The organism is Nonomuraea maheshkhaliensis (assembly GCF_039529435.1).
In the GTDB taxonomy this organism is placed as follows: Bacteria; Actinomycetota; Actinomycetes; order Streptosporangiales; family Streptosporangiaceae; genus Nonomuraea; species Nonomuraea maheshkhaliensis.
This window is the reverse complement of record NZ_BAAAMU010000007.1, coordinates 56,453-114,123: the sequence shown is the minus strand read 5'-3', so window position 1 is coordinate 114,123 and position 57,671 is coordinate 56,453. Positions and strand designations below refer to the sequence as shown.

47 protein-coding genes (2 of these 47 running past the window's edge) are annotated in these 57,671 nt (G+C 70.8%); 19 read left to right on the top strand and 28 right to left on the bottom strand.

Going from position 1 to position 57,671, the window contains the following annotated elements; genetic code table 11:
• Positions 1 to 315 carry the 5' portion of an SIS domain-containing protein gene (locus ABFX54_RS07370; protein ID WP_346102546.1) on the bottom strand. Its footprint begins 720 nt before the window's first position, so the window shows 315 of its 1,035 coding nt (coding positions 1–315); its start codon is at positions 313 to 315; its stop codon lies off the left edge, out of view.
• Between the two features lie 123 nt (positions 316 to 438).
• Here ABFX54_RS07370 and ABFX54_RS07365 point away from each other — a divergent pair, with 123 nt between their 5' ends.
• The 4 genes from ABFX54_RS07365 (at position 439) to ABFX54_RS07350 (ending at position 4,683) form a co-directional block, all read left to right on the top strand.
• Entirely contained in the window at positions 439 to 1,179 is a 741-nt protein-coding gene (locus tag ABFX54_RS07365) for a GntR family transcriptional regulator (protein ID WP_346102544.1), read from the top strand.
• Positions 1,180 to 1,308: 129 nt separating this feature from the next.
• Positions 1,309 to 2,625: a PTS transporter subunit EIIC gene (locus tag ABFX54_RS07360; protein WP_346102542.1), complete on the top strand. Its 1,317-nt coding sequence runs from the start codon at positions 1,309 to 1,311 to the stop codon at positions 2,623 to 2,625.
• A gap of 156 nt (positions 2,626 to 2,781) precedes the next feature.
• Entirely contained in the window at positions 2,782 to 4,032 is a 1,251-nt protein-coding gene (locus ABFX54_RS07355; RefSeq protein WP_428834506.1) for a PTS transporter subunit EIIC, read from the top strand.
• Positions 4,033 to 4,254: 222 nt separating this feature from the next.
• Entirely contained in the window at positions 4,255 to 4,683 is a 429-nt protein-coding gene (locus ABFX54_RS07350) for an Rv3235 family protein (RefSeq protein ID WP_346102539.1), read from the top strand.
• A gap of 99 nt (positions 4,684 to 4,782) precedes the next feature.
• Here ABFX54_RS07350 and secA read toward each other — a convergent pair whose 3' ends face one another.
• Positions 4,783 to 7,572, bottom strand: coding sequence for a preprotein translocase subunit SecA (gene secA / locus ABFX54_RS07345; protein WP_346102537.1), 2,790 nt, complete (start codon positions 7,570 to 7,572; stop codon positions 4,783 to 4,785).
• A 224-nt stretch (positions 7,573 to 7,796) separates the two neighbouring features.
• Here secA and ABFX54_RS07340 point away from each other — a divergent pair, with 224 nt between their 5' ends.
• Both ABFX54_RS07340 and ABFX54_RS07335 read left to right on the top strand, forming a co-directional pair.
• Positions 7,797 to 8,057, top strand: coding sequence for an HGxxPAAW family protein (locus ABFX54_RS07340; RefSeq protein WP_346102535.1), 261 nt, complete (start codon positions 7,797 to 7,799; stop codon positions 8,055 to 8,057).
• Between the two features lie 577 nt (positions 8,058 to 8,634).
• Positions 8,635 to 10,002: a winged helix-turn-helix domain-containing protein gene (locus ABFX54_RS07335; RefSeq protein WP_346102533.1), complete on the top strand. Its 1,368-nt coding sequence runs from the start codon at positions 8,635 to 8,637 to the stop codon at positions 10,000 to 10,002.
• A gap of 565 nt (positions 10,003 to 10,567) precedes the next feature.
• Here the strand turns inward: ABFX54_RS07335 and ABFX54_RS07330 are convergent.
• The 6 genes from ABFX54_RS07330 to mtrA all read right to left on the bottom strand — a co-directional run bounded on the left by ABFX54_RS07330 (position 10,568) and on the right by mtrA (position 17,764).
• Positions 10,568 to 11,266 (bottom strand): response regulator, encoded by a 699-nt coding sequence (locus ABFX54_RS07330; RefSeq protein ID WP_106236680.1) that lies wholly within the window; start codon positions 11,264 to 11,266, stop codon positions 10,568 to 10,570.
• Between the two features lie 204 nt (positions 11,267 to 11,470).
• Positions 11,471 to 12,139 (bottom strand): ribosome hibernation-promoting factor, HPF/YfiA family, encoded by a 669-nt coding sequence (hpf, locus tag ABFX54_RS07325; RefSeq protein WP_346102531.1) that lies wholly within the window; start codon positions 12,137 to 12,139, stop codon positions 11,471 to 11,473.
• Positions 12,140 to 12,742: 603 nt separating this feature from the next.
• Complete coding sequence (locus ABFX54_RS07320) at positions 12,743 to 13,507, bottom strand: ComF family protein (protein ID WP_346102529.1); 765 nt, start codon at positions 13,505 to 13,507, stop codon at positions 12,743 to 12,745.
• Positions 13,508 to 13,569: 62 nt separating this feature from the next.
• Positions 13,570 to 15,303, bottom strand: coding sequence for an LpqB family beta-propeller domain-containing protein (locus ABFX54_RS07315; RefSeq protein ID WP_346102527.1), 1,734 nt, complete (start codon positions 15,301 to 15,303; stop codon positions 13,570 to 13,572).
• On the bottom strand, positions 15,290 to 17,068 hold the full coding sequence (gene mtrB / locus ABFX54_RS07310; protein WP_346102525.1) for an MtrAB system histidine kinase MtrB: 1,779 nt from the start codon (positions 17,066 to 17,068) through the stop codon (positions 15,290 to 15,292). Before mtrB ends, ABFX54_RS07315 begins: the two co-directional genes overlap by 14 nt.
• Before the next feature lie 18 nt (positions 17,069 to 17,086).
• On the bottom strand, positions 17,087 to 17,764 hold the full coding sequence (gene mtrA, locus ABFX54_RS07305; protein WP_106236674.1) for an MtrAB system response regulator MtrA: 678 nt from the start codon (positions 17,762 to 17,764) through the stop codon (positions 17,087 to 17,089).
• 269 nt (positions 17,765 to 18,033) lie between these two features.
• On the opposite strand from mtrA, the gene ABFX54_RS07300 reads away from it, so the two are divergent.
• The 5 genes from ABFX54_RS07300 to ABFX54_RS07280 all read left to right on the top strand — a co-directional run bounded on the left by ABFX54_RS07300 (position 18,034) and on the right by ABFX54_RS07280 (position 23,652).
• On the top strand, positions 18,034 to 19,344 hold the full coding sequence (locus ABFX54_RS07300) for a DUF7847 domain-containing protein (RefSeq protein WP_346102523.1): 1,311 nt from the start codon (positions 18,034 to 18,036) through the stop codon (positions 19,342 to 19,344).
• Positions 19,341 to 19,979: a DUF4129 domain-containing protein gene (locus tag ABFX54_RS07295; RefSeq protein ID WP_346102521.1), complete on the top strand. Its 639-nt coding sequence runs from the start codon at positions 19,341 to 19,343 to the stop codon at positions 19,977 to 19,979. Before ABFX54_RS07300 ends, ABFX54_RS07295 begins: the two co-directional genes overlap by 4 nt.
• Positions 19,976 to 21,223 carry a DUF4350 domain-containing protein gene (locus ABFX54_RS07290; RefSeq protein ID WP_346102519.1) on the top strand — a complete coding sequence of 416 codons (1,248 nt, stop codon included), beginning with the start codon at positions 19,976 to 19,978 and terminating at the stop codon, positions 21,221 to 21,223. Before ABFX54_RS07295 ends, ABFX54_RS07290 begins: the two co-directional genes overlap by 4 nt.
• Positions 21,213 to 22,193, top strand: a complete 981-nt coding sequence (locus ABFX54_RS07285; RefSeq protein ID WP_346102517.1) for an AAA family ATPase — start codon at positions 21,213 to 21,215, stop codon at positions 22,191 to 22,193. Before ABFX54_RS07290 ends, ABFX54_RS07285 begins: the two co-directional genes overlap by 11 nt.
• A gap of 88 nt (positions 22,194 to 22,281) precedes the next feature.
• Positions 22,282 to 23,652: a DUF58 domain-containing protein gene (locus ABFX54_RS07280; protein WP_346102515.1), complete on the top strand. Its 1,371-nt coding sequence runs from the start codon at positions 22,282 to 22,284 to the stop codon at positions 23,650 to 23,652.
• A 7-nt stretch (positions 23,653 to 23,659) separates the two neighbouring features.
• Here the strand turns inward: ABFX54_RS07280 and ABFX54_RS07275 are convergent, their stop codons facing one another.
• A complete protein-coding gene (locus ABFX54_RS07275) occupies positions 23,660 to 24,655 on the bottom strand; it encodes a stage II sporulation protein M (protein ID WP_346102513.1) in 996 nt (331 codons plus the stop codon).
• 51 nt (positions 24,656 to 24,706) lie between these two features.
• On the opposite strand from ABFX54_RS07275, the gene ABFX54_RS07270 reads away from it, so the two are divergent.
• On the top strand, positions 24,707 to 25,672 hold the full coding sequence (locus ABFX54_RS07270; protein ID WP_346102511.1) for an RDD family protein: 966 nt from the start codon (positions 24,707 to 24,709) through the stop codon (positions 25,670 to 25,672).
• 30 nt (positions 25,673 to 25,702) lie between these two features.
• Here the strand turns inward: ABFX54_RS07270 and ABFX54_RS07265 are convergent, their stop codons facing one another.
• Both ABFX54_RS07265 and ABFX54_RS07260 read right to left on the bottom strand, forming a co-directional pair.
• Entirely contained in the window at positions 25,703 to 27,103 is a 1,401-nt protein-coding gene (locus ABFX54_RS07265; protein ID WP_346102509.1) for an LVIVD repeat-containing protein, read from the bottom strand.
• 111 nt (positions 27,104 to 27,214) lie between these two features.
• Entirely contained in the window at positions 27,215 to 28,612 is a 1,398-nt protein-coding gene (locus ABFX54_RS07260; protein WP_346102507.1) for an LVIVD repeat-containing protein, read from the bottom strand.
• Between the two features lie 165 nt (positions 28,613 to 28,777).
• On the opposite strand from ABFX54_RS07260, the gene ABFX54_RS07255 reads away from it, so the two are divergent.
• Complete coding sequence (locus ABFX54_RS07255) at positions 28,778 to 29,413, top strand: DUF305 domain-containing protein (RefSeq protein ID WP_346102505.1); 636 nt, start codon at positions 28,778 to 28,780, stop codon at positions 29,411 to 29,413.
• Positions 29,414 to 29,567: 154 nt separating this feature from the next.
• Positions 29,568 to 29,993 carry a peptidase inhibitor family I36 protein gene (locus tag ABFX54_RS07250; RefSeq protein ID WP_346102503.1) on the top strand — a complete coding sequence of 142 codons (426 nt, stop codon included), beginning with the start codon at positions 29,568 to 29,570 and terminating at the stop codon, positions 29,991 to 29,993.
• Between the two features lie 79 nt (positions 29,994 to 30,072).
• Here ABFX54_RS07250 and ABFX54_RS07245 read toward each other — a convergent pair whose 3' ends face one another.
• Together ABFX54_RS07245 and ahcY are read right to left on the bottom strand one after the other, a co-directional pair.
• Entirely contained in the window at positions 30,073 to 31,308 is a 1,236-nt protein-coding gene (locus ABFX54_RS07245; protein WP_346102501.1) for an adenosylhomocysteinase, read from the bottom strand.
• Positions 31,309 to 31,402: 94 nt separating this feature from the next.
• Positions 31,403 to 32,830 carry an adenosylhomocysteinase gene (gene ahcY, locus ABFX54_RS07240; RefSeq protein WP_346102499.1) on the bottom strand — a complete coding sequence of 476 codons (1,428 nt, stop codon included), beginning with the start codon at positions 32,828 to 32,830 and terminating at the stop codon, positions 31,403 to 31,405.
• A gap of 102 nt (positions 32,831 to 32,932) precedes the next feature.
• Between ahcY and ABFX54_RS07235 the strand changes: the two genes are divergently transcribed.
• Entirely contained in the window at positions 32,933 to 33,265 is a 333-nt protein-coding gene (locus ABFX54_RS07235; protein ID WP_106236653.1) for a MerR family DNA-binding transcriptional regulator, read from the top strand.
• Between the two features lie 117 nt (positions 33,266 to 33,382).
• On the opposite strand, the gene ABFX54_RS07230 is transcribed toward ABFX54_RS07235, so the two are convergent.
• The 5 genes from ABFX54_RS07230 to ABFX54_RS07210 are packed head-to-tail and all read right to left on the bottom strand — an operon-like array spanning position 33,383 to position 37,399.
• Positions 33,383 to 34,321 (bottom strand): cation diffusion facilitator family transporter, encoded by a 939-nt coding sequence (locus ABFX54_RS07230; protein WP_346102497.1) that lies wholly within the window; start codon positions 34,319 to 34,321, stop codon positions 33,383 to 33,385.
• 49 nt (positions 34,322 to 34,370) lie between these two features.
• Positions 34,371 to 35,477, bottom strand: coding sequence for an SIS domain-containing protein (locus tag ABFX54_RS07225; protein ID WP_346102495.1), 1,107 nt, complete (start codon positions 35,475 to 35,477; stop codon positions 34,371 to 34,373).
• Positions 35,474 to 35,641, bottom strand: a complete 168-nt coding sequence (locus ABFX54_RS07220) for a Trm112 family protein (protein ID WP_106236648.1) — start codon at positions 35,639 to 35,641, stop codon at positions 35,474 to 35,476. The genes ABFX54_RS07225 and ABFX54_RS07220 overlap by 4 nt, the downstream gene beginning before the upstream one ends.
• A complete protein-coding gene (locus ABFX54_RS07215) occupies positions 35,638 to 36,987 on the bottom strand; it encodes a phosphomannomutase/phosphoglucomutase (protein ID WP_346102493.1) in 1,350 nt (449 codons plus the stop codon). Before ABFX54_RS07215 ends, ABFX54_RS07220 begins: the two co-directional genes overlap by 4 nt.
• Before the next feature lie 43 nt (positions 36,988 to 37,030).
• Positions 37,031 to 37,399 carry a DUF3499 domain-containing protein gene (locus tag ABFX54_RS07210; RefSeq protein WP_106236645.1) on the bottom strand — a complete coding sequence of 123 codons (369 nt, stop codon included), beginning with the start codon at positions 37,397 to 37,399 and terminating at the stop codon, positions 37,031 to 37,033.
• Positions 37,400 to 37,676: 277 nt separating this feature from the next.
• Between ABFX54_RS07210 and ABFX54_RS07205 the strand changes: the two genes are divergently transcribed.
• Positions 37,677 to 38,117, top strand: coding sequence for a metallopeptidase family protein (locus ABFX54_RS07205; RefSeq protein ID WP_428834504.1), 441 nt, complete (start codon positions 37,677 to 37,679; stop codon positions 38,115 to 38,117).
• A 137-nt stretch (positions 38,118 to 38,254) separates the two neighbouring features.
• Here ABFX54_RS07205 and ABFX54_RS07200 read toward each other — a convergent pair whose 3' ends face one another.
• The 4 genes from ABFX54_RS07200 to ABFX54_RS07185 form a co-directional block, all read right to left on the bottom strand.
• Entirely contained in the window at positions 38,255 to 39,559 is a 1,305-nt protein-coding gene (locus tag ABFX54_RS07200) for a DUF5719 family protein (protein WP_346102491.1), read from the bottom strand.
• A gap of 53 nt (positions 39,560 to 39,612) precedes the next feature.
• Complete coding sequence (locus ABFX54_RS07195) at positions 39,613 to 42,546, bottom strand: glycosyltransferase (protein WP_346102489.1); 2,934 nt, start codon at positions 42,544 to 42,546, stop codon at positions 39,613 to 39,615.
• A gap of 191 nt (positions 42,547 to 42,737) precedes the next feature.
• Complete coding sequence (locus tag ABFX54_RS07190; RefSeq protein ID WP_020546325.1) at positions 42,738 to 42,998, bottom strand: WhiB family transcriptional regulator; 261 nt, start codon at positions 42,996 to 42,998, stop codon at positions 42,738 to 42,740.
• 318 nt (positions 42,999 to 43,316) lie between these two features.
• Positions 43,317 to 45,458 (bottom strand): hypothetical protein, encoded by a 2,142-nt coding sequence (locus tag ABFX54_RS07185; RefSeq protein WP_346102486.1) that lies wholly within the window; start codon positions 45,456 to 45,458, stop codon positions 43,317 to 43,319.
• 182 nt (positions 45,459 to 45,640) lie between these two features.
• On the opposite strand from ABFX54_RS07185, the gene cofD reads away from it, so the two are divergent.
• The 3 genes from cofD (at position 45,641) to ABFX54_RS07170 (ending at position 48,931) form a co-directional block, all read left to right on the top strand.
• Positions 45,641 to 46,579: a 2-phospho-L-lactate transferase gene (gene cofD, locus ABFX54_RS07180; protein ID WP_346102484.1), complete on the top strand. Its 939-nt coding sequence runs from the start codon at positions 45,641 to 45,643 to the stop codon at positions 46,577 to 46,579.
• The gene (locus ABFX54_RS07175) at positions 46,576 to 48,012 is read left to right on the top strand and encodes a coenzyme F420-0:L-glutamate ligase (RefSeq protein ID WP_346102482.1); all 1,437 of its coding nucleotides are present in this window, start codon (positions 46,576 to 46,578) and stop codon (positions 48,010 to 48,012) included. Before cofD ends, ABFX54_RS07175 begins: the two co-directional genes overlap by 4 nt.
• 181 nt (positions 48,013 to 48,193) lie before the next feature.
• The gene (locus tag ABFX54_RS07170; protein WP_346102480.1) at positions 48,194 to 48,931 is read left to right on the top strand and encodes a lytic polysaccharide monooxygenase; all 738 of its coding nucleotides are present in this window, start codon (positions 48,194 to 48,196) and stop codon (positions 48,929 to 48,931) included.
• Between the two features lie 71 nt (positions 48,932 to 49,002).
• Here ABFX54_RS07170 and ABFX54_RS07165 read toward each other — a convergent pair whose 3' ends face one another.
• The 6 genes from ABFX54_RS07165 to ABFX54_RS07140 form a co-directional block, all read right to left on the bottom strand.
• Positions 49,003 to 50,751: a substrate-binding and VWA domain-containing protein gene (locus ABFX54_RS07165; RefSeq protein ID WP_346102479.1), complete on the bottom strand. Its 1,749-nt coding sequence runs from the start codon at positions 50,749 to 50,751 to the stop codon at positions 49,003 to 49,005.
• An 82-nt stretch (positions 50,752 to 50,833) separates the two neighbouring features.
• Positions 50,834 to 53,440, bottom strand: a complete 2,607-nt coding sequence (locus ABFX54_RS07160; protein ID WP_346102477.1) for a bifunctional FO biosynthesis protein CofGH — start codon at positions 53,438 to 53,440, stop codon at positions 50,834 to 50,836.
• Between the two features lie 64 nt (positions 53,441 to 53,504).
• Positions 53,505 to 54,398 (bottom strand): DNA-3-methyladenine glycosylase family protein, encoded by an 894-nt coding sequence (locus ABFX54_RS07155; protein WP_346102631.1) that lies wholly within the window; start codon positions 54,396 to 54,398, stop codon positions 53,505 to 53,507.
• 135 nt (positions 54,399 to 54,533) lie between these two features.
• A complete protein-coding gene (gene manB, locus ABFX54_RS07150) occupies positions 54,534 to 55,613 on the bottom strand; it encodes a mannose-1-phosphate guanylyltransferase (RefSeq protein ID WP_428834503.1) in 1,080 nt (359 codons plus the stop codon).
• A gap of 32 nt (positions 55,614 to 55,645) precedes the next feature.
• A complete protein-coding gene (locus ABFX54_RS07145; RefSeq protein ID WP_346102473.1) occupies positions 55,646 to 56,710 on the bottom strand; it encodes a glycosyltransferase family 4 protein in 1,065 nt (354 codons plus the stop codon).
• Positions 56,711 to 56,854: 144 nt separating this feature from the next.
• Positions 56,855 to 57,671, bottom strand: the 3' portion of a protein-coding gene (locus tag ABFX54_RS07140; protein WP_346102471.1) for a lysylphosphatidylglycerol synthase domain-containing protein. The gene runs 95 nt beyond the window's last position; the window shows 817 of its 912 coding nt (coding positions 96–912); the start codon falls outside the window, past its right edge; the stop codon is at positions 56,855 to 56,857.

The window sequence follows — 57,671 nt, the reverse complement described above, 5'->3', positions numbered from 1 at the left end:
CAGCGTCTCGACGATCTCCTCGGTCCGCCCGGACTGCGAGATCGCGACCGCCAGCACCCCGTCCAGGTCGAGCTTGCGCTTGTACGTGGTCGCGATCGACGGCGCGGCCAGCGCCGACAGGCGGCCGGCGTGCGATTCCACCAGGTAGCGCCCGTACACGGCGGCGTTGTCCGAGGTGCCGCGGGCGATGAACAGCAGCTGGCGGGTACGCTCGCCGATACCGCTGATCTCGTCGATCTTGGGAAGCAGGGAGTCCAGTGTGGCCCGCAGCGCGGTCGGCTGCTCGGCGATCTCGCTGCGCATCTTCGTGGTCATCTCGGGCTATCCCTCAACTCATTACGGATCTGACTTGACCGTCTTTCGCGACATGTGGTCTAGTCCGGACTAGACCAGTACGAACCATAGCCCATTGCCCAGGTAGTGACGAGGGGAGGATCCGTGGCGCACATCGATCCGGACAGCCCGGTGCCCAAGTACTTCCAGCTTCGCGAGATCCTGCTGGACCTCATCGACAGTGACGAGCTCAGCATCGGCGCGGCCATCCCGTCCGAGCGCGAGCTGTGCCAGCGCTTCGGCCTGTCCAGGATGACCGTACGGCAGGCCGTCGACCACCTCGTGTCCGAGGGACGCCTGCACCGCGTGCCCGGCAAGGGGACGTTCGTCGCCCGGCCGAAGATCGAGCTGGCCCTGCAGCTCACGTCGTTCACCGACGACATGCGGGCCAGAGGCATGATCCCGGGCTCGCGCGACCTCGACCGCCGCGTCGTGCGCGCCAGCGCCCACCTGGCCAAGGAGCTGGGGATCCAGCCGGGCGAGGAGGTCCACTTCATCGAACGGCTCCGCACCGCCGACGGCGAGCCGCTGTCCATCGAACGGGCCCACATCCCGGTCAAACTCGCCCCCGACCTGGCCGAGCACAACCTTTCCGACAGATCGCTGTACGAGCTGCTGGAGAGCAGGTACGGGCTCGTCATGGACGCGGGCGAGCTCACCATCGACGGCGGCATCGCCGACCCGAGCGACGCCGACCTGCTCAAACTTCCCCGCGGCGGGGCCGTGCTGCTGCTGCAGCGCCGGTCGTTCTCCGGCGGCGTGTGCGCGGAGCTGGGGGTGTCCACGTACCGCGCGGACCGCTACCAGCTGCGTACCATGCTGGAGATGCCTTCACGACGAGGCTGACCGCTCCGGCTCCTGAGGCGACCCCACCCCGCCGCTCCTGGAGCCGGAGGCACCCCCTGGAGTCAGCCTTCCTTCCCCCTTGAGCTCCGGCCCCGAGACCGGCTCCAACACGCCTCGGAGGAACGCCCGGTGAACGAGACCAGCGCCGCCGCCCGGCCTTCGCCGTTCGCTCGCGTGATGTCCGTGCTCCAGCGGCTGGGCCGCTCCCTCATGCTGCCCATCGCCGCCCTGCCCGCCTCCGCCCTGCTCCAGCGCTTCGGCCAGCCCGACATGCTCGGCTCCAACGGCGCCGCGCCGGGCGGTCTCGCGGACGTGGCCGGGCTGTCCTGGATGAACCAGGTGGCCGAGGTGCTGGAGGCGGCCGGGGCGGCCCTGTTCGAGAACCTGCCGCTGCTGTTCGCCGTGGGCGTGGCGATCGGCTTCGCCCGCAAGGCCGACGGCTCCACCGCGCTCGCCGCCGTGGTCGGCTACCTGGTCTTCGACCGGGTGACGAAGGTGATGTTCTTCGGCTCCGACATCAGGGACACCGTCCTGCTCAGGGAGGCCCAGCCCCAGGGCGTCAAGGAGATCATCAACTACGGGATGCAGAACCCCACCAAGGTCCTCGGCGGCATCGTCATCGGCCTGGTCGCCGCCCTGCTGTGGCAGCGCTTCCACCGTATCAAGCTGCCGTCCTGGCTGGCGTTCTTCGGCGGGCGACGCTTCGTACCCATCATCACCTCCATCGTGGCGCTGCTCATCGGCGTGGGCTTCGGCTGGCTCTGGCCGGTGATCGGCGAGTGGATCCGCCACGCCGGCGAGGCCCTGGCGGCCATCGGCCCGATCGGCACCGGCATCTACGGCCTGGTCAACCGCCTGCTCATCCCCCTCGGCCTGCACCACTTCGTCAACTCCGTGGTCTGGTACGTGGTGCCGCAGTGCGAGGTGAACGGCCGGGTGCTGGGCGGCGACTGGAACTGCTACTTCGGCGGCGACCCGACCTCGGGCCAGTTCATGGCCGGATTCTTCCCGGTCATGATGTTCGCGCTGCCGGCCGCCGCCCTGGCCATGTGGCGGGCGGCGCCCAAGCACCGGCGGGCCACGGTGGGCGGCATCATGCTGTCGGCGGCGCTGGCGTCGTTCGTCACGGGGATCACCGAGCCGATCGAGTTCGCCTTCATCTTCGTCGCGCCGCTGCTGCTGGTCGTCCACGCGATCCTCACCGGCCTGGCGATGGCCCTGACCACGCTCATCGGCGGCCAGCTCGGCTTCGGCTTCTCCGCCGGGCTGCTGGACCTGCTCCTGAACGCCGGCAAGTCGAACACCCAGAACCTGGCGGGCATCCTCGTCCTGGGGGTGATCTACGGCGTCGTGTACTACGTCGTGTTCACGTTCCTGATTCGCAGGCTCGACATCATGACGCCGGGCCGCGAGCCCGAACCCGACCTCGACTCCGGCGAAACCTGACCCGGCGCGTTTCCTGGAGATCCACTTCCGGGTAGTAACCGTTCATCCCCCGCGACCCGAACGGATCGACGCACACGCGTGGGGGTGAGCACGATCAAGCTCCCGTCCTGGACGTCATCCGTGCTCGCGGTGCTGCAGCGGATCGGCCGCTCTCTGATGATGCCCATCGCGGTGCTTCCGGCCGCCGGCCTGCTCTTCCGGTTCGGTCAGGACGACCTGCTCGGCCAGGACGGCCTGGGCGGCGCCCTGCCCTGGCTGCTGCCCGTCGCGGGGGTCATGGCCGCCGCCGGCGGCGCCCTCTTCGACCATCTCGCGCTGCTGTTCGCCGTGGGCGTGGCGATCGGCTTCGCCCGCAGGGCCGACGGCTCCACGGCGCTCGCCGCCCTGGTCGGCTATCTCGTCTTCGACCGCGTGACCAGGACCATGTTCTTCGAGTCCGGGCCAGGCGCCGTCCACGACAAGGTCACCGTCATCCTCAGGAACGGCACCCCCGCCCTCGACCTGGGCGCCCAGAACCCCACCGGCGTCCTCGGCGGCATCCTCGTCGGCCTGGTCGCCGCCCTGCTGTGGCAGCGCTTCCACCGCGTCAAGCTGCCGTCCTGGCTGGCCTTCTTCGGCGGGCGCCGCTCGGTCCCCATCATCACCGCCGTCGCCGCCCTGCTGCTGGGCGTCGCCTTCGGCCTGCTCTGGCCGCCGATCGGCGACTGGCTGACCCGGGTCGGCGACTGGCTCTCGGCCCACGGCACGGCGGGAACGGGCATCTACGGCGTGGCCAACCGCCTGCTCATCCCCGTCGGTCTGCACCACGTACTCAACACCATCGTCTGGTTCACCCTCCCCGTCTGCCGCGCCGGCGTGAACGGCGCGACCCGGGACGCGGCGGGCGACCTCAACTGCTATTTCGCCGGAGAGCAGGGCGCGGGCGTCTTCATGACCGGTTTCTTCCCCGTGATGATGTTCGGCCTGCTGGGAGCCGCGCTGGCCATCTGGCGCGCCGCCCCGGCTCCGCGCCGCCGCGCCGTCGGGGGCATCATGCTCTCGGCCGGGCTGACGGCCTTCGTCACGGGCATCACCGAGCCGCTGGAGTTCGCGTTCATCTTCGTCGCTCCGGTGCTCTTCGCCGTCCACGCGCTGCTGACCGGCCTGTCCATGGCGCTGATGGCCGAATCGGGCGCGCGGCTCGGGTTCACGTTCTCGGGCGGCGCCATCGACTTGCTGCTGAACGCAGGCAAGTCCAACACGCACGGGCTGGGGCTGATCATCGGGTTCGGGCTGGCGTACCTGGTGATCTACTACGCCCTCTTCACCCTCCTGATCCGCCTGCTCAACCTGCCCACCCCCGGCCGCGAGCCCGAGAACGACATCCCGCAGACCGACACCCCGCAGATCCAGGACCCGCGGGCTTAGATCCGGCCCATTTAAGGTCGCCCGCAAAGCACCGGATCACGCCCGAAACTCTCTCGCCCCCTCACCACGAGGACTCCAACTCCACGAAATCACTCCCACCGAATATGGACGAACACGGGCGCCGAAAGCGGAAGTTGGTGCGGCCTGTATTCCTGAGCCGGGCCGAAAACTCCTTATAACGATTCTTTCTTTCACTCCTATCGAGCATTCGGAGGTTCCCCCATGCCCGGCATCGGCGTCACCCCCGCCCCCGAGCCGCCCTACGACGAAGAGCGCGGCCGTGCGCTGACCCACGGCGCGCTGGCCCTCAGCACGCACCCCATCGTGTGGGGCCCGCCGGGTGCCCTGCCCGACGAACGCAAGCTGCGCCACCTGGCCCAAGCCCTGGCCGAGGTCCTCACCGGCCGCCGAGCACCGGAGACCGTCGCCGACCGGCTCACCGACCGCGCGTACCGGGAGCTGACGCGAGCGGGCCGGATGCTCAGGGCCGGCCGGCCGCCTTTCGTCGGTGGCGTGCACATGAAGGAACCCCGCGAGGGCGCCATTGAAATGTGTGCCCTGGTCCATTGCGGCGACCGCAACCACGTACTCGCCGTACGCCTGGAACGAAGAGGACTGCAATGGCTGTGCACCGACTTCGAAACAGCCTGACCTCAGCGGCGGAGAAACCCAGAAGAACCCGAAAGAACACGGAGATCCTCGCTTCCCGCACGGAAAGCGAGGATCTCCGAGAACCCCTGAACTGAACGGTCAGGCGGCGTTCTTCGGGTCGCCGTGGCAGCGCTTGTACTTCTTGCCCGAACCGCACGGGCAGGGCGCGTTGCGCTCCACGTTGCCGTACGCCGCCCGCTCGGCCTGCGTGGTGCGGACCTTGACGTGCTCGACGTCGCCCTGCTCACCGGGCGCCGAGTATTCGAGCTCGGCCGGCCGGTCCGGCCCGCGCAGCCCGCGCGCGATGATCGAGCGGGTCTCCGCCAGCACCGCGTCCTCTTCCTCGACGATCGGGTTTTCCTGCACCTCGACCTCAAGGTTGAACAGGAACCCGACGGAGTCCTCCTTGATGCCCTCAAGCATCGCGGCGAACATCTCGAAGCCCTCGCGGGCGTACTCGATCTTCGGGTCCTTCTGTGCGTAGGCCCGCATGCCGATGCCCTCGCGCAGGTAGTCCATCTCGTAGAGGTGCTCGCGCCACTTGCGGTCGAGCACGGAGAGGATCACCCGGCGCTCCAGGTCGCGCATGGTCTCCGCGCCGAACTCCTCCTCGCGCCGGTCGTAGGCGGCCAGAGCGTCGGCCTTGATCTTGTCGACGAGCAGCTCGGCGGTGAGCTCCTCGCGGCCGCCGGCCTCCTCGACGACGTCGTCGATCCGGACGGAGATCGGGTAGAGCTCGCCGAACGCCTTCCACAGCTTCTCGAGGTCCCACTCCTCGGCGAAGCCCTCGGACGTGGCTCCCTGGACGTAGCCCTCGATCACCTCGCCGACGAAGCCGCGCACCTGCTCGTGCAGGTCGGCGCCTTCGAGCACGCGGTGGCGCTCGGCGTAGATGACCTTGCGCTGGCGGTCCATGACCTCGTCGTACTTCAGAACGTCCTTGCGGATCTCGAAGTTCTGCTGCTCGACCTGGTGCTGGGCGGAGGCGATGGCCTTGGAGACGATGCCGGACTCGATCGGCTGGTCGTCGGGGATCTGCAGCCTGGTCATGATCATCTCGACCCTGGCCGAGTTGAACAGGCGCATCAGGTCGTCGCCGAGCGAGAGGTAGAAGCGCGACTCGCCGGGGTCACCCTGGCGGCCGGAACGTCCGCGCAGCTGGTTGTCGATGCGGCGCGACTCGTGCCGCTCGGTGCCGAGGACGTAGAGGCCGCCGAGCTTGGTCACCTCGTCGTGCTCGGCCTTGACGGCCGCCCTGGCCTTCTCCAGCGCCTCGGGGTAGGCCTTCTCGTACTCCTCCGGCGTCTCGACCGGGTCGAGGCCGCGCTGGCGCAGCTCCAGGTCGGCGCGGAACTCGGAGTTGCCGCCCAGCATGATGTCGGTGCCTCGACCGGCCATGTTGGTGGCCACGGTGACGGCGCCCTTGCGGCCCGCCTCGGCGATGATCGACGCCTCACGCGCGTGGTTCTTCGCGTTGAGCACCTCGTGCTGCACGCCGCGCCGCTTGAGCGCCTTGGACAGCCGCTCGGACTTCTCGACGGAGGTGGTGCCGACGAGCACCGGCTGCCCGGCCTCGTAACGCTCCTTGATGTCCTCGACGACGGCGTTGAACTTGGCGTCCTCGGTCTTGTAGACCACGTCGGCCTGGTCCTTGCGGACCATCGGCCGGTTGGTCGGGATGGGCACCACGCCGAGCTTGTAGGTCTGGTGGAACTCGTTGGCCTCCGTGGCCGCGGTGCCGGTCATGCCGGCCAGCTTCCCGTAGAGGCGGAAGTAGTTCTGCAGGGTGACCGTGGCGAGAGTCTGGTTCTCGTCCTTGATCTTCACGCCCTCTTTGGCCTCGATGGCCTGGTGCATGCCCTCGTTGTAGCGCCGGCCGTGCAGGATGCGGCCGGTGAACTCGTCGACGATCAGGACCTCGCCGTCGGCGACGATGTAGTCCTTGTCCTTCTTGAACAGCTCCTTGGCCTTGAGCGCGTTGTTCAGGAAGCCGACCAGGTGGGTGTGCTCGGGCTTGTAGAGGTTGTCGATGCCGAGCCAGTCCTCGACCTTCTCCACGCCGGACTCGAGGATGCCGACCGTGCGCTTCTTCTCGTCGACGATGTAGTCGCCGGTGCTCTCCTCGCCCGGGTTCTTCGCCTCGACGCCCCTGCGCAGACGGGGGACGATCTTGGCGAACTCGGTGTACCACTTGCCCGACTGCTCGCCGGGGCCGGAGATGATCAGCGGGGTGCGGGCCTCGTCGATCAGGATCGAGTCGACCTCGTCGACGATCGCGTAGTTGTGGCCCCGCTGCACGCACTCGTCGAGCGACCAGGCCATGTTGTCGCGCAGGTAGTCGAAGCCGAACTCGTTGTTGGTGCCGTAGGTGATGTCGGCCTGATACTGCTTGCGCCGCTCCTCGGGCTGCTGGCCGGCGATGATGCAGCCCACCTCCAGGCCCAGGAAGCGGTGGATGCGGCCCATGGTCTCGGCGTCACGCTTGGCCAGGTAGTCGTTGACCGTGATGACGTGGACGCCCTTGCCGGAGATGGCGTTGAGATAGGACGGGAGCGTACAGGTCAGGGTCTTGCCCTCACCCGTCTTCATCTCGGAGATGTTGCCCATATGCAGATTCGCGCCACCCATGACCTGCACGTCGTAAGGCCGCTGGCCGAGCACGCGGCGGGCCGCCTCGCGCACGGTCGCGAACGCTTCGGGAAGCAGATCGTCGAGAGATTCGCCGTCAGCATGGCGCTGTTTGAATTCGTCCGTCAGCGCACGCAACTCCGCGTCGGACAGGCTCGTGAAGTCGTCCTCGATGGAGTTGACCTGGTCTGCGATCCGCTTGAGCTTGCGCAGGATCTTGCCTTCGCCGGCACGTAGGATCTTGTCGAGAATGGCTGCCACTTTATGTAAAGCTCCTCGCAGGTCTACCCCGGCGGCGCCGCCAGGAGGAGAGGCCGAGACAAACTTCCCCGCTTGCCATCGTAGGCGGTTCTGCAACCAGACACAGCCACCGTGACGGCGAGGGCGCGGAACGGGTCTGGGAGAATGACTTCAAGGCAGAGGGTATGCCGGTTGAGAGCCGGCTCGCACCATTAGCGCGATAACCGGCAAAGGAAGGATTAGTCATGGTTGAGGGGAAGAAGTCGGAGCAGACGGAGCATCTCGGCAGCCACGGCGGGCGGGCCTCTTCGTGGCTCGCGGTGACGGTGATGCTGGTGGGAACGGTCGTCGCCGGCTTCGGGCTGACGGCGGCCAACTGGACACTCGTCTGGATCGGCGCCGGGGTGTTCGTCGTCGGCGGAATCCTCGCGCTGGTCTTCGACATCTTCACCGATGTCGTGATCGACGCGCCGCGGGTGGGCATGCGCGCCGAAGACCACCGCTGACCACCACCGCCACCCAGACCCGCTCCAGCCACCGGCCCCGGCGGGCGCCCCTACTCCGGGCCGCCCGCCACCACGCTCCAGGAAGCCCCGCGCATGGGGGCGGCGCACTGGGGACCAGGTCCAAGCACGGGGACCGCTCCCACATGCGGGGGTGAGCGAATACCCGGGGCCGGCCCCACGGTGCACGTCCGACGCACGGGGGTCAGCCCACGCACAGGGATCAGCCCCGGCATGGGTATCAGCCCGCTGCGATCCACGCATGACGACCATTTCCGCCCATCCGGCCATCACCCCGCTATGGCGAGCTCTCGCACACGGTGCCATCCCGCGGGCTGAACGAGCCCCTACCCACCGCGCCATCCCGCACATGGGCACCACACGCCACACCGTCTCCGCACGTCGGGCGAGCTCCCGCAGGTGGGAGTCAGCACATCGCCGGGCCTCGGCGAGCCACCCGAGCCGGCGGAGAAGCGGACGGAAAAGCGCACCGCGCTTGTGGGCCGTCACCCACCCGGTCCGATTCTGTCGGTGCCCGCCGCTAGATTTCACGCATGCATTTCCGTACGGACGGCCAGCCATGAGCGATGTGATCGGCGCGACCAGCGTAACGGGCGGGACCGACGGGATCGACGCGGGCGACCCAAGCAGCGTCACCGGCGGGAGCGGCCGGACCAGCGACCCCAGCAGCCCCAGCCCGATCCGGGGGATCGGTCGCGACGCCGAGACCGGCAGGGCCGCCTCACCTGGCCTGGGCGGGCTCACGGATCTGACCGCTGACGAGGCGCGCCGGATCATCCTCCGCTCGCAGGGCTTCATCGGCGCCGACGTCCGCAAGGGCGGGGTGCATGCCATGCTGCGCAGACTGGGCGCCGTGCAGCTCGACACGATCTCGGTCCTGGCCCGTTCGCACGAACTGGTCGCCTATGCCCGGCTGGGCGCGGTCGGCCGTCCCAAGATCGAGCGCGCCTACTGGCACAATCCGGCTCAGAGCTTCGAATACTGGTGTCACGCCGCCTGCATCCTGCCCATCGAGCACTGGCCGCTCTACGCGTTCCGCCGCCAGGCGTTCCGTGACAGGCGCCAGCGCTGGCACCAGGTCCCCGACGGCGTCGAGAAGCTGCTCGACCAGGTGCGCGAGTCGGGCCCGCTGACGACCTCCGACGTGGGCGGTGCGAAGAACGGCGGCCCGTGGTGGGACTGGTCGGATTCGAAGATCGGCCTGGAGTGGCTGCTCGACATCGGCGAGCTGGTCTGCACCCGCCGGGTCGGCTGGCGCCGCGTCTACGACCTGGCCGAGCGTGTCGTCCCGGCGGAGCTGCTGGCCGAAGACCTGTCCGACGAGGAGTGCATCGTCCGCCTGGCCGCGATCGCGGGCCGTTCGCTGGGCGTGGCCAACCGCACCGACCTCATCGACTACCTGCGCCTCAAGGGCCGATACGCGGCGATCCTGGACGAGGTCCTGCTGAGCGGCGCGGCCGGCCTGGTGCCCGTGACCGTGGCCGGCTGGCCGGGCAAGAAGGGCCAGGGCAATGCCTGGGCCGACCCCGCGGCCCTGGAGTCGGAGCCGCGCGGGCGTCACCGTACGACGCTCGTGTCACCGTTCGACTCGCTCATCTGGCATCGGGGCCGCACTGAGCGGGTGTTCGGCTTCAACTACACGCTGGAGCTGTACGTGCCCAAGCACAAGCGCGTCCACGGCTACTTCACGATGCCGGTGCTGGCCGGGGGCCGGCTGATCGGCCGCGTCGACCCGGCCCGCGAAGGCTCCACGCTGGTGGCCAGGCAACTCAGCCTGGAACCCGGCCTCTCCCCCGCCAAGTGGACCGACGCCTTAAGAGAAGCTCTGTGGTCAGCAGCCGAGTGGGTGGGCTGCGACGCCGTACGCGTCGAACGCACCGACTCCCCAGAACTGCTCTCAGCCCTCAACTCGCCGAGAACCACCTGACCCCAGCCCCGACTTCACCTGTCCGCTCGGGACCCCGGACGCCCGAGCGGGGGCGGGAGGACGTTCGAGAGCCCTGTGTGGGGCGCGAACGTCTGAACGCCGAGCGGAGGGTGGACGTCCGAACGCGGAGCGGGGCACGGTTCAGCGCTCCTACGCGGCGCAGGACGACGCGACACGCAACGGTCGGCGCAGGATCATTCGCCTCCGTCTCAGCAGAAGTCGGTGCCGCTCACGTCCACCGCCTCCGCTGCGATCCGAAGGCTGTTCGCCGTCGCGGGCTGCAGCGTCTCTCCAGGGCCGGGTGACATGTGGGGAGATCACTCATCCGCCGCTCGGCGGGACACCACCTCATCGCGTTCCTCGTTCCGCCCGCGATACAGGGCGGGCGGGGGAAGCGTCGTCCCTGGCTGACGCGGACGGGGCACCCGCCCTTGGGACGGGATCGGAGCCGCCCTTGGGACGGGGTGGGGCCGCCCTGGGCCAGGGGTGGAAGATGGTTCTGGCCGGATGACGGTTGGATGCTTTTGTTGTGGCGGGCTGTGGCGCGATTTCCAGCCCGGCCAGGTCAGGTGATTTCGAGCATTCGTTCCCGTACCGCGTAAACCACGGCCTCCATCCTCGAATGCAGTTGCAGCTTGTCGAGGATGTTGCGGACGTGGTTCTTCACCGTGTTCTCCGAGATGAACAACTGCTTGGCGATCTCGCGGTTGTTCATCCCCTTGGCCACCAGGCGCAGCACCTCCATCTCCCGGTCGGTCAGCCGGGGGACGGGGAGTTGGGGTGGGCGCTCGGCCTCCTTGCGGCTCATGTTGGCGAACTCGCTGATGAGCTTGGCCGCCATCGCCGGGTTGATTAACGACTGTCCCTCGTGGACGCCCCGCACCGCGGCGGGTACGTCGTTGATCTGGACGTCCTTGAGCAGATAGCCGGTGGCGCCCGCCTTGATGGCCTCGAAGAGGTCTTCTTCCTCGTCGCTGACCGTCAGCATGATGATGCGGGTGCTCGGGACCGAGGCCTTGATGCCCTTCGTCGCCTCGATCCCGTCCTGCCGGGGCATGCGGACATCCATGAGGGCGACGTCAGGCATGAGGCGATCGGCCAGTTCGACCGCCTCCTGCCCGTCGCTCGCCTCACCGACCACCTCGATGTCTGGCTCCGCGGCCAGCGCCAGCGCCAGGCTGCGCCTGATCAGCTCGTGATCGTCGACGATCAGCACGCGGATCGGCTCGCTCGCCGGCGTACGGACCTCGCCGGACTCGGTCACAAGGCCTCCCTGATCCGCCTCGCGACCTCGGTCCGACTGGCGACGATCCGCCTCGCGCCTGCCTTTCCCTCGCTTCGCTCGCTCATCTGCGCCTGACTGAGCTCGCTCACGTCTCCTCCTCGTCGGGGGGCCAGAGCCGTTGAACCGCCATGATGGCACGTACCCGCGGTTCTCGGGTGGTCGAGAAGATCTTTTAGCGCGCGATCAGGGCTCTACGAGCCGCAACACGCCGTAGTTGTACCCGCGTCTGTTGTAGACGACGCACGGCTGGCCGCTCTCCTTGTCACGGAACAGATAGAAGTCGTGTCCGACCAGTTCCATCTCGAGGAGGGCCTGGTCGATGGTCATGGGCTCGGCCCGGTGGTACTTCTCCCGTACGATGAGCGGCCCGTCGCCGTCCATCTCGATGGGGACGATGTCGTCGTAGAGCTGGTCGCGCTTCTCCCGCAACTCGTCGTCCTCGGCCTCGGGCTGCTTGGGGACGGTCGTCTGCTTGGCCTGGGCCAGGTCGGCGGTGTCGGGAAGGGTCGCGGTGATCTCCGCCACCGAGGGTGGGCAGTGGTTGCCGTGGTGAACCTTGCGCCGGTCGGCCAGGCGCCTGAGGCGGCCTTCCAACTTGTCGAGTGCGAGGTCGAGGGCTGCGAACCGGTCGTCGGCCGAGGCTTCGGCGCGGATGGCCGGTCCTCGCGAGTGAATGGTGAGCTCGACCCGCTCTCGCTGTCCGGCGAGACGCGGGTTGCGTTCCTTGGACACCTCCACATCGACTCGGATGAGTTTGTTGTCCAGACGTTCGATCCTGGCCAGCTTGGTCGTCACGTGGTCTCGGAACCGGTCACTCACTCCTGTGTGCCGGCCCTTGACGATGATGTCCATGCAACAGCCCCCCTTCGGTCTAACGACTGAGCGAGAGCGCCCGACGACGTGCGTGCCGGACGAGGTTCTCTGTCTGCCTTCCTGTCACCGTTACCCTCTTCCGACTAGGCATCACCGGGAACTCGGAAGGCACCCGCCCGGCCGACCTGGTCTTCGACCCCACATTCGCCTGCTGAGGGTCTCGCAGCTCTGTTGCCACTACTGCCCTTCTCTTCTGGCGGGGGACATCTGGACCCCCGGGAAGGCAGGACTTACCCCTAAGCCGCACCGTGATCGGTCGACAAAGAGTCGCCTTACGTGGACCGTTTTGCCTGCGGCTGGCATCGGCTAGCAGAGCCGGGAACCCCGACCCTGCGCAACCACGGACCCGAACGGGTGCCATGTCAGAACGCTATCCGTATCCAGCAAGAATGTCAGCCGGAGGATCGGACGATAGATCACTTTGCGTGAGATTCGGCGGGCCGGAGAGCGCCTTCCGGCGCCCTGTTCAACCGATGGGCAACCCTTATCGGCACGGGCCTCCCATACGCTGAGCTGCTATACCACGGCACGGGGGGTAGCGACATGTCACCTTCCGGCTAGAGGCATGAATTGGATCTTTCTTTACCGACCGTCACCGTAATTGATTTGAGATCTTCGGCGTGTCGCTCCGACGGTCACGGCCAGCGGCACGCGCAGGCCCGACGACCGCAGTGCCCTCGCGGCCTCGGCGAGGGTGGCGCCGGTCGTGACAATGTCGTCCACGAGCAGCGCAAAGGCCCCTGGAGGGCCGTTCGCGGCCGGAACGACCTGGAGTGACCCGGCGAGGTTGGCGACCCTCTCAGGGCCGCTCAGGCCCGCCTGGTCGGCCACCCGGCCGGTCTGCCGCAGGCCCCGCCACGCTACGGCCGCCAGCCCGGCCTCCCGCAACCCCCCGGCGACGAGCCCGGCCAGCCGGCCCACGTGGTCATGGCCTCTGCCCCTGCGGCTCCGCCGCGCGCTGGGCACCGGCACGACCACGAGCCCGCCATTCCCCCGCTGTCCGTCCGCCCACCGCCCGTCCACCCACCGCCCGTCCACCCACTGCCCGTCCGGACGGCGCCACCCCTCGCGTACGGCCGCCAGGACCGTGTGGGTCAGCGCCTGCGCCAGGACCGCCGCCAGCACCACGGCGCCCCGCTCCTTGTACGCCACCACCAGCCGGCGCACCGCCCCCTCGTAACGAGCCGCCGACCAGCAATCGGGCAGGCCAGGCGGAACCGGGTCGGGCAGGCGTCTGGCGGGCGCGGCGGTCAGGGCGCCGAAGCAGCGGAGGCAGCACGACGCCCCCTGGGCGCCGCAGCCGGCGCAGGAGGAGGGGAGGATGAGATCCAGTACGGTGCTAAGCACGCGGCCCAGCGTGCCCGCCGCCACCGACAGTTTCCGGCCTCAGGAACAGCGCAGGAGCAGAATCAGCCGAGAGGGAACAGCGGCGCGCCCGCGTCGGAGTCGATCTTGGCGGTCCAGGTCTGCCGGTCCTGGCCGAGTTCGAGCAGCTTGGCCCCCTTGTCGGTCTCCGCCAGCACCCGGTCACCCAGCGCCGCCACAGACCTGAGCCGCTCGGTCAGCGGCACCCCGGTGCTCTCCCCGTCGCCCACGTTGATCTCGGTGAGGATGTGCCCGGCCTGGCTCTGTACGAGGACGAGCAGGTGCTCCTCGTCCCCCCACGCCACGTCGATGATCTTGTCGGCCTCGTTCGTGGCGGTCAGCGCGCGCAGGTTGCCCAGCTTCATCTGCGGCCCCTCCCCGGTCAGCGCGCTGATCTGGACGGTGTTGCGCCCGGTCATCACCATGACGCGCACGCCGTCCCTGGCGATGCGCAGCCTGGTGACGTCGAGCCCGGCCAGGTTGGGCGCCTCGACCGGCTCGGCGCCGCGTCCGCTGGAGGGGTCGTACCGCAGCAGCACGGAGTCCTTCCTGTCGTAGGTCCACAGGGAGCCGTCACGATGCCAGGTCGGCGCGGTGAAGTCGTCGCCCTTGCCGTGGATGACCTCCTGCCAGCGCCCCTGCGGCACCATCGCCGCCACCGAGATGCCGGTGGAGGTCCTGGCGGCGACGAGGGAGTTGCCGTTCTCCTCCTTGGAGACGGCGAAGTCGCTGTAGCCGTCGCGCTGCTCTCCCGCCGCGCCGGCCACGACGCCGCCGGGGCCGTCCTTGCTCAGGTAGTGGATCGCGCCCTTGGTCACGTAGTAGGCGGTCTTGCCGCTGTCGTCCAGCCAGCTCTCGTCGGTGTTGGGCAGGGCGGTGGTGTACGGCTCGCCGTTCGCCTGGATCTCGATCGTGCGGCCCTTGGCGACGTCGTTCGCGTTCAGGCTGTACTTGATCTGGGCCCTGAGCGCGTCTCTGGAGCTGAGGTCGAGCGGGCCCGACAGGTTGACCACGACGCGCTCGCCGCCCTCGCCCGACCTGATCGACTCGATCCTGGTGCCCTCGGGGAGGCTGGTGGTCACCGCGTCCTTCAGGGTCGCGGTCGGCGGCTTGAGCAGCCGTTCGAGCACGGTCTGCGCGAACGACTCGGTCGTCTTCAGCCGCAGCCGCACCCGGTCGACGACCAGCCGGTCCTGGAGGCTGCGGTTGAGGTAGTAGAGGGTGGTCGGACGGTACGCGCGCCGCACGTCGGCCCTGGTGAGCACGAGCCCCTGCGGCAGGCTCTTGACCAGGTAGCCGCCCTGGGGCGCCTTGACCAGGTCGAACGGCTGCTCCCACGACCCGCCGGTGGGCGTGTAGGTGTCGTCCTCGTCGATGCGGGCGGCGTACTTGCCCTTGAGCACGACCTTGAGCACCGGGTCGGTGGCCTCGCGCGGCGGCGGCGGGACGACGTCGATCGCGTCCTCGACCACCGTCACGGGCCCGCCTGCGCTCCACTTGGCGCGCGCCTCGGGGGTGAGGTAGCTGAGCAGGATCGACGGGTCGTCCGCGTAGGCGGCCATGGCGGCCTGGAGGCCGCGCATGGTCTCGTCGATCCCCCAGTTCGGCTGCGGCTTGATGGCGATCATGCGGTGGAACGGCTTGCTGAGCGGATCGCCCGCGCCCTGGTCGTTGACGGTGTACGGGCCGCTCACGGGGATCACGGTGCAGCCGGAACCCGCCCAGGCCACCGTGACCGCGAGCGCGACCGCCGTGCCGAGCCGCCTAATCCTCGTCATATCCGGCCCTGTCGTATCCCGCGCCGTCATAGCTGGAACTGTCGCCGGAGGCCGGCAGCAGCACGGGCGTCATGGCGGTGCGCCAGGTGCGGCGCATCTCGATCTCGGGCGGCACCAGCGACAGCGGCGAGCCCTTCAGGTCGGATCCGGCGACCCTGGGCAGGGTCAGCCTGAACTGGGAGCCTTCGCCGGGCTGCCCCCATGCCTGCAGCCAGCCGCCGTGCAGGGTGGCGTCCTCGCGGGAGATCGCGAGGCCGAGCCCGGTGCCGCCGATGGTCCTGGCCCGCGACGGGTCGGCCCGCCAGAACCGGTCGAACACCATCGTGTCCTCGCCGGCCTTGAGCCCGATGCCGTGGTCGCGTACGGCGACGGCCACCGCGTCTCTGTCGGCCCCCACGGTGACCACGACGTCCCTGCCCTCGCCGTGCTCGATGGCGTTGAACAGCAGGTTGCGCAGGATCCGCTCGACCCGCCGGTTGTCGATCTCGGCCATGCACGGCTCGTTGGGCAGCCGCAGCTCGAAGCGGGTGGTGTGGCGCTCGGCCAGCGCCTCGGAGTCGCCGATCGCCCGCAGCACCACGTCGCGGACGTCCACGGAGTCGAGGTCGAGCGTGGCCGCGCCCGCGTCGTAGCGGCTGATCTCCAGCAGGTCGGTCAGCATCGACTCGAACCGCTCCAGCTGCGCCTGCATGAGCTCGGCCGAGCGGGCGGCCATGGGGTCGAAGTCCTCGCGGGCGTCGTAGAGCAGGTCGGCGGCCATGCGGACGGTCGTGAGCGGCGTGCGCAGCTCGTGGGAGACGTCGGAGACGAACTGCCGCTGGACCTGCGAGAGCTCCTCAAGCTGGTGGATCTTGAGCGCGAGATTAGCAGCCATTTCGTTGAACGAGTTCGCCAGCCGGGCCAGGTCGTCCTCGCCGCGTACTTTGAGTCGTTCGTCGAGCTTGCCGGCGGCCAGCCGCTCGGCGGCCTCGCGCGCCAGCCGCACGGGGCTGACGACCTGGCGGGCGACGAGGTAGGCGATGGCGGCCAGCAGCAGCACGAGCCCCAGGCCGACCACGACGATGGCGAGCCTGACGTTGGTCAGCAACTCCTCTTCCTCGTTGAACGGGAAGAAGTGGTAGACCTCGTAGTTCTCGCCGGTCGGGAGCACGTGGACGATGCCGCCGACCACGAACCGCAGCTGCGGCTGGCTCTCGCCCGCGAGCCTGATCGACTGGATGAACCCGACGGTCTTGTCGTACTTGTACTCGCGGATGTTGCGCTGCAGGCTGAGCCGGAGCCCCACCGGCACGTTGGCGGGCTCGACGCTGTTGGACGCCCGCGACTTGCCGGGGTTGGTCAGGTTGAGCACCAGCACCTCGTAGCGCTTCTCCGAGGCGTCGTCGCGGGAACCGGTGATGGTGTCCATGACGTCGTCGAGCGGGTCGGCCGCCCCCTTCTCGCCGCCGTCGGCCGCCTTGGCCGGATCGTCTGTCTCGGGGGCCAGCGCGTCGGCGATGCGCAGCCGGTCGGCGGTCGCCTCGCCGGAGGAGGACTGCTGGCTGCTCTGCACGACCGAGTTGTTGATCTGCTGGAACAGGAACGTCCCGAGCACCACGACCACGATCACCGAGATCACGAGCGTGCTGGTGACCACCTGGAGGTGCAGCGAGCGCCGCCAGATGCTGCGCGTCCTGCCCGCCGCACGGCGAACCCGCCGGCGAACGCCGCCGAGAATCTGGCGGAGTGTGCGTCGGCGGGATCTCTTCTTCCTGGTCGGGGGCATGGCAGGGCGCTACGAGGGTTAGGCGGGGCCGGCTTTGTAGCCGACACCGCGTACCGTCACCACGATCTCGGGGTGCTCGGGGTCCTTCTCGATCTTGGCCCTGAGCCGCTGCACGTGCACGTTGACCAGCCGCGTGTCGGCCGCGTGGCGGTAGCCCCACACCTGTTCGAGCAGGACCTCGCGGGTGAACACCTGGCGCGGCTTGCGGGCCAGCGCCACCAGCAGGTCGAACTCCAGGGGCGTGAGGTTGATGGTCTCCTCGCCGCGCTTGACCGAGTGGCCGGCCACGTCGATGGTGATGTCGCCGATCTGCAGGATCTCCGGGGTCGGCTCATCAGTGCGGCGCAGCCGCGCCCGCACCCTGGCCACCAGCTCCTTCGGCTTGAACGGCTTGACGATGTAGTCGTCGGCGCCCGACTCCAGACCGAGCACGATGTCGATCGTGTCGCTCTTGGCCGTGAGCATGACGATGGGAACCCCCGACTCCGCCCTGATCCTGCGCGCGACGTCGATGCCGTCGGCCCCCGGCAGCATCAGATCGAGCAGCACCAGGTCCGGGCGTGTATCCCGGAACGCGTCGAGGGCCTTGTCGCCGTCGGACACAAATGACGGCTCGAAGCCTTCCCCCCGCAGCACGATCCCCAGCATCTCGGCGAGAGCGGCGTCGTCGTCGACGACCAGCACGCGACCTTTCATGGCCCCTCATTCGTTCTACGCATTGTGGGACATACCCGCACGATCGCTGAAGGTTACCCTTGGTCGACCCATGAGTGTGACCTGAGCCGTGCAAAAGGCGAATTTTAGGCCCGCCCCCGCGACCGCAATCTCAGTCTGCGGTAACACAGCGACTTTCGGCCATCCCCGGACGCGAACCTTGCCCGGATTCGTCGGTGAATGCCGTCAAGATGACATCGCGAATCCTTCCCGCGACACCAATGCCCCGCCCAGCGTGCCAGGATTGGGATATGTCAGACGGTCACGGTCCCACGCCCGGGACGCCATCAGGCTGGTCGGCCGAACAGCCCCCGCCCTACAGCGCCCCGCCGGCCTCGCCGTGGACCGCGCCCGGCGCGCAGCCGCAGCAGCAGGTGCCCTACGGGCAGCCGTACGGGGACACGCCGCCGCATCAGCGGCCCGACGCGCTCGGACCCCAGACACCCTATCCGCCTCATCCGCCCCATCCGAACTATCCGCACCAGCAGCCCCCGCAGGGCTGGGGCCCGCATCCGGCCCCCGGCTACGGCCCCCATGCGCCGGCGCTGCGGCCGGGGATCATCCCGCTGCGCCCGCTCGGCCTCGGCGACATCCTCGACGGCACGATCAAGCTGATCAGGTCCAACCCCAAGGCCGTGCTCGGGCTGTCGGCCGTGGCCGCCCTGCTCGCCGCCGTGCCGCTGGCCATCGGCCAGGTGTTCGTGCTCAACTCCATGAGCGGCATGCTGTCCGACCCCAGCAGCGTGAGCACCGCCGAGAGCGAGCTCACCACCATCTACGGCGTCGCCGGGCAATACATCGGCTCGATCATCTCGTACGCCATCCAGTTCGTCGTGGTGACGCTGCTGACCGGCGTGCTGACCCGCATACTCGGCCGGGCCGTCTTCGGCGGCAACATCACCGCCGGCGAGGCGTGGCAGCTGGTCAAAGGCCGGGTGCCCGCGCTGTTCGGCGTGGTGGGACTGATGGCCGTCATCATGCTGGTGCCGCTGATCGTCTTCGTCGGGCTCATCGTGGCGCTCGCGGCCAACGCCTCCAGCTCCGACGCCGGCTGGATCGCCCTGGTGTCGATCCTGTTCGTCATCGTCTACCTCGCCTACTACCTGTACTTCAGGACCCGCTTCGCCCTCGCCTCCCCCGCCGTGGTGCTGGAGGGCAGGGGGCCGCTCGACGCCATGCGCCGCTCGTGGCACCTGGTCAGCGGCGACTTCTGGCGGTGCTTCGGCATCCTGCTGCTCACGTCCCTGCTCGTGGGCCTCGTGGCGAGCATCCTGACGGTGCCGTTCACGCTGGCCGGCACGATGTTCGGCATGTTCGGCGCCGGCTCGGCGGCCACCACCGTGGTCTCAGCGGTGCTGATCACGATCGGCGCCACGCTCGGGTCGATGTTCACCTACCCGTTCGAGGCCGGCGTCTCCGGCCTGCTGTACGCCGACCGGCGCATGCGCAGTGAGGCGTTCGACCTCGTGCTGCAGACGGCCGCGGTCGAGCAGCAACGCCAGGGCTGGGTGCACGCCTCGGCCGACGAGCTCTGGCACCCGTCCAACTCCGCCGGGTCGTGAACCCGGTCGACAGGGGGGAGGCCGCGGGCAGGGCCGCGCGGGAGCTCCTCGATCCCGCCTACGAGCACGAATCGCTGTTCGACCTGATCCACCGGCGGGTGACGCAGTTCCTCGGCGACCTCGTCGACGCGGTCGGCGGGGGCGGCTCGGCGGGCGGGATCATCGCCGCGGCGCTGATCGTGACGATCCTGCTCGGGGTGATGACGCTGATCACCTGGCGGCTGCGCAGGACCGCCCGGCGGCGGGCGCCCGGCACGAGCGGGCTGTTCGGCGGCCGGACGATGAACGCGGCCGACCACCGGCGGGAGGCCGAGAGGCTGGCCGCCGAGGGCGCGTGGACGGAGGCGGTCCAGGAGCGGCTGAGGGCCATCGCCCGCGACCTGGAGGAACGGGCGATCGTGGACGGCATGCCGGGGCGCACGGCCCACGAACTCGCCAACGAGGCGGCGTGGTCGCTGCCCGGCTTCGCCGGGGAACTGGCGACGGCCGCCCGGTCGTTCGACGACGTGACGTATGGCGGGGTCCTGGGGACGCGGGAGGCGTACGAGCGGATGGCGAGCCTCGACGACCGCCTGCGCCAGGCCCGCCCGGCCCCGCTCGCGACCGCCGTTGGGACGGGGGGCGGGGCGGGATGAGCATCTTCGCGCGTCCGGCCGACGCCGGAGCACCGCCTCCGCCCGGCTCCGCGGCCGCGCCGACGCCGCCGACCCCGCCGCCAGGAGCGAACGGCCGGGGCTCCTCCTCGACCTCCCCCACCGCCCGCTCCGTCTGGCGCTCCGGCCGCCTGATCGTGCTGCTGGGTGTGCTGGTCGTGCTCATCGCGGTGATCGGCGTCCTGCTCGGTCCCGGCCGCGGCGAGTCCCGTCCGCTCGACCCTGACGACACCTCACTCGCCGGGTCCAGGGCCCTGGCCGAGATCCTGCGCGATCGCGGCGTCACCATCGAGCGGGTCGAGTCGACGCAGGCGGCGGAGGAGAAGGCCGCCGCCGGTGACAAGCTGCTGGTCATCACCAACCTCGCGTGGTACGACGAGCACCGCCTGGCCAGGATCCCGGGTGACCGCCTCGTCGTCGGCCCCCTCGCGTTCATGGAGACCGTCGCGCCGGGACTGCGGACCGAGCCGGGCGACAACCGCGCGCGTTCCCGCGAGCCCGAATGCGGCCTGCCTGCGGCCGCGGCGGCCGGCAGCGTGCACATCGGCGGCCAGGCGATGCGCGGTCCCGCCGGCACGGTCGGCTGTTTCCCGGTCGAGGACGGGCATCTGCTCGTCCGCTTCCAGGGCGACGGTGGCGTCACCACCGTGGTCGGCGACGGGAGCTTCATGACCAACCAGCGCCTGGCCGAGGACGGCAACGCGGCGCTGGCGATCAACCTGTTCCAGACCGGGAAGAGCGTCCTGTGGCTGACGGCTCCGGCCCATCCGCCCGCCGTGGACCTGCCCGGCGAGGGCGGCAAGTCGATCTACGACCTGATGCCGGAGAGCATCCGCTGGGCCATCTACATGGCGATCATCGCCGTGGCCGTCGCCGCGTTCTGGCGGGGCAGGCGGCTCGGGCCCGTGGTGACGGAGAAGCTGCCCGTCGTGGTCAGGGCGGCCGAGACCGTCGAGGGCCGCGGCCGGCTCTACCGGGCCAGGCGGGCCAGGGGCCGGGCGGCCGCGTCGCTGCGGGCGGGCACGATCGACCGGCTCGCGCCCAGGCTCGGGCTCGGGTCGAACGCCGGGCAGCACGAGGTCGTCGCGGCCATCGCCGCCCGTACCGGACAGGACGCCCACCAGGTCGGCACCGCGCTCTACGGCCCGCCCCCGCCCGACGACGCGGGGCTCGTCGCGCTGGCCGGATATCTCGACCTCATCGAAAGGCAGTTGAGTGAACTCTGAGGATGCATACCGGGTGACGGCCTCGGGCGACTCGGCCAGGGAGGCGCTGGGCGCGCTGCGTGCCGAGGTGTCGAAGGCCGTGGTCGGCCAGGACGCGGTGGTGACGGGGCTGGTCATCGGGCTGCTGTGCGGAGGGCACGTGCTGCTCGAAGGTGTGCCCGGCGTGGCCAAGACGCTGATGGTGCGGACGCTCGCGGCGGCGCTGTCCCTGGACTTCAAGCGGGTGCAGTTCACGCCCGACCTGATGCCGGGTGACGTGACGGGGTCGCTGATCTACGACACGCGCACGGCGGAGTTCGAGTTCCGCGAGGGGCCGGTGTTCACGAACCTGCTGCTCGCCGACGAGATCAACCGCACCCCGCCGAAGACGCAGGCGGCGCTGCTGGAGGCGATGGAGGAGCGGCAGGTCAGCGTGGAGGGCGCGGCCAGGCTCCTGCCCGACCCGTTCATGGTGTGCGCGACGCAGAACCCGGTCGAGTACGAGGGCACCTACCAGCTGCCGGAGGCCCAGCTCGACCGTTTCCTGGTCAAGCTGACGGTGCCGCTGCCGCCGCGCGAGCAGGAGATCTCGGTGCTGGAGCGGCACGCGCTCGGCTTCGACCCGCGCGACCTGTCGGAGGTCAAGGCCGTGGCCACGGCCGCCGACCTGGCGGCGGGGCGGGAGGCGGTCGCGCAGGTTCGGGTGGCGCCCGAGGTGCTCGGCTACGTCGTGGACGTGGCCCGCGCGACCAGGAGCTCCCCTTCGCTGCAGCTCGGCGTCTCGCCGCGCGGCGCCACGGCACTGCTGGCCGCGGCGCGGGCGTGGGCGTGGCTGTCCGGGCGGCCGTACGTGACGCCTGACGACGTGAAGGCGCTGGCCAGGCCGGCGCTGCGGCACCGGGTGCAGTTGCGGCCCGAGGCCGAGCTGGAGGGGGCGACCGCCGACGGCCTGCTCGACGGCATTCTCGCCTCGGTCCCGGTCCCGCGCTGATGCCCGCGAACGAGCTGACGGCATCGGCGGTGCTGATGCCCGCGAGTGAGCTGACCGAGCGGGCGAGCCGACAGGGCGGGTGGGGCCGATGGCGCTGACCGGACGTACCGGGCTGATCGCGCTGGCCGGGATCGTCGTGGTGCTGTTCGCGCCGCGTCCCGGTGCCGCGCTGGCCGGAGTGTGCCTGCTGCTGGCCTCGGGGATCGTGGTCGATCTGACGTTCGCCGGGGCCGTGCGCCCGCTGCGGCTGCACCGCTCAGGCGAGACCCTGGTCAGGCTGGGCGGGCAGGCGACGGTGGAGCTGGTGGTCGAGAACCCGGGCAAGCGGCGCGTACGCGGCCTGCTCAGGGACGCCTGGCCGCCGTCGGCGGGCGCCGCGCCACGCGAGGCCGAGCTGGACGTGCTGAGCGGCGAGCGCCGCAGGATCGTCGTGACGCTCACCCCCACCAGGCGCGGGGACCGCTCGTCCGTGGCGGTGACGGTGCGCTCCGTCGGGCCGCTGGGCCTGGCCGCGCGCCAGGGCAGCCACCGGGCCCCGTGGACCGTACGGGTGCTGCCGCCGTTCCTGTCGCGCAAGCACCTGCCGTCCAGACTGGCCAGGCTGCGTGAGCTCGACGGGCAGCATCCGGCGCTGGTGCGCGGGCAGGGCACCGAGTTCGACTCGCTGCGCGAGTACGTCGTGGGCGATGACGTGCGCTCGATCGACTGGCGGGCCACCGCGCGCCGCCACGACGTCGTCGTCCGCACCTGGCGTCCCGAACGCGACCGCCGCGTGCTGATCGTGCTCGACACCGGCCGCACCTCGGCGGGCCGGGTGGGCGACGCGCCCGTCCCCATGGCGGGGGCGGAGGCGAACACCGGCCTGCTCGCACCCCCCGATTCCCGGCCCGCGCCCGGCTGGCCGCGCCTGGACTGGTCGATGGACGCGGCGCTGCTGCTGGCCGCGCTGGCGGCCAGGGCCGGCGACCAGGTCGACTTCCTCGCCTACGACCGCGCCGTGCGCGCCTGGGTGAGCGGCGCGTCACGCACCGAGCTGCTGTCGATGCTGGTCAACGCGATGGCGCCGATCGAGGCGGAGCTGATCGAGGCCGACGCGCAGGGCATGGTGGCGGCCATCCTGTCGCGGGCCAAGCGGCGCTGCCTGGTCGTGCTGCTCACCGACCTCAACTCGGCGGCCATGGACGAGGGGCTCATGCCGGTGCTGGCGCAGCTGTCCGCGCGGCACCTGGTGCTGGTGGCCGGCGTGTCCGATCCGCGGGTGGCGGCCATGGCGGGCCGCAGGGGGTCGGTCGAGGAGGTGTACGACGCGGCGGCGGCCGAGCAGGCCCAGCTCGGACGCAGGCGGATCACGGCCAGGCTGCGGCGGCACGGCGTGGAGGTCGTGGACGCGCCGCCGGAGGAGATCGCGCCGGCGCGGGCGGACGCCTATCTGGCGCTGAAGGCGGCCGGCCGCCTCTGAGCCGGCCCTATCCGGCCGATGGGGCGACGTCGGGGGCGCGTTCGATGTCGCCGGTCTCGTTCTGCCGCAGCGCTCGCCGCCCGAAGACGATCACGTACGTGAGGAAGACCGCCTCGGCGAGCACCCCGATGCCCACGCGCGCCCACGTGGGCAGCCCCGAGGGGGTCACGAACGCCTCGATCAGCCCCGACACGAACAGCACCACCACCAGCCCCAGCGCCACGCTCATCACCGCCCTGCCGTTCTCCGCCAGCGCCTCGACCCGCCTGCGCGGCCCGGGGTCGACGACCGTCCAGCCGAGGCGCAGGCCCACGGCGGCGGCCAGGAAGACGGCGGTCAGCTCAAGAAGCCCGTGCGGCAGGATCAGGCCGAAGAAGATGTCCAGCTTGTCCCTGGAGGCCATCAGCCCGCCGGAGACGGCGACGTTCGCGGCGTTGGAGTAGAGCGCGAACGGGATCGGCAACCCGAGCACCACCGAGTACATGATCATCTGGGCCGAGACCCAGGCGTTGTTGATCCAGACGCGGTTGGCGAAGGAGGCGGCCGGGTGCTCGGAGTAGTAGTCGGCGAAGTCCTCGTTGACCAGCTGGGTGATCTCGTCGGGGCTGGCGATCGTCGCCTGGACGTCGGGGTTGGCCGCCACCCACGCGCCCATCGCGAACGAGACCGCGAGGAAGGCCAGCGCGCTGGCCAGCCACCACCACCGCGCCCGGTAGGCCACCACGGGGAACGACACGGTGAAGAAGCGCACCAGCTCCCGCCAGGCCGGGGTGTGGGCCCCGGTGACCGCGGACCTGGCCCTGGCCACCAGCGCGGACAGCCGGGCGACCACCATCGGGTCCTCGGCGGCGGAGCGGACGATGGACAGGTGCGTGGACACCCGCTGGTAGAGCTCGACCAGTTCGTCCACCTCGTCGCCGGTCAGCGAGGAGCGGTTCTTGACCAGGTGGTCGAGCCGATCCCACACGGGGCGGTGTGCTGTGACGAACGCATCGATGTCCACCCGAACATTCTGGCCGCTCAATCACCGGGGCAGAGCCGTTAGGCTCCACATATGTCAGAGGTTGTGACCGGCGACGCGGTCGTCGTCGAGGTGCGGGTGGCCCAGATGCCCTCCCGCGCGCTGGCGATCATCATCGATCTGGCCACGCAGTTCGTCATCCTGGTCGCGATCAACGCGATCTTAGGCGCGTTCGCGGGGGTCACCGACTTCGCCATGTACGCCGCCGTCATGATCCTGCTGACGGTGCTGGTCCTGGTCGGCTATCCGGTGATCTTCGAGACCCTGTCCAGGGGACGCAGCCTCGGCAAGCTGGCGCTCGGGCTGCGGGTGGTCGGCGACGACGGCAGCCCCGTGCGCTTCCGTCAGGCGCTGTTCCGCGGGCTGGCCGGGATGCTGGAGTTCTGGCTGCTGGCCGGGGCGCCGGCGCTGATCGCGTCGCTGGTCTCACAGCGGGGCAAGCGGCTCGGCGACGTGTTCGCCGGCACCATCGTGATCTCCGACCGGGCGCCGCGCGAGTCGGGCCAGGTCATCGCGATGCCGCCGGCGCTGGCCCACTGGGCCACCTCGCTGGAGCTCTCCCAACTGCCGGACGACGCCGCGCAGGCCGCCAGGCAATACCTGGCGCGATGGCACCAGCTGTCGCCGCAGGTCCAGCACGAGATGGGGGTGCGGATCGCGACCCAGGTGGCGGCGTTCGTCTCGCCGTCCGCGCCGGCCGGGGTGCCGCCGCACGCGTACCTGAGCGCCGTGCTCGCCGAGCGGCGGCGCAGGGAGCAGGTGCGCTTCGCACAGCGGATGGGCACCGCCCCGCCGCCCCAGAGCCCTCCTCCAGGACCGTACGCGCCTTCCGCGCCGTACGGGCCAGGGCCGTACGCGCCGCCCTCCGGGCCGTACGGGCTTCAGGCGCCTTCGCCGCAGGGGCCGCCCGCCGGCTATCCCCCGCCGCGGCCGGCGTCGCCCGCACCCGCACCGGAGCCGCCGAGGGCGACTCCGGGCGGGTTCGCACCGCCTCAGTGAGCGCGGTCAGAGGGCGGACGAGCCGTCACCTCACCAGCCGCCGTGACCTCCGCCGTGGCCACCGCCGGGGAACGACTCCTGCGTCTGGACGTTCAACCTGTCGGTACGAACGTGCCTGGCGCCGTCGGTGAGCCGGTCGTCGATCTTGATGACGTCGAGCCCCTCGTTGAAGTCGGCGCCGTAGATGTAACCGTTGTAGTAGTAGGCGGACCAGATGCCGCCGCCGCTGCCGTCCGAGCGGGGACCGCGCTCGAAGTAGCCGATCTCCCTCGGCCGCGAGGCGTCGGTGAAGTCCCAGATCGACAGCCCGCCCATGTACCAGGCCTGAACCATGATGTCGCGGCCCTTGACCGGGATCAGGGAGCCGTTGTGCGCGACACAGTTCTCGCTGTCGGCCTGGTACCTCGGGATCTTGAAGTAGCTCTTGAACACGAGCTTGCCGCGGACGATCTCGTAGATCGCGTCCGCGCCGCGGTTCGGCCCCGTCGCCTCGTTGCAGGTGGCCGCTCCGCCGCCGCCGAGCTCGTCGGTGAAGACGACCTTCCTGGCGTCGTTCGTGAACGTGGCCGAGTGCCAGAACGCGAAGTTCGGGTCCGTGGTCCTGGCCGTGACCCTCGGGTTCAGCCGGTCGCGGATGTCGAACAGCACGCCGTCACCCATGCACGCGCCCGCCGCGATGTCCTTCTCGGCGTAGACGGTGATGTCGTGGCAGCCGGTGGTCGGCACCAGCAGGCCCGGCTGGGTCTCGTTGCCGCCGTCGGGGAAGACGACCGGGGTGGAGGCCACCGCGGCCTCGGTCGGGTTCCGCAGCGGCACCTTGATGATCGAGATCTTGTCGTGCGGCGGCTGGCAGTCGGGGAAGTCCGCCTGCGGCAGGTACGACGAGACGTAGAGGTAGACGTTCTTGTTCTTGTCGCGGCCCTTGCCCGGCACCAGGGTCAGGGTGTGGGAGCCGCAGTTGGTCTCGACGGACTTGATGTAGCGCGGGTTCGCCTTGTCGGAGACGTCGAAGATGCGGACGCCCTCCCACGATTCCTTGATCGTGGCGCTCTGCCCGGTGCTGCTGCACGAGTCGTTGTTGCGCGAGGAGTCGACGGCGGTGAACAGCAGGTTGCCGTAGACGCTGACGTCCATCTGGGAGCCGGGGCAGACGACCGAGCTGACGGCCTTGGCCCGCTTGGGGTTCCTGATGTCGTAGATCGAGAAGCCGCCGTAGTTGCCGACGTAGGCGTAGTCGCCCTGGAAGGCGATGTCGGTGTTGATGGTGGCGGCGATCGGGGCCGGCTTGGGGATGTTCAGCACGTGGGTCACGTTCGGGCTGGTGACCACGGCGTCAGGGGGCGGGATGTCGGCGGCCGACGCGGGCATGCCCGCCAGCGCTAACGCTGTGGCCGCCGCCGCCACGACGATGGAGCGGCGCAATGGGAACACTCGGGAGCCTCCTTGATCACATAACTCGGGAACTGCGGAACTCGCGATGGCGGGTCGGGAAAAGCCTGAGCGGCGGGGGCTCCTTGCCGGCGCCCCCGCCACCGAGGCCTGTCAGTGGTGGCCGTGGCCCCGTTCGGGGTACGACTCCTGCGTCTGAGCGTTCAGCGAGCGCATCTTGACGCCGTTGGCCTTGTTCGTACGCCAGTCGTTGAGCTTCAGCACATCGAGGCCGAGGTTGAAGTCGGAGCCGTAGATGTAGCCGTTGTAGTAGTAGGCGGACCAGAAGCCGCCGCTGAGGGCCGGCGCGGTGTTGTCGGGGCCGCGCTCGAAGTAGGCGATCTCCTGCGGGTGCGTGGAGTCGGTGAAGTCGACCACCGAGATGCCGCCCTGGTACCACGCCTGCACCATGATGTCGCGGCCCTTGACCGGGATCAGCGAGCCGTTGTGGGCCACGCAGTTCTCGGTGTCGGCCTGGTGCCGCGGGATCTTGAAGTAGCCCTTGAACACGAACTGCCCGTTGACCAGGTCGTAGTAGGCGTTCGCGCCCTTGACGGACCCGATGGCCTCGTTGCAGGTGGCCCTGGTGCCGCCGCCGAGCTCGTCGGTGAAGATGACCTTCGTGCCTTCGTTGTTGAACGTCGCCGAGTGCCAGAAGGCGAAGTTCGTCTCGTCGCGCACGGTGGCGGTGACCCTGGGCCGCTCCGGGTCGCGGATGTCGAGCAGCACGCCCTCACCCATGCAGGCGCCCGCGGCGATGCCCTTCTCCGGGTAGGCCGTGATGTCGTGGCAGCCCGTGGTGGCCGACTTGCCGTCGGGGTACTGGCCCGGCACGCCGGGGAAGCCGCCGTCGGGGAAGAGGTTCGGCGTGGCGATGACCGAGGCCGCCGCCGGGTTGCGCAGCGGGACCTTCACGATCGTGATGAGGTCGTGCGGCGGCTGGCAGTCCGGGTACGTGGCGCTCGGGCTGTAGGAGGAGATGTAGATGTAGACGTTCTGCCGCCTGCGGTCGGGCACGAGCGTGTGCGTGTGCGAGCCGCAGTTCGTCTCGACCGCCTTGACGTACGTCGGGTTGGCCTTGTTCGAGACGTCGAAGATGCGGATGCCCTCCCACGATTCCTTGATCGTGGCGCTCTGCCCGGTGCTGCTGCACGAGTCGTTGTTGCGCGAGGAGTCGACGGACCCGAACAGCAGGTTGCCGTACACCGACACGTCCATCTGGCCGCCGGGGCAGATCACCGAGCTGACCAGGGACGTTCGCTTGGGGTTCCTGATGTCGTAGATCGAGAAGCCGTAGTAGTTGCCCACGTAGGCGTAGTCGCCCTGGAAGGCCATGTCCGTGTGGATGTCGGCCAGGGCCTCGGGCTTGGGCACATTGGTGACATGCTTGATGTTGGGGCTCATGACGATCTCGCCGGGAGCCGGGATGTCCGCAGCCTGCGCCGGCGCGATGACGCCGGACATCGCGGCGAGCGCCGCGAGCAGGATGAGAGCCCTGCGGGGGGTGAACACGCGGGAACCTCCGATAAAGGGGGCATAAATCTAGGTAATCCTCACCTTTCTTCGCTTCCGTGACCAGCGTCCAACGTGTCAATTTTTGTCACGGTTCGCCCTCTTTTCTTCGGAGCCTTTATCACCTAGAGTGCGCATTCTGAACCGAGTCAGTCAGGAGGTTGGGTGCGCGCTGCGCTCATCGTGTTCGCGAGCCTGCTCGTCGTCCTCACCGGCTGCACCTCCAGTACGGCGCCCCAGGCTCCACAGGCCGGCTCGACCGCCCCTGTGATCGCGCCGGGCCGTCCGGGCGAGCAGGCCAGAACGCTCTCCCCCAGCGAGGCCGCCACCGCCGTACCCTCCGAGACGCCCAACGCGGCGGACATCACGTACGTCCAGGACATGATCGTGCACCACCGGCAGGCCATGGACATGGCCCTGCTGGCCCCCAGCCGCGCCGAGTCCGCGAAGCTCAAGAGCCTGGCCGACCGCATCAAGGCCGCGCAGGGCCCGGAGATCCAGTTCATGACCTCGTGGCTGCGGGAGCAGGAGCAGAAGGTGCCCGAGCATCACGCGGCGCACGAGGGCATGCCGGGGATGGCCACGCCGGAGCAGATGGAGGCGCTCAAGGCGGCCACGGGCAAGGACTTCGACCGGATGTTCCTGCAGCTCATGATCAACCACCACCTCGGGGCGATCAAGATGTCCGAGCAGGTGCTGGGCGGCGGGAAGCACATCCGGATCGAGGAGCTGGCGAGCGACGTCAGCGTCACCCAGGCGGCGGAGATCCGCCGCATGCAGGAGCTGCAGCGGGCGCTGTGAAACCCGGAGCCTACAACGTTTCCGCAGGTCATGGCGGTGGGTCGTCCGTCACCTGAGAGCCACGGCAATGCATCACTCTGAGTAGTTATATCGTCGCTGTGCGTGTACGAGAGTGTGGGGCGTCAGCATCGAACCGCCCTCCCGAGGAGGCATCTTGCCGTCCCTGAGCACCGCACTCGCCCGCGCCCTGACCGTCACGGCCGCCACCGTGGCTCTCGCCGGCGTCACCGCCCTGCCCGGCGCGCCGCCCGCCGCCGCCGCGCCGCTGCCGCCGGGCGTGGTCCAGCTCGGCGACGGCGAGCCGTGCCCGCCCGCCACGCTGTGCCTCTACCGCGACTACGGCTTCTCCGGCCCCGCGTACGGCATCGGCGCCGGCTACGCCATCGACCTGCGCTGGCTGCCCATGCCCGGGCACGGCGGCCCCACCGCCGCCGACAACGTCTCGTCCTGGGTGAACCGCACGGCAGGCGTCGCCCTGCTGATCGACGAGCAGGGCGGCCGCACCCGCCCGCTGTTCCCCGGCCAGCACCTGGAGGAGCCGGTCCCGCTGAACGACACCGTCGACCGGGTCGTCTGGTAGGACCGGGCGAGGTGTCCGCGGCAGCCCCCTGCCGCGGACACCTCGTTCACGTTCAGCCGGTTTTGGCCTGCGCTCGCGTTCAGGAGCCGACGCGCCAGGAGTGCAGATAGTCCTCCTGCTCGGGGTTGAGCACGTCGATGCCGATGCCGGCCGCGGCCAGCTTGAGCCTGGCCACCTCGTGGTCGATCTCCTCCGGCACGTCGTACACCCCCGGCGCGAGCCCGGCCCGCTCGCCGGCCAGCCAGGCCACGGCCAGGGCCTGGGCGGAGAACGACATGTCCATGACGGCCGCCGGATGCCCCTCGGCCGCGGTGAGGTTGACCAGGCGGCCCTCGGCCAGCAGCAGGAGGCGGCGGCCGTCGGGCATGACGTATTCGTCGGTGTTGGGGCGCACGCCCCGGTGCACCTCGGAGGCCAGCTCGTCCAGCGCCCGCACGTCGATCTCCACGTCGAAGTGTCCCGCGTTGGCCAGGATCGCGCCGTCCTTCATCGCCGCCAGGTGTTCGGCCCTGATCACGTCGCGGTTGCCCGTCACGGTGACGAACAGGTCGCCGATCAGCGCGGCCTGCGCCATCGGCCGCACCTCGTAGCCTTGCAGGGTGGCGTCGAGCGCCTTGACCGCGTCGATCTCGGTCACGATCACCCGGGCGCCGAAGCCCTTCGCCCGCTCGGCCACCCCGCGCCCGCAGAAGCCGAACCCGGCCACCACCACGGTCCGGCCCGCCAGCATGGTGTTGGTGGCCCGCATGATGCCGTCCAGCGTGGACTGACCGGTGCCGTAGCGGTTGTCGAACATGCGCTTGGTGCGGGTGTCGTTGACGGCCACCACGGGGAAGCGCAGCGCGTCCTCGGCGGCCATCTGCCGCAGCCGGATGATCCCGGTCGTGGTCTCCTCGCAGCCGCCGCTCACGCCTTCGAGCAGGTCGGTGCGCTCGGTGTGCAGGATGTTGACCAAGTCGCACCCGTCGTCGAGCACGAGATCGGGCGCGAGGTCGAGCGCCTGGTGGATGTGCCGGTAGTAGGCCGCCCGATCCACCCCGGCCCGCGCGTGCACCGCGATCCCGTAGCTCCGCAACGCCTCGGCGACGTCGTCCTGCGTGGACAGCGGGTTCGACGCGGCCAGCGCGATCTGCGCGCCTCCCGCCTTCAGTGCCCCCATCAGCACGGCGGTCTCGGCCGTGACATGCAGGCAGGCCGCGATCTTCAGCCCGTCGAGCGGCCGTTCGAGCGCGAACCGCTCACCGATCGCCGTGAGCACCGGCATCGAACGAGCGGCCCAGGAGATCTGCCGCTCCCCACTTGCACTGAGATCCATGACCAGCCTTCACGAGGGACATGGAAAACGGAGAGCTCCGGGAGAGACGACTCTCCCGGAGCCTGCGTTTTCCCCGGGACCGAGAGCCGTCGGGTCAGTACCGGTAGTGGTCGGACTTGTAGGGGCCCTCGACGTGGACGCCGATGTAGGAGGCCTGCTCCTTGGTCAGCTCGGTGAGCTTCACGCCCAGGGCGTCAAGGTGCAGGCGGGCCACCTTCTCGTCCAGGTGCTTGGGCAGCGTGTAGACGCCGAGCGGGTATTCGGCCGTCTTCGTGAACAGCTCGATCTGGGCGATCACCTGGTTGGTGAACGAGTTGGACATGACGAAGCTGGGGTGGCCCGTCGCGCAGCCCAGGTTCATCAGGCGGCCCTCGGCCAGCACGATGATCGAGTGGCCGTCGGCGAAGACCCACTCGTCGACCTGCGGCTTGATCGTGTTCCTGACGATGCCGGGCAGCTTGGCCAGGCCGGCCATGTCGATCTCGTTGTCGAAGTGGCCGATGTTGGAGACGATCGCCTGGTGCTTCATCTGCGCCATGTGCGCGGCGGTGATGATGTTGAAGTTGCCGGTGGCGGTGACGAAGATGTCGGCGATGCCGACGACCTCCTCCAGCGTGGTCACCTGGAAGCCGTCCATGGCCGCCTGGAGCGCGCAGATCGGGTCGATCTCCGTGACGATGACGCGGGCGCCCTGGCCGCGCAGCGCGTCGGCGCAGCCCTTGCCGACGTCGCCGTAGCCGCAGACCACGGCCACCTTGCCGCCGATCAGCACGTCGGTGGCGCGGTTGAGGCCGTCGATGACGGAGTGGCGGCAGCCGTACTTGTTGTCGAACTTCGACTTGGTGACCGAGTCGTTGACGTTGATCGCCGGGAAGAGGAGCTGGCCGTTCTTGTGCATCTCGTAGAGACGGTGCACGCCGGTCGTGGTCTCCTCGGTGACGCCCTTGATGCTCTCGGCGATCCTGGTCCACCGCTTGTCGGCGCCGACCGTGCGGGTGAGCAGGTCGATGATGACGTGCCACTCCTCCGGGTCGTCGGCGGTGGCGGGCGGCACGGCGCCGGCCTTCTCGTACTCGGCGCCCTTGTGCACCAGCAGCGTGGCGTCGCCGCCGTCGTCGAGGATCATGTTGGGGGCGTCGCCGTCAGGCCAGGTCAGCGCCTGCTCGGTGCACCACCAGTACTCCTCCAGCGTCTCGCCCTTCCAGGCGAAGACGGGCACGCCCTTCGGGTCGTCGACGGTGCCGTCGGGGCCGACGACGACGGCGGCGGCGGCGTGGTCCTGGGTGGAGAAGATGTTGCAGCTCACCCAGCGCACCTCGGCGCCGAGCGCCACCAGCGTCTCGATGAGGACGGCGGTCTGGATGGTCATGTGCAGGGAGCCCATGATCTTCGCGCCGCGGAGGGGCTGGGAGGCCGCGTATTCCTTGCGGACCGCCATGAGGCCGGGCATCTCGTGCTCGGCGAGCCGGATCTCCTTGCGGCCGAAGTCGGCAAGTGAAAGGTCGGCGACCTTGAAGTCCATCGGGTTTCCCCTCGCGTCACTGATGTTGTCGCCGACGAGTTTAGGCGGCCCTCGTACGCGGTCGCACCCCAGGCGGGCAGAATCTGACGTAAGAATGTAAGAATGCGCATCACGGAAGCGGCCAAGCGACTCGGCATGTCCCCCCGAATGCTCCGATACCGGGAGGCTCTCGGCCTGTTGCCGCCGGTGCGGGAGCAGGGGGCCCATCGCCGGTTCGGGCCCGACGAGCTGTCCGCCGTGGCCCAGGGAGTGGAGCTGGAGAAGCGGTTCGACGTCTCGCCGGCCGAGCTGGCGTTCGCGCTGCGGGTGCTGAGCGACCCGGCGGTGGCGGCGGCCGTACGCGACCTGGGGGTGCGCATCGGGCGCATCCAGGTGCCGCGCAGGGCGCTGGACTTCGAGAAGGAGAAGGCCCTGCGCCTGCTCCGCCACCGGTGAGCAGGCCGCGAGGCACCGGACGGAGAGGCCCGCCCGGAGCCTCGGCCCGATCAGGCCGAGGCTCGGATGAGATCAGGCGGAGGCTCTGATGGGGTCAGGCCGAGGCTTCAGATGGGGTCAGGCGGAGGTGGGGGCATTGGCGGAGCTCTGGCGGTCCAGGTCGGGCTCCAGGTAGATCACGCGGGCGATCGGCACGGCGTCCCTGATGCGGCGCTCCGCCTCGTCGATGCCGTGGGCGACCTCCGCCGCCGTGTCGTTGTGCTCGACCGCGATCTTCGCCGCCACCAGCAGCTCCTCGGGCCCCAGGTGCAGCGTGCGCATGTGGATGACCCGCGCCACCTCGGGCGCGCCCTCCAGTGCGGTGCGGATGCGGGTCTCCATCTCCGGCGCGGCGCCCTCGCCGACGAGCAGCGACTTCATCTCGACGGCCAGCACGATCGCGATCACGGCCAGCAGCACGCCGATCATCAGGGTGCCGACGCCGTCCCAGCGCCCGTCGCCGGTGATGACCGCCATCGCCACGCCGAACAGGGCGAAGACCAGGCCGAGCAGCGCGCCCAGGTCTTCGAGCACGATGACGGGCAGTTCGGGCGACTTGGAGCGGCGGATGAAGGAGACCCAGGACTGCTTGCCGCGCACGGCGTTCGATTCCTTGATCGCCGTACGGAACGAGAACGCCTCGGCGATGATCGCGAAGATCAGCACGCCGAACGCCCAGAGCGGCGCGTCCACCGGATGCGGATCGGAGAGCTTGTGCACGCCCTCGTAAATCGAGAACGCGGCGCCGATCGTGAACAGCACGACGGCCACCACGAAGGCGTAGAAGTAACGCTCGCGCCCGTATCCGAACGGATGCTCCCTGGTGCTGGCCCTGGCCGCTCTCTTACCGCCGACCAGCAGCAACACCTGGTTGCCCGAGTCGGCGACCGAGTGGATGCCCTCCGCCAGCATCGAGGACGATCCGGTGAAGAACGCGGCCACGAACTTGGCCACGGCGATGGCCAAGTTCGCGGACAACGCCGCAATGATCGCTTTCGTTCCGCCGCTCGCGCTCACCGATCTGCTCCACTCATAAAGATCAACTGCAAAGGCCTGATAGGGGATCCTATTGCGAAATTCGGGCCTTGAGTTCAGTGATCGCCGACACAGAGGTGGGATCGATGGCATAACCCAGTGCCAGATAGGTGCTGGCGTAATCGCCGAGCCCGATGAGCGTGGCCATCCGCTCCAGCGGGTGCACGCCCTCGGCCACGAGCTCGGTGACCGGCACCCCGCGCTCGCGCGCCAGCCTGAGCGACGCCTCGCGCCGCCGCGTCACCTGGGGATGCTCCTCGACGTCGCGCAGGATCACCAGCCGCAGCGTGCGGCCGGAGACGTCGGCGAAGATGTCGCGCTCGGCCACCGGCCCGTCGAGAGCCGCGACCTGGAGGTGGCCGGCCTCGGGCAGCTCGCCGTGCATCGCGGGATATTTCGCGTTCGCGTTGAGCTGGCCGGCCAGCCGGTGCGCCGCGACGGCCGCGGACGGCGACGAGCCCCAGATCATCGGTACGGACTCGGCCAGGTCCATCGCCAGCGACTTGCCCGGGTTGATGAACGACTCGCTGGCCGGCCGGCACCGGTTCGCCATGTCCTCAAGCGCCGCGGCCACCCGTTCGAACAGCTCGGGCTCCGCCGTCACCAGCCGCAGCTCGGCGGCGGCCACGATCAGCGGCACGGCCAGCAGCCACAGGTTGGCCCTGGACTGGCCGCTGACCGGCACCGGGACGTAGACGGCCGACGCCTGGGTGGCGATGGCCTCAAGCGGAGAGCCCGGAGCGCCCACGCCGAGCAGCGTGCAGCCGCGCCGCACGGCCTGGGTGGCGACGGACAGCGTCTCCTCGGTGTCGCCCGAGCCGGAGACGGCGATGACCAGGTCGGTCGCGCCCACCCAGCCGGGGAGCTGGTAGGAGCGCAGGGTCACGATCGGCAGCGGGGCGCCGTTGCCCGCCACCGCCGCCAGCATGTCGCCGGCGATGCCGGAGCCGCCCATGCCCGCGACCACGATGGCGCGGGGGCGCCCCTGGCCGGCCAGGCGGTCGACGCGGGCCTCGACGGCGCTGCGATAGCCGGTGCGTACGTGGGCCGCCGCGCCGGCCACCGCCGGCAGCATGCCCGAGGGATCGCCCTCGCTGAGATGACGCTGGTCGTCGAGCCGCTCCGGCTCCCAGGTCACGGCTTCCTGGCCTCGTCGACGAGCAGAACCGGGATGTCATCCCTGACCGGGTAGATCAGCCCGCATCCGGTGCAGGCCAGCTCTTCCGCCTCGGTCTCGGCACGCAGCGGCGCCTTGCACGCCGGGCAGGCCAGGATCTCCAGCAGCCAGTCGTCGATCTTCACTCTGACACCTTTCCCACAATGGCGAGGACCTCGTCCCTGATCGCCGTCATCTTCGTCTCGTCGGCCGCCTCGGCGTTGAGCCTGAGCAGCGGCTCGGTGTTGGAGGCGCGCAGGTTGAACCACCAGCCGGAGCCGGTCACGGTCAGCCCGTCGAGCTCGTCGAACTCCCCGCGCCCCGCGAACTCCTCGCGCACCCGCCTCAGCGCCTCCGCCTGGTCGGAAACCGCGCTGTTGACCTCGCCCGAGGCGTGGTAGCGCGAGTAGGCCCCGACCACCTCCGACAGCGGGCTGTCCTGCTCGCCCACCGCGGCCAGCACGTGCATCGCGGCCAGCAGGCCGGAGTCGGCGTACCAGAAATCCCTGAAGTAGTAGTGGGCGGAGTGCTCGCCGCCGAAGACGGCGCCGGTGCGCGCCATCTCGGCCTTGATGAACGAGTGTCCGACCCGCGTGCGCACCGGGACGCCGCCGTGCTCGCGCACGATCTCCGGCACGCCGAGCGACGTGATCAGATTGTGAATGATCGTCGCCCCGGGATGCTTGGCCAGCTCGCGCGCCGCCACCAGCGCGGTGATCGCCGAGGGCGAGACCGACTCGCCGCGCTCGTCGATCACCCAGCACCGATCGGCGTCGCCGTCGAAGGCCAGCCCCAGGTCGGCGCCCTGCTCGACCACCGCGCGCTGCAGATCCACCAGGTTCTGCGGCTCCAGCGGATTGGCCTCGTGGTTGGGGAAGCTCCCGTCGAGCTCGAAGTAGAGCGGGGTCAGCTCGATCGGCAGCCCGCCGAACACCGCCGGCACCGTGTGCCCGCCCATGCCGTTGCCCGCGTCGACGACGACCTTCAGCGGCCTGATGCCGCGCAGGTCGACCAGCGCGCGCAGATGATCGGCGTAGCCCGCCAGCAGGTCTTTGCCGATCACCGAGCCGCCCGGCGCGAACGTGGCCCCGACCAGCTCGGCCGCCCGGTCGCGGATCTCGGTCAGGCCCGAGTCGCCGCCGATCGGCACCGCGCCCGACCGGCACATCTTCATGCCGTTGTAGCGGGCCGGGTTGTGGCTGGCGGTGAACATCACGCCGGGCAGCCCGAGGCTGCCGCTGGCGTAGTAGAGCAGGTCGGTCGAGCCCAGCCCGGCGTGCACGACGTCGGCGCCGCGCGAACGGGCGCCGCGGATGAACGCCTCGGCCAGCGGGGGTGACGACTCGCGCATGTCGTGCGCGACCACGACCGATCCGGCACCCGTCACCTCGACGAACGCCGCGCCCACGGCCTCGGCGGCCGGCTCGTCCAGCTCGTCGGGCACCACTCCGCGAACGTCGTACGCTTTGAAGATCTTGGCGAGGTCGCCCACTCTCCAGCTCCGCCCTAGGTCGGTTCCGCCTTACACAGGGAGCCTACCGGTCACGGTGCTGCTGGGCCGATCTCAGAACGCGCAGGTGCCCGCGACGGCCGACCTCGACGCCCTGACCGACCGGCTCACCGCCGCCTGACGGCGTCGGCCGCGCGGCCTCCCTGACCGCGTTGGCCAGCGCTTCGAGGTCGTCGGAACTGGGCGAGGCGCCGTCCGTCGGCAGCCGTACCACCTCCCAGCCGCGGGGAGCGGTCAGCCGCTCGGCATGTTCGGCGCACAGGTCATAACAATGTGGCTCCGCGTACGTCGCCAGGGGGCCCAGAACAGCGGTCGAGTCGGCGTACACGTACGTGAGCGTGAAGACGGCAGGCTGGCTGCAGGCGGTGCGGGAACAGCGGCGGACGGGGCTCACGGAGGGACCGTATCTGGTAAGAGTGCGAGGCGCCACTACCTGAGCGCTCTTAACGAGCGTGTCGCCACAATTCGGACACCTGTCGCAGGTTTTCCACCCACATGCCCCGAAGAAAACGCCCCTTCCCCCGCACTTCCCTCCCCGGCTTCCCCACCTGCCCTCATGGCCAACCTCTCCTGCCTCCCCTTCCTTGGCCAAGAACCCGCATCGGAGCCGCCCGGGCGCAACCCGTACGTGCTCCCGGTGCGCGGGGGACGCGCCCCGTACACTGGCTGACGTGACTCAGAAGCGCGGGCCCAGACGGCGCGATCGCCATGGTCGCGGCCTGCGCGGCCCGCTCGCTCCCTCCCATGTCCCCATCGCGAAGTCGCGCAGCGAGCGCTTCGACGACCTGGTGCTCGACGCGGTCGACCGGCTCAGGCCGCGCTGGGAGAAACAGCTCGCGGCGGTGGAGTTCGCGGTGGAGGAGGTGCCGCCGCTGAGCGAGCTGGGCGACGGGCCCCGGCTCGGCTCCGACCCGATCCCGTTCGGCCGGGCCGACGCCGCGGCCGGGCAGTCGCCCGCGTCCGTCGTGATCTACCGGCGGCCGCTGGAGGCCAGGGCGCGCGATCGGGACACGCTGGGGGCGATGGTCCACGACACGGTGGTGGAACAGGTCGCCACGCTGCTGGGCCTGGCCCCCGAGACGGTCGACCCGGGCTACGACGACCGCCGCTGAGCGACCCCGTCCGGGGCCGGCGTTCAGGGAGGTGCCCGAGAGGTCGGCGCTCAAGGGGCCGCAGCGCCGAGCGGCCCGACGAGGGTCGGCGCTCAGGACAGCAGCACGCGGGGCCTGTCCCGCCAGAGTCCTGGTGCTCAGGGGAGCACCACGCGGGGGGTGTCCGTCAGCGGTCGGAGCATCGTCCACATCCGTGCGGGAGCCAGCGGCTGCGCCGTCAGCAGGACGCCCGACTTCAGGCGTTCGCGCACCACCCGCCCGCCGTAGACCTCCCCCGACACCGGCGTGACCACGACCGCGAAGTCCCCCTTGGCCTTGAGCTTCACCGCCCGCGTCCGTCCCGCCGCCATCTTCACGTCGAACGGTTCCTGCTCCGCTCCCTCCCCCTGCACCACCTGGACCCGCACCGAGCCGGGGCCGCCGACGGCGGTGAGGAGGAGTTCGGCGCCGGCGCCGTTGCGGGCGACGGCGCTGCCCAGCTCCAGGGACGGCGTCCCCGCCGTGAAGGCGACGTCAGAACGCGCGCCCGTGCCGGTGATCACCAGCCCGGCCACGATCGGCGCGGACGAGGTCAGGACGAGGGCGGACGCGGTGCCGGCGATGCCGGTGGTGACGTCGAGGGCGACCACGCCGCCGGCCGGCACGTCCAGCGACTCCTTGCCGCGCATCGCGAACTCGGCGTCCTCGCTCACCGCCCTGACCTGCACGGTCGCGTCGCTTTCTCCGGGCGTGGCGACGAGCAGACGGCGCAGGCCGCCGCCCCCGGGAATGCCGGGCACGACCACGCGCGTGGCCGGCGGGGCCGCGGGCGGGAGCCAGTCCACGCCGCCCGTCTCCAGCGTGGTCCTGGCGGCCACGGCCACGCGGCCGAAGACGGTGGTGACGCTCAGAGCCATGATGTCGGCGGACGGGGCCAGCGTCTTGAGGTCGATCTCCCTGTGCTCGCCCGGCGCGATCTCCAGCCCGACGCCCGCGTCACCCGAGATCGGGCCCTCCGCCGCGTAGACCTGCACGTCCGCCAGCGCGGGCGCCTTGTCGGCGTTGGTGAGGTGCAGTCGTACCTCGGCGTTCGCGGGGCCGGGCCCGACCAACCAGGTGGCGGCGGACGGCTCCGTGCAGCGGACGCCCGCCAGGCCGCGGCCCGCGCCCTTCGTGACGCGGGTGAGGTAGCCGGCCTCGAGACCGGCGGGCCCCTTGGTCACGAACGGCTTCGCGTCCTCCATGGTCTCGCCGTTGACCGTTCCCGGCAGGTAGACGCCGGCCCGTTCGCCCTTCGCGCCCGGACAGACGGTGGTGACCGACTCCACGGGCACCTTCCTCGGGGCCGATGGCGAGGGCGGGATCGGGGCGGGGGTGGTGACGTACGCGACGCCGTACAGGGCGATCAAAGACACGACGACCAGCACCGGCAGCCCGGCCCTGTGCTCCACGAAGGCCCTCATCGCGCCACCTCCGCCCGGCGTCCCGCGCCGGCCGGTGCCACCTCCGCCCGGCATCAGGCGCCCGCCAGTGCCACGCCCGCGGGCTCAACCGTCTCCTGCCGCTGCCGGCCTGGAGCCGCCATCAGCAGCACCACCAGCAGGAACGCCCCCTGCGCCCACAGCAGCGGCACGTGCAGGACGTTCACCGGCTGGGCGGGCACGCGGGTGACCGGCTCCGCCAGCCGCCACAGGCCGCCCGACTCCGACAGGCTCAGGCGCTGCAGCGACGGCTGCGAGTCGAGGGTCCCGGCCAGCTCGAAGGAGACCGGCGGCGCCAGCGCCACCATGCCGATGCCCTGCTGGGCCAGCGTGGCCGCGTCGCCGCCGCGGCCCCCGACCAGCCCTTCCGCCGCCGCGCCCACCCGGGCGCGGGCCTGGGGATCGACCGGCAGCTCCGCCTCACCGATCAGCGGGATGCGCCCGTGCAGCACCGTGAACGCGGAGCCCTTGATCACCAGGGTCCTTTCCCCCTGCGTGGTACGGGCGGCGGCCAGCGCCGGCATCACGTCGGGCGCGTCGCCGAGCAGCGGCCCGCGTACGCCACCAGCCATCCAGTAACCGGCGGCCAGCAGCGGCGTGCTGAACGCCACCGCCACCACCGCAGTCGCCCCCAGCCGCCGCAGCCCGCCGCCCGCGCGCAGCTCGGTGAGCCGGTGGGCCGTCAGCCCGACCAGCACCACCAGCCCCGCGCCCGCGAACGCCAGCGGCACCCCTGGCCAGGCCCGCGCGCCTTCGACGGTGACCCGGCTGACCAGGACGCCCGCCAGCACGCCGTAGAGCGCGATGCCCCAGCCGACGGCGACGATCGTGCGCTGGCGGCGCATGAGCGGCGCGGCCAGCGCCGCCACCACCAGCCCCGCGCTCACCCAGAACGGCGGCAGCCCCGGCCCGCCCGGGCTGATCGCCAGCAGGGACGCGGCGGGCAACGACGGGTCCACCAGGGCCGGATCGTGCAAGCCGGCCTCGAGGAGCAGTCGCCAGGGTTCGCCCAGCAGGTCCATGAGCCAGGGCAGCAGGAGCAGGGGCGGCACGGCGAGCGCGATGCCCATCGACCCGGCGACCCCGCCCCGCACGCCGTCCCGCGGGTCACTCCGCGCGCCACCCCGCGCATCACCTCGCGTACCACCCTGCACGCCACCTCGCGCGCTGCCCGGCGCGTCATCCCGGCCGGCGGAACGCGACCGGCCGCGGACCCCGCGGAACGCGACCGCGCCGAGCACGCCGAGGACCGCGAAGAGCGGATACACGAGGGGCACGAACGCCGTCCCGACGGCCAGCAGCAGGCCAAGACCCCACGCGGCCCGCCTGGCCGGTCGCGGCTCGCCGGACAGCAGCCGGGCGCAGAGCCAGGCGTACACGGGGACGAGGACGAACACCACCGCCGTCCCCATCCGCCCCGCCGCGATGGCCCCGGTGCCGACGGGCAGCAGCGCGTACGTCCCCGCCGCCCAGGCCCGGGCCGGCACCGCGGGGACGATGTGCCGCGTGGCCAGGTACGCCGTCGCCCCGGCCAGCGGCACCGAGCCCAGCAGCAGCACCGACACGGCCAGCCAGGTCTTGCCGAGCGCGAGCGTGGACAGGGCGGCCAGCACGGCCACGTACGGCGGCGCCCAGGCGGTGGAGCCGAGCCCGACGTCGTGGTAGCCCTCGGTGTAGAAGGCCCACAGGTCGCCCGCGCCGCCGGTCACCGGCACGAGGGCGCCGCCGCCGAGCCGTTCGCCGCCGAGGAGCGAGCGTTCGGCGATCAGCGAGACGACGGTCAGCGCGAACATGAGGATGACGCCGGGCCGGCCGATGAAGCGCTGGAAGGCGCCGGTGCCGGGCGGCGGGACGACGTCCTGCTCCTCGCCCGAGGCGCCGGTTGGGTGGGCTGTGGAGTGGTGGTGCCGGCCGGCGGAGTCGACGGGCGCCTCGCCGGCCAGGAAGCTCTGCACCATGTCGGTGAGGCGCCGGTAGGCCGCACCGCGAGGGGTCATAAGACGCTTTATGCGCATATATCCCCTCTTGCGACCGTGACGGCGGGCCCGGCGCGCCCGCAGCAGCCGGAACGGATGCACGAGGATCGAGCAGATGGCCACGACCTCGTCCACCGCGTTCGCCGGCTGTTTGCTCACGATGAACAGCACCGTGCGCACGATGGAGCTGATCACGTTCCGCAGCAGCGCCCACAGCATCGCGCGGAACGGCAGGTTCGCCATGACCACGAAGATCGCGTTGCGCCGGTCGAGGCGGCGCGGATGGTCGCCGCTGACCGTGATGCGCCGCCGCCTGCGGGCCGCCGCCTCGGCGTGCCAGGCCACCGCGGACGTCACGATCAGCACCTTGTGCCCGGCGTTGCGCACCCGCCAGCACAGGTCGAGGTCGTCACGGAAGATCGGGAAGAACGGGTCGAGGCCGCCGGCCTTCTCCCACACGTCGCGCCTGATCAACATCCCCGCCGTGGACACCGACAGCACCTCGCGGGTGCCGTCGTGCTGCCCCTGGTCGAACTCGCGCGGCTCCAGCCCCGTGTCCCTGCGTCCCGTACGGCCCACGGTGACGCCGATCTCCAGCAGCCGCCTGCGGTCGAGCCAGTCGCGTAACTTCGGGCCGAGCACGGCGGCCTTGGGATCCTGCTCCGCCGCGGTGAGCAGCAGCTCCAGCGCGCGCCTGTCGGGGGCGCAGTCGTCGTGCAGCAGCCAGATCCATTCGTCCCGTCCGGCGGACGGGAGTTTCTCCAGCGCCGTGGCGACCGACTCGCCGAAACCGGTGGAGCGGGGCAGGGAGATCAGGTTGCCGCGCCCGAGCGTCTGGGCCAGCAGGTCGGCCGAACCGTCCCTGCTGCCGTTGTCGACGCCGGCCACGCGGTCCGGTCTGCGGCTCTGGTTGACCAGGGCGCGCAGCGTCTCCCCGAGCCAGCGCGCGCCGTCATGGGCGACGACGATCACGGTGACGTAGGGACGTGCCATGGGTGGGTGACTCCTGGGGGGATGATCAGCGGCCCCACCATACAGGTGCGCGGCTGTCAGGAGATGCGAAAAGGGTCACACGGCGGACCGCGTGACCCCTTCCCCCCTATATAACGATAAGAAACCGCACGTCGGACTGCCGTCCGCGACCCACGCCGCAGTGGCGGCCCGCACCGGATCTCTCATTCGGCCTAAACGGCCTGACGCTTGATCCGTCTGCGCTCCCGCTCGGACAGCCCACCCCAGATGCCGAACCGCTCATCGTGCTCGAGTGCGTATTCCAGGCACTCGGCACGGACCTCACACGATCGGCAGACCTTCTTGGCCTCTCGGGTGGAGCCGCCTTTCTCCGGGAAGAACGCCTCCGGATCAGTCTGCGCGCACAACGCGCGCTCCTGCCAGCCGAGTTCTTCAGCGTCAAGCTGATCCTGTGCGATGACCGGATCGGTCACTGCACACCTCCCTGCCGCCCGCCCGCAATGGAGCCCCCCATGGACGCCTTCCTTATTACCCACCCACAGGAAGGCGTAACAACATGGTTGTAATTACACGCGCGTGCCGTGCGTGACGTCAAGCGGCATGCAGCTATCCGGGGAAAGACCAGATCTCGCCCCGGTGTGCTCGGCTTGTGATGTTCGCACCCGGCCGGCGCCTCGCACGCATGGCGTCGGCCTGGCTCGTTCAACGCTGTCTGCGGTCGGAACCGTACCAGGGCGGGAAACACGCCCGCCCATGGCCCACCTTCTCTCTAGCCGTCCATTGCCGGTCCGTTACCTGCGGGGCTCGTTGGGGGTGTATATGGCCGTCGGGTCGATCGGGTCGTCACCGGGGCGGCGCTGGTCGCCGCCGAAGGCGTTGCCGAACGCCGCCGGGTCGAGCCGCATCGTGGACTCGCCCTGGTCCGGCCATCCCGGCTGGGCGGCGGCGGCCTGCGGAGCCTGGTGGGTGGGCCGGTACTGGCCCTGCTGGGGCTCGTACCCGCCGTTCTGCTCCTGGACCTGGCGCAGGAGCTCCTGCTGCGGGTGGCCGAACGGGTCGCCGCCGTACTGGCCGCCGCCCTGGCCGTAGTCGGGCACGCGCAGCTCGGGCTGGGTGCCCGCGTTCGGCTGGCCGGCGTTCGACTGGTACGTCTCCGCCTGGTGGTAGGCGTCGAGGAGCTGCTGCGAGCGCGGGTCGACCGGCGGGTCGGGCTCCTGGTAGGCGGACGGGGTGGCGAACTCGGCGCCCGAGTAGCCGGTGAACGGCTGGCCGCCCTGCTGTTGCTGCTGCTGCTGGTCGAACGCGCTCTGGCCGAAGTACGACTGCTGCTGCGGCTCGGCCGGCGGGAACGAGGTGCTGGGGGCGGTCTCGCTCGGCGTGTACGCGTTGTCGGACGGGGGCGCGTACGGGTTCGCCTGCTGCTGGTCGGCGGGCGGCGCGAAGGAGTTGGCCTGGTCGTTCGCGGGGGGCGCGTACGGGTTCGGGCTCGGCTGGCCGTAGATGTTCGGCTGGCTGTCGGCGGGCACGTACGGGGCGGGGGTGTACTCCCCGGCCGGCGGCGTGCTGTAGTCCTGGCCCGCCGGGGACGTGTCGACAGAGCTGTAACCCTGACCGAAACCCTGCGGCGGGAAGGACGGCTCGGGCTGCTGCTGGTCGGAGGGCGCGGCCGGCAGCGCACCCCTGATGTGCGGGAACGGCTGCTGCGGGTTGGTCTGCGGCTCGGGCTGCCCGCCGAAGCTCGGGGGCTGCTGGCCGTAGCCGGGCGTCGAGGGGGGTTGCTGACCGTATCCGCCGGGCGTCTGGTCGTATCCGGGGGCGGACGGCTGCTGCTGGTCGTACGCGGGGGCTGAGAGCGGCTGAGGCGCGTAGCCGGGGGTGGAGGGGGGCTGCTGCGCGTAGCCGGGGGTGGAGGGCGGCTGCTGGCCGTAGCCGGGCTGCTGGCCGGACATGGGCTGCTGGCCGTACGGGGCCTGCTGCTGGTCCTGGGGACCGCCGAAACCGGGCTGACCGGGACCCTGCTGGCCGGACATCGGCTGCTGACCGTAAGGGGCCTGCCGGTCCTGGGGACCGCCGAGAGCGGCGGCCTGGTCCTGACCGAAGCCGGGCTGACCGGGCTGCTGGCCCGGCATGGGCTGCTGGCCGTACGGGGCCTGCTGGTCCTGCGGGCCGCCGAAACCGGGCTGACCGCCGGGGCCCTGATGCCCAGGACCGCCGGGGCCCTGCTGGCCGGGGCCCTGCTGGCCGGGGCCCTGCTGGCCGGGGCCCTGCTGGGCGGGCTGCTGGCCGGGCTGCTGGGCGAAGCCGCCCGCCGCCTGGTCCTGGCCGTAGCCGGGCTGGCCGGGCTGGTCCTGGCCGAACCCCTGCTGGCCCGAAGGGGGCTGCTGCGGGTAGCCGGGCTGGCCGTAGCCGGGCTGGGGCTGCTCGCCCTGACCGAACTGCTGGGGCTGGCCGGCGAAGAAGCCGGGCTGGGCGCCGAACTGGCCGTGGTAGACCTGGGCCGCCGGCCGCTCGGGCATCACCTGCGGCAGCAGATAGACCAGCGCGATGGCGGTCAGGGCGAGCGTGGGCACGCCGAGGAGCACGTACTCGATGGTGGAGCGGGCGCCGAGGCCGGAGAACAGGCCGAGCAGCAGCGCGAGCATGCCGAACACCGAGGCAAGCAACAGTCCGGCGGCGGCGCCGTACGTGATCGGCTTGGCCTTGGCCGACGGCTCGCCCACCTTCGTCACCAGCAGCACGGCACCGAGCAGCAGCGCCGTCACGACCGGGCTGGTCACGCTCGAGAAGTTCCCCGCCGCGCGTTCCATGAACGACGACGACGCGGTCGACCCGATCAGGATGTGGCCGATCGCCAGCACGACCTGCATCAACCCGGTGACGAGCATGATCCAGGCGGCCGGCTCCTTCAGCCGAGCGACGTCAAGTTTGCTCACAACTACCCCCATCGGGACCCATTAGCCCGAAGGGAGTTTGCCACATCACCGACCCACCTGCCGGGAGTCCCAGCAACCTCTTCCATCTCAATTCATGCAGTACCAGGACGTACGCCGCCGACAAAAAGGCGAAAACCGGTCCCCCGGAAGGGTTGTCAGAGCCCGGTGAAAGACTGGGGCGCATGCACATCGTGTCACTCGCCGGCGGCATCGGCGGCGCCCGCTTCCTGCGCGGCCTGCGCGCCACCGCGCCTGACTCCTCGATCACCGTCATCGGCAACACGGGTGACGACATCACCCTGTTCGGCCTGCGGGTCTGCCCCGACCTCGACACCGTGATGTACACCCTGGGCAACGGCATCGACGAGGAGCAGGGCTGGGGCCGGGCCAAGGAGTCCCACGTCGTCAAGGAGGAGCTGGCCGCGTACGGCGTCGAGCCGCAGTGGTTCGGGCTCGGCGACCGCGACTTCGCCACCCACATCGTGCGCTCGCAGATGCTGGAGGCGGGCTACCCGCTCTCGCAGATCACGCAGGCGCTCTGCGCGCGCTGGCAGCCGGGCGTGCGGCTGCTGCCGATGAGCGACGACCGCTGCGAGACCCACGTCGTGATCGAGGACGAGCGCGGCAAGCGCGCGATCCACTTCCAGGAGTGGTGGGTGCGGCTGCGCGCCTCCATCCCCGCGCAGTCGTTCGCGCTGGTGGGGGCCGACACCGCGAAGCCGGCCCCGGGGGTGCTTGAGGCCATCGAGCAGGCCGACGTGGTCGTCCTGCCGCCGTCCAACCCGGTGGTGAGCATCGGCACGATCCTCCAGGTTCCGGGCATCCGCGAGGCGCTGCTGCCCAAGACCGTCGTCGGCGTCTCGCCGATCATCGGCGGCGCGCCGGTCAGGGGCATGGCCGACGCCTGCCTGACCGCCATCGGGGTCGAGACGACCGCGCAGGCGGTGCTCGATCTGTACGGCTCCGAGCTGATCGACGGCTGGCTGGTGGCCGAGGAGGACGCCGGGGTCGCGCTCGACGGCGTGCGGGTGGTCGCCAGGCCGATCCTCATGCACGACGCCGAGGCCACCGCCGCCATCGCCCGCACCGCCCTCGACCTCGCTCTGGAGCTCGCCCGATGACCATCCCTTCACCCGGTGCCCCGACGCCCGCCACCCCTGCCGCGACCCCGCCGCACGACGGCTCGGTGGCGCCCGAGCGGGTCGAGGTGATCGCGGTCACCGGGATCGGCGAGGTCCGGCCGGGTGACGACGTGGCGGTGCTGCTGGCCGGAGCCGGGCTGCGTGACGGCGACATCGTGGTGGTCACCTCCAAGATCGTGAGCAAGGCCGAGGGCCGGGTGCGCCACGCGCCCGACCGCACGCAGGCCATCGAGGAGGAGACCGAGCGGGTGGTCGCCAGGCGCGGCGACACCGTGATCTCCCAGACCCGCCACGGCTTCGTCATGGCCGCCGCCGGCGTCGACGCCTCCAACACCGAGCCCGGCACCGTCCTGCTCCTGCCAGAAGACTCCGACGCCTCGGCCCGGCGCATCAGGGCAGGGCTCAGCGGGCGCGCCGGCGGGAGCGCCAGTGAGCCCGGCGATGGGCCCGGCGATAAACGCGACGGCAACCACGACAGCGGTCGCGACGGCGGGCGCGACGGGGTGCGGGTCGGGGTGATCGTGTCCGACACGTTCGGGCGGCCGTGGCGCAACGGGCTCACCGACGTGGCCATCGGGGTGGCCGGCCTCCGGCCGCTCGACGACTATCGCGGCACCTCCGACACCTACGGCAACCAGCTCAGCGCCACGGTCACGGCGCTGGCCGACGAGATCGCGAGCGCCGCCGAGCTGGTCAAGGGCAAGCTCGCCGGGGTCCCGGTGGCGATCGTGCGCGGGCTGTCCCACCTGGTCACCGAGGACGACGGCCCCGGGGTCAGGCCGCTGGTGCGGCCGGCCGACGACGACCTGTTCCGGTTCGGGTCGCGTGACGTGGTGTTCGCCCGCCGTACGATCAGGGAGTTCTCCGACCGGCCCGTCGATCCGGAGGCGGTGCGCAGGGCGGTAGCGGCGGGCATCGCGGCGCCGGCGCCGCACCACACGACGCCGTGGCGGTTCGTGCTGCTGGAGTCGCCGCAGACGCGGACGAAGCTGCTCGACGCGATGCGCGAGGCGTGGATCGCCGACCTGCGCGGCGACGGGTTCACCGAGCAGTCGATCGCCAAGCGGGTCAGACGGGGCGATGTGCTGCGCAACGCGCCCTATCTGGTCGTGCCGTGCCTGGTGATGGAGGGGTCCCACACCTACAGGGACCAGCGGCGCAACGCCTCCGAGCGGGAGATGTTCGTCGTGGCGACCGGTGCCGGGGTGGAGAACTTCCTGGTGCAGCTCGCCGTCGAGGGGCTGGGCTCGGCGTGGGTGTCGTCCACGATGTTCTGCCGGCCCGTGGTGCGCGAGGTGCTCGACCTGCCCGAGTCGTGGGACCCGATGGGCTGCGTGGCCGTCGGGCACGCCGCCGCCCCGCCGCGCGACCGGGCGCCGCGCGATCCCGGCGATTTCATTCTGACGCGATGACGGCTTCGTCCTGGCGCGCGTTGACGACCTTCTTCCGCACCGCGTGACGGCTTCATCCGTCGCGCGGTGACGGCTTCGTCCTGACGCGTTGACGGAGGTCCGGACAGCGGTCAAGTCGAGTTTACCGTTAGGAAAGTTTCCTTTACATTAGGGGTCACCCCCCAAGTAAAGGAGCCACTTCATGCGAAGGACTCTCTCAGTGCTCGCCGTGGCGGTGACCGCGATCGCCACCACGGTGTTCAACACCACGCCCGCGTTCGCGCACGGCTACGTCCTCACCCCGCCCAGCCGCCAGGCCAACTGCCACCAGGGCAAGGTCTCCGGCTGCGGCAACATCGTCTACGAGCCGCAGAGCGTGGAAGGCCCCAAGGGCCTGCGCAACTGCCACGCCAACCTCGGCCAGTTCGCCCAGCTCAGCGACGAGAGCAAGCCGTGGCCGGCCGCGTCGGTGGGCAGCACCGTGACCTTCACCTGGACGTTCACCGCCAGGCACGCCACCTCGAACTTCGAGTACTACATCGGCAACACCAAGGTGGCCAGCTTCTCCGGCAACAACCAGCAGCCGCCGGCGACGGTCTCGCACCCGGTCAACTTCTCCGGCTACTCGGGCCGGCAGAAGGTGCTCGCCATCTGGAACATCTCCGACACCACCAACGCCTTCTACTCCTGCATCGACCTGAACTTCGGCGGCGGTGGCGGCAACCCCACCCCGACGCCCCCGCCGACGCCCACTCCCACGCCCACCCCGACGCCGACGCCTCCCCCGACGACGCCTTCCGGCACCTGGCGGGCGGGCACCGCGTACAGCGTCGGCAGCACCGTGACCTACAACGGCGTCAGCTATCGGTGCGTTCAGGCGCACACCGCCCTCGCCGGTTGGGAGCCGCCGAACGTGCCGGCGCTCTGGCAGCGCGTGTAGTCACTCCGACCCGACCCGGCCGTCCAGGACTCCCCTGGGCGGCCGGTCCACGTTCGCCCCGGGGCGGGCGGTCAGGTGGTGGGTTTGCAGGTCGGATGGCAGAGGCGCCGAGCCAGGGCGGCGAGGAACACGTCGATGATCTCGCCGGGCTCCTGGGCCTCGTGCAGGGAGCCGTTCGTGGCGGCCGTGATCTGCGACAGGGCCGCCCGGTCCACGTCCTTGCCGAACGCGATGACGATGATCTGTACGGGCTTGTCCGGGTTCCACTCACGCCGCAACTGGTCGAGCAACTGGCGCAGGTTCGCGCCCTTGCCGTCGTCCCGGCCGGCCGTGATCACCAGGAGCGCGTTGTTCATCTCCTCCCGGTACTCCTCGCTGACCTCGCGAAAGCCGCTGTGGATGGCGTCGTACAGGGAGCTGGCGAGCTTGGGATGGGCGGTGATCGTGCTGGTCAGCTCGTCCAGGCGGCTCTTGCGGATGACCTGCCCGCTGTCGGGCTCACTGATCGGGCCGAGGGCGACGCGTTCCTGATACCCCTTGATGCGCCCGACCTTGTCGGCGAACTCCCACAGGCCCATGTGCGTGGAGGCCGGGAAGAGCTGCAACCCGATCTTGGCCGCCGCCAGCGCCACGCTGACCCGGGTGGTGCCGTTCAGCGGCTCGGCCATGTGCCTGGAGGTGTCGGCCAGCACGAGGATGTTGGTCGGCGGGGCCAGCCTGCTCCAGGCCAGCAGCGCGTCGTCGATGTCCTGCGGCGACACCGAGGCCCTGGTCCTGGGCGCCTCGGTGGGGGTCTGGGGGCCGGGCGAGATCGGCCCCTGGGCGCCGTCGCCCGACCTGAACCCCGCTTTGCGTACGATCTCCTGCGCCTGCGCGCCCTTCAGCCAGCCCGCGAAGACGCTCGACGCCTCGGCCACGGAGGGATCGGTGGCGGTGACGACGTACGGGTAGTCGAGGTTGATCGTGCCCTCGCGCGGATGCAGGGCCACGACGGGGTCGGCGGAGGGCCGCAGGTTGTGCTGCCACACGGACTGCTCGGGCACGATCACGACCGGGCGCTGCCAGAACGTACGGTCGTCCACCGCGGCCAGCATGCTGCGGTAGTCGGGCGCCGAGCCCGCCTGCGCCCACCGGACGAACGCGGTCAGCGCCTTGTCCGCCTCCGGCCCCTTGCCGACGACGTCCCGCGCGGCGGCCACGGTCGCGATGCCGGCCCCGGCCAGCGACGGGTCCGGCACGCGTACGACGTCGGGTTCGTCCGCATTGGGCGTCAGCCGCCCGCGCACGGTCGAGGGGAAGACCATCCGCCAGTTCATCTCGGTCCGCCCCACGGAGAAGCGCTGGGCCAGCGACGACCGGGTGGCGAACACCAGCGGCGAGGTGGCCACCACGCTCTCCCCCGCGGGCAGCGCGCTCGCGCCCTGCTGGCGGGCCAGCCTGATCCAGGCGGAGGAGTCGGCGATCCAGCCGTCGGGCCGCTCGCTCAGCACGCCGGCCCGGTCGCCGATCAGCGTGCGCAGGACGGTGGCCGGCGGCTGCTCGGTCACCTGGACCAGCACGCACCGGCCACCCACGGCCGTCTTCGTCCCGTTGAACCGGCTCGCCGCCTCCATCACGGCAGGAGCCACGTCCACCGCCGCGGCCACGTCGACCAGAACAGGCTCTCGTGTGGTGCACAGGACGCCACCGCTGCCGAAGATCACGACCAGGCCGGCCGCGACGATGGCCACGGCGGACAGCCCGGCCAGGATGCCGCGCTGGAGCGCCTTCCTCCGCCGCTGCTCGGGGGGCAGCGCGGCGCGGTGTCGACCCAACCGCACGGTGAACCTCTCTCCCAGGGGAGTGACGATTCTCCCAGCGACTCACTGGGCGGACGCAAGTGCTTGTTAGAACATGTTACAACTAGGCCAGCGGGAGCACCCTTCGCACGCTCTGGCAGACGCCGTCGCTGGCCGCCGAGGCCGCCAGCCGCTCCTCGCTCGGGACGCCGTACTCGGTGGTGCGCTGCCTGGCCGGCCTGCCGGTGACCGCGACCATCTCGCGCAGCTCGCTGATCGTCTTGTACGAGCCGTTCTCCGACCCCGCCATCCGGCTGATCGTCTCCTCCATGAGGGTGCCGCCGAGGTCGTTGACGCCGCCCTGGAGCACCTGGCGGCACAGGTCGTCCTGGAGCTTGACCCAGGAGCACTGGATGTTCCCGATCGCGCCGTGCAGCAGGATCCTGGCCAGCGCGTGCACGGCCCGGTTCTCCCGCGCGGTCGGGCCCGGCCTGGCCACGCCCGCCAGGTAGATGGGGGCGCTGGTGTGCACGAACGGCAGCAGCACGAACTCCGAGAACCCGCCGGTCTGCTCCTGCAGCCGCCTGATGAGCTTGATGTGCCTGACCCAGTGCAGGTGGTTGTCGACGTGCCCGTACATCATGGTGGCGGTGGTGGGCAGGCCGACCTGGTGCGCGGTGGTGATGACCTCCACCCACTCCTTCGCGGGCAGCTTGCCCTTGGTCAGCACCCAGCGCACGTCGTCGTCGAGGATCTCGGCCGCAGTCCCGGGCAGGGAGTCCACGCCGGCCTCCTTGGCGGCCTCCAGCCAGTCGCGGATGGACAGGTTCGTCCGGCTCGCGCCGTTGATCACCTCCATCGGGGAGAACGCGTGCACGTGCATGCCGGGCGTCCTGGCCTTGACCGCCTTGGCGATCTCGAAGTACGCGGTGCCGGGCAGGTCGGGGTGGATGCCGCCCTGCATGCACACCTCGGTGGCGCCGGCCGCCCACGCCTCCTCCGCGCGGTCGGCGACCTGGTCGAGGCTGAGCGTGTAGGCGTCGGCGTCGGTCCTGCGCTGGGCGAAGGCGCAGAAGCGGCAGCCGGTGTAGCAGACGTTGGTGAAGTTGATGTTCCGGTTGACGACGTAGGTGACCGCGTCGCCGGCCGCCTGCGCGCGCAGGGCGTCGGCGATCGCGGCCAGCTCGTCCAGCTCGTCGCCGTCGGCGCTGAGCAGCGCCACGGCCTCCGCGTCCGTCAGCCCGGCGGGGTCGGCGGCGGCCCTGGCCAGCGCCTGCCGCACGTCGCCGGCGAGCACCCCACCCGAGAACGCGGCGCCGGACCGGGCAGCAGGCTCAATGGTGGGCCCGACGGCGGGCTCGGCGGGCGAGGGGAGGCGGTCGCGGAGGGCGTCCCAGTCGCCGTAGACGTGGTCGAAGTCGTCCCTGCGGTCGGCGGTGCGGCCGGTGGAGTCGACCTCGACGTGCAGATCGACCCGGCCGGACGCGGTGGATCCGCCGTCGGGCTCCTGCCAGGGCCGCCCTTCGAGCACGGCGTCCTCGCGGGCCAGGCCGGTGGCCGGATCGGCGAGCGCGGCGACGTGGGCGAACAGGCGCGGGTCGAGCCACGGCTCCCCCGCCTGCACGTATTCCGGATAGATCGTCAAACGCTCGCGGAGCTGGAACCCGGCCCCGGCCGTACGGTCCGCGAGGTCGTCGATCTGCGGCCACGGCCGCTCAGGGTTGACGTGGTCGGGGGTGAGCGGGGACACGCCGCCCCAGTCGTCGATCCCGGCCCTGATCATCAGCTCGTACTCGGAGTCCACCAGGTTGGGCGGCGCCTGCAGCCGTACGCGGGGGCCGAGGACCAGCCGCGCGACGGCGATCGTGGCGGCCAGCTCCTGGAGGTCGGCGTCCGGCAGGCCGCGCATGGCGGTGTCGGGCTTGGCGCGGAAGTTCTGCACGATGACTTCCTGGATGCCGCCGTACTCCCTGGCCACCCGCCGGATCGCGAAGATCGCCTCGGCCCGGTCCTCGACCGTCTCGCCGATGCCGATCAGGATCCCGGTGGTGAACGGCACGTTCGTGCGTCCAGCGTCCTCCAGCACGCGCAGCCGTACGGCGGGATCCTTGTCCGGCGAGCCGTAGTGGGCCTGCCCCTTCTCCTCGAACAGCCGCCGCGACGTCGTCTCCAGCATCATCCCCATCGACGGCGCGACCGGCTTGAGCCGCTGCAGGTCCCGCCAGCTCAGCACCCCCGGGTTGAGGTGCGGCAGCAGCCCGGTCTCCTCCAGCACCCTGATCGCCATCGCGCGCACATAGGACAACGTGTCGTCATAGCCGTGCGCGTCGAGCCACTCCCTCGCCTGGTGCCAGCGGTCCTCCGGCCGGTCCCCCAGCGTGAACAGCGCCTCCTTGCACCCCATCGCCGCCCCCTGGCGGGCGATCTCCAGCACCTCGTCCGGGCTCAGGAACGGCGCGGGCAGCTTGTGCGGAGCCGTGGCAAAAGTGCAGTATCCACAACGGTCCCGGCAGAGCCGGGTCAACGGGATGAACACCTTCCTGCTGTAGGTGATGACCCCCTCGCGCCCGGCGGCACGCAGCCCGGCGTCGCGCACGCGGGAGGCGTGGTCGAGAAGCGTGTCGAGGTGCTCGTCCCGGGCGTGCAGGAGGACGGTCGCCTCGGTGACGTCGAGGGTCTTGCCGTCCCTGGCGCGGGCGAGGGCGCGGCGGAGCGCGGAGTCAGAACTCATACAGGCACAGTACGACCACCTGAGTTCGCAGTACGCACCCAGGGCCGGGCTCACCACACCGGGCTCAGAACGAGCGGTAGTCGCGCACCGGCATCCGGGGCCCCCGCGCCGGCGGGCGCACGCCGCTGAGCCAGACCAGGACCGTGGCGCGGTGCCGATGCCCGGTGTACGGCTCAAGCAGCCGCATCATCCCCGAATCGTCGGTCTTCTCCCCGGTCAGGGCGTAACCGACCAGCTTGGCCAGATGGAAGTCACCGACGCTGACGGCGTCGGGATCGCCGAAGGCGCGCTGGCGCACCTCGGCCGACGTCCACACCCCGATCCCGGGCAGCGCGCGCAGCAGCCGGTCGAGCTCCTCCGTGGTGGCGGCGGCCTCCAGCTTGGCGGCGTGCCAGGCGGCGCCCGCGATGGTCCTGGCGCGCACGGCCTCGGCGCCCGCCTGGTGCCAGTGCCAGCTCGGGATCTGCCGCCACACGTCGCTCTCCGGCACCACCCGCATGCCCTCGGGCGCGGGCCCGGGAGCAGGCTCGCCGTAGCGGCCGAGCAGCCACCGCCAGGCCCGCCACGCCTCCCGCCCGACGACCTTCTGCTCCAGCACCGCCGGCACGAGGGCCTCCATCACCCGCCTCGTACGCCCGATCCGCAGCCCAGGATTCCTCCTGACGGCCTCGGCCAGCACGTCGTGCTCGACGCTGAACCCGGCGACGTCGTCATCGGCGCCCAGCAGCGCCGGCAGGGTCTCCAGGGCCCAGGCCGCGCCCGGCCCCCACGCCTGCCCGTGCACGCACCCGGCCTTGACGCTCACCCTGAGCGTGCAGGGGCCCTCGGGGGTCCTGGAGGTGCGCCACACGGCGCCGCCGCTCTCACGGCGCCAGGTGGGGTCGCCGCCGCCGCGCCGGTGGGGCATCAGCGTCAGCCCCACGTCCAGCGGCCCCGCGGGCACCCACCTGCGCTCCATCACCCCACCAGTCTGCCCCTGCCCCTCACCTGCTCGGGCCGGGCTCAGCGCGCGGCGAACAGCCTGCGCCCCAAGCAGGGCCGCGGCCGGGACGACGGGCTGGACGCCGCCGGAGCAACGCCCCGGGACGGCGGGTCAGACGTCGCTGGAGTAGCGCAGGGCCCGCTCGGGCAGCTCGACGCCCGGCCATACGCGTACGCCGTGCTGCAGCTCGTTGCCGGGCCCCACCACGGCGTCGTCGCCGATCACCGCGTCGCGCACCACCGTGCCCGCGCAGATGCGCGCCCGCCGCCCCACGACGGAGTCGGTCACCCGGGCCCCGGTCTCCACGACGCAGTCGTCGCTGAGCACCGACCCGGCCACCGTCGCCCCCGCCTCGACGACCACACGCGCGCCGACCGCCGTGCCGTCCTGGATCTTGGCCTCTGGCGAGACCCTGGCGCCGTCGAGCGCCAGGTATTCGCCGGTCGGTCCTGGCAGCGCGGGTGAGGCCAGCCGGCCCAGCACCAGGTCACGCGAGCCCTGCACATAGGCGCTCGGCGTGCCGACGTCCAGCCAGTAGGTGCGGTCGGCGTAGCCCATGACGAGCTGCCCCGACTCGATCAGCCCGGGAAACGTCTCGCGCTCGACCGACACGACCTCGTCGCGCGGGATCGAGTCGATCACCGAGCGGGTGAAGACGTAGCAGCCGGCGTTGATCCGGTTGGTCACCGGATTGGGCGTCTTCTCCAGGAACGCCGTCACCCGCCCCGCCTCGTCGGTCGGCACGCAGCCGAAGCGAGAGGGATCGTCGACCTCTGTCAAATGGAGCGTTACAGCGGCCTGCCTGTCACGGTGCAGCCGCACCTGCGCGCCGATGTCGTGACCGGAGAGGATGTCGCCGTTGAGGATGAGGACGGGGTCGTCGGGACCCGCGTCGAGCGCCTCGCCGGCGTTGCGGATGGCTCCGCCCGTGCCCAGCGGCGTCTCTTCCGTCATGTATTCCAGCGAGAGCCCGAACGCCGCCCCATCGCCGAAGGCGGGCTCGAACATGGCCGCCTTGTACGACGTCGCGAACACGATCCGGCGCACGCCGAAAGATCGCGCGCGGGCGAGTTGGTGCGCCAGGAACGGCACCCCGGCGGTGGGCAGCAGCGGCTTGGGCGTGCCCAGTGTCAGCGGGCGCAGGCGCGTGCCCTGCCCCCCGACCAGGAGGATCGCCTCGAGGTCTGGCAAAGAGCTCTCCATCACTCCGTGAGGTTACCGAACTATTCGATCGCGCGTTGATAGGAGCTGAGATGCGCCTCGGCGCTGGCGTCCCAGGTGAATTCGCGGGATCGGGCCAGGCCCGCCTCCCGCAACTGGTGCCTGCGCTGGGGAGATGCCAGCAACTCGCCGAGCGCCGTGGCGATGCTGTCGGCGTCCGGCTCGGTGTAGGCGACCGCGTCGCCGCCCACTTCCGGCAGCGAGCTGCGGTGTGTCGTCAGGACCGGCGCGCCGCAGGCCATGGCCTCAAGGACCGGCAGCCCGAACCCCTCGCCGCGCGAGGGGAAGGCGACCACGAGCGCCCCGCCGAGGAACCCGGGCAGGTCGGGCGCGCGCAGGTAGCCCGGCCTGATCACCCTGACGGTGGCCTCCACCTCCCGGCAGGCGGCGTCCACGTCGTCCTCGTGCACGCCTCCGCCGAGCACCAGCGCCGGCGGCTCGTCCAGCCGCTTGACGGCGGCGGCGAAGCCCCTGATGAGGTTGGGCACGTTCTTGCGCGGGTCGAGCGCGCCGAGGAAGGCCACGTACGGCTGGTCGTGCAGCCCGCACCTCATGGCGGACCTGCGGATCTCCTCGCCCGTCGGCGGGTGGAACTGGGCCAGGTCGACGCCGTGATAGGCGACGTCGATGCGGGTGGGGTCGGCGGACAGCACCCGGATGAGCTCGTCCCTCGTCGCCTTGGACGGCACGATCACCCGCCTGGCGTGGCGGACGGCGGTGCGGGTGGCCGAGCGGAAGAACGAGGCGCGCGGGCTGAGCTGGTCGGGCTCGGTGAACCACGTCGCGTCGTGCACCGTCACGACGGTCGGCAGGCCCGCGCTGAGCGGGATGGAGTAGTAGGGGGCGTGGATCACGTCGGCGCCGGCCTGGCGGGCGAGAAGGGGCAGCCCGCTCTGCTCCCAGGCCAGCCTGGCGGCTCTGTTGGTGATCGAGACCGGCCCGGGGATCACCTGGGCCGAAGGTGCGAGGCGTCTGTAGCGTTCGGCTTCGGCCCGCTGGCAGACCACAGCGATGTCGGCGCCGGCCCGGTCGAGCGCGGCCACCAGCCCGTCAACGTATCTGATCAACGCGCCGCGGTCCGCGGGGACCGCTACCGCGTCGACGAGCACTCGAGGCATACGAAGATCTTCTCCCCTCAAGATCAACGTGGGACTGGTCGTCCCCCTCTGAAGTTCAGCTTATGACCAGCCTCCCCTAAATCGTGGGCCAAATCACACCGAGTCGCGACGCGCTGCGATTCCCGCCGATCCGGCACAGATCAGATCCCCCACGATGATGACGATCCTTGACGAAAGCGCCACCGCGATGGCGGCGCCCTGATCGAGATGGGGCGCCAGGATCGCCACCATGGCCAGCTCCCTGACCCCCGCCCCCGCCGGGATCACGAAGGTCAGGATGCCCAGGCACCACGACAGGGCGAAGGCTCCGATGGCGAAGACGAGGCCGCCCTGGGGGGCGATGAAGTAGAGGTGCACGCCGTAAGCGATCCAGCCGGTCAGCGCCCAGCCGAGCGCCGTGAGCATGCCGCGCCTGGTCAGCGGCCGTTCGAGGGGCTCGCGCTTGAGCCGGCGCAGGGCGTGCCCGATGACGGCGTTGATCACCTTGGGTTCGAGCAGGACCAGCAGCAGCGGGATGAACAGCAGCAGCCAGCCGTAGCGGTCCCAGCCGAGCGTGACCAGCGTGACCAGCAGGCCCGTGGCCAGCTGGATGGGCATCATCAGGAAGAACGCCGCCGCGCTGCGCGCGCGGGGCACGCCGAGGTCGCGGCCCATCTCCATCTGGGCGAGCACGGGCCAGATCGTGCCCGGGATGTATTTGCCGAGCTGGCCGACGAAGAACACCTTGGCCGCGGGCCTGGGAGGCAGCGGCGAGCCCAGGTCGGCCAGCAGGGTGCGCCAGGTGAGCATGGCCCCGAGCAGCGCGGCGACCACCGCCACCAGCGCGCCCGCCAGCGCGGCCGGGGTCAGCCGGGAGAACCCGGCCACCACGTCGTCCCACTGCCGGGCCACCGCCCACGTGCCGAAGCCG

What these genes read in the sequence shown, in the direction of transcription:
- ABFX54_RS07355 (WP_428834506.1), top strand. Translation starts at nt 2,782, where the DNA reads ATGATGCCCATCGCGGTGCTTCCGGCCGCCGGCCTGCTCTTCCGGTTC.
- ABFX54_RS07350 (WP_346102539.1), top strand. Translation starts at nt 4,255, where the DNA reads ATGCCCGGCATCGGCGTCACCCCCGCCCCCGAGCCGCCCTACGACGAA.
- ABFX54_RS07340 (WP_346102535.1), top strand. Translation starts at nt 7,797, where the DNA reads ATGGTTGAGGGGAAGAAGTCGGAGCAGACGGAGCATCTCGGCAGCCAC.
- ABFX54_RS07335 (WP_346102533.1), top strand. Translation starts at nt 8,635, where the DNA reads ATGAGCGATGTGATCGGCGCGACCAGCGTAACGGGCGGGACCGACGGG.
- hpf (WP_346102531.1), bottom strand. Translation starts at nt 12,139, where the DNA reads ATGGACATCATCGTCAAGGGCCGGCACACAGGAGTGAGTGACCGGTTC.
- ABFX54_RS07315 (WP_346102527.1), bottom strand. Translation starts at nt 15,303, where the DNA reads ATGACGAGGATTAGGCGGCTCGGCACGGCGGTCGCGCTCGCGGTCACG.
- mtrB (WP_346102525.1), bottom strand. Translation starts at nt 17,068, where the DNA reads ATGCCCCCGACCAGGAAGAAGAGATCCCGCCGACGCACACTCCGCCAG.
- mtrA (WP_106236674.1), bottom strand. Translation starts at nt 17,764, where the DNA reads ATGAAAGGTCGCGTGCTGGTCGTCGACGACGACGCCGCTCTCGCCGAG.
- ABFX54_RS07300 (WP_346102523.1), top strand. Translation starts at nt 18,034, where the DNA reads ATGTCAGACGGTCACGGTCCCACGCCCGGGACGCCATCAGGCTGGTCG.
- ABFX54_RS07290 (WP_346102519.1), top strand. Translation starts at nt 19,976, where the DNA reads ATGAGCATCTTCGCGCGTCCGGCCGACGCCGGAGCACCGCCTCCGCCC.
- ABFX54_RS07280 (WP_346102515.1), top strand. Translation starts at nt 22,282, where the DNA reads ATGGCGCTGACCGGACGTACCGGGCTGATCGCGCTGGCCGGGATCGTC.
- ABFX54_RS07270 (WP_346102511.1), top strand. Translation starts at nt 24,707, where the DNA reads ATGTCAGAGGTTGTGACCGGCGACGCGGTCGTCGTCGAGGTGCGGGTG.
- ABFX54_RS07245 (WP_346102501.1), bottom strand. Translation starts at nt 31,308, where the DNA reads ATGGATCTCAGTGCAAGTGGGGAGCGGCAGATCTCCTGGGCCGCTCGT.
- ahcY (WP_346102499.1), bottom strand. Translation starts at nt 32,830, where the DNA reads ATGGACTTCAAGGTCGCCGACCTTTCACTTGCCGACTTCGGCCGCAAG.
- ABFX54_RS07235 (WP_106236653.1), top strand. Translation starts at nt 32,933, where the DNA reads ATGCGCATCACGGAAGCGGCCAAGCGACTCGGCATGTCCCCCCGAATG.
- ABFX54_RS07200 (WP_346102491.1), bottom strand. Translation starts at nt 39,559, where the DNA reads ATGAGGGCCTTCGTGGAGCACAGGGCCGGGCTGCCGGTGCTGGTCGTC.
- ABFX54_RS07195 (WP_346102489.1), bottom strand. Translation starts at nt 42,546, where the DNA reads ATGGCACGTCCCTACGTCACCGTGATCGTCGTCGCCCATGACGGCGCG.
- cofD (WP_346102484.1), top strand. Translation starts at nt 45,641, where the DNA reads ATGCACATCGTGTCACTCGCCGGCGGCATCGGCGGCGCCCGCTTCCTG.
- ABFX54_RS07175 (WP_346102482.1), top strand. Translation starts at nt 46,576, where the DNA reads ATGACCATCCCTTCACCCGGTGCCCCGACGCCCGCCACCCCTGCCGCG.
- ABFX54_RS07170 (WP_346102480.1), top strand. Translation starts at nt 48,194, where the DNA reads ATGCGAAGGACTCTCTCAGTGCTCGCCGTGGCGGTGACCGCGATCGCC.
- ABFX54_RS07160 (WP_346102477.1), bottom strand. Translation starts at nt 53,440, where the DNA reads ATGAGTTCTGACTCCGCGCTCCGCCGCGCCCTCGCCCGCGCCAGGGAC.
- ABFX54_RS07155 (WP_346102631.1), bottom strand. Translation starts at nt 54,398, where the DNA reads ATGGAGCGCAGGTGGGTGCCCGCGGGGCCGCTGGACGTGGGGCTGACG.